The organism is Luteimonas notoginsengisoli (genome assembly GCF_042648885.1).
Taxonomy (GTDB): domain Bacteria; phylum Pseudomonadota; class Gammaproteobacteria; order Xanthomonadales; family Xanthomonadaceae; genus Luteimonas; species Luteimonas notoginsengisoli.
This window is the reverse complement of the sequence record NZ_JBHRYF010000009.1, coordinates 1-57,671: the sequence shown is the minus strand read 5'-3', so window position 1 is coordinate 57,671 and position 57,671 is coordinate 1. Positions and strand designations below refer to the sequence as shown.

At 69.1% G+C, this 57,671-nt stretch carries 45 protein-coding genes (1 of these 45 running past the window's edge); 23 read left to right on the top strand and 22 right to left on the bottom strand.

What is annotated here, in order from left to right:
• Positions 1-1,831 carry the 5' portion of an aconitate hydratase AcnA gene (gene acnA / locus ACFOM9_RS12405; protein WP_386711221.1) on the bottom strand. 935 nt of this gene lie to the left of the window's left edge, so the window shows 1,831 of its 2,766 coding nt (coding positions 1-1,831); its start codon is at positions 1,829-1,831; its stop codon lies off the left edge, out of view.
• A 144-nt stretch (positions 1,832-1,975) separates the two neighbouring features.
• Between acnA and ACFOM9_RS12400 the strand changes: the two genes are divergently transcribed.
• Together ACFOM9_RS12400 and ACFOM9_RS12395 are read left to right on the top strand one after the other, a co-directional pair.
• Positions 1,976-2,221: an AbrB/MazE/SpoVT family DNA-binding domain-containing protein gene (locus tag ACFOM9_RS12400; protein WP_386711218.1), complete on the top strand. Its 246-nt coding sequence runs from the start codon at positions 1,976-1,978 to the stop codon at positions 2,219-2,221.
• Positions 2,222-2,295: 74 nt separating this feature from the next.
• Positions 2,296-2,706: a type II toxin-antitoxin system VapC family toxin gene (locus tag ACFOM9_RS12395; protein WP_386711215.1), complete on the top strand. Its 411-nt coding sequence runs from the start codon at positions 2,296-2,298 to the stop codon at positions 2,704-2,706.
• A 118-nt stretch (positions 2,707-2,824) separates the two neighbouring features.
• Here the strand turns inward: ACFOM9_RS12395 and hflD are convergent, their stop codons facing one another.
• Genes hflD through ACFOM9_RS12380 form a run of 3 tightly spaced genes read right to left on the bottom strand, consistent with a single transcriptional unit; the run spans position 2,825 to position 5,042 of the window.
• Positions 2,825-3,436, bottom strand: a complete 612-nt coding sequence (hflD, locus tag ACFOM9_RS12390) for a high frequency lysogenization protein HflD (RefSeq protein ID WP_386711212.1) — start codon at positions 3,434-3,436, stop codon at positions 2,825-2,827.
• Positions 3,391-4,566 (bottom strand): tRNA 2-thiouridine(34) synthase MnmA, encoded by a 1,176-nt coding sequence (gene mnmA, locus ACFOM9_RS12385; protein ID WP_386711209.1) that lies wholly within the window; start codon positions 4,564-4,566, stop codon positions 3,391-3,393. The genes hflD and mnmA overlap by 46 nt, the downstream gene beginning before the upstream one ends.
• Positions 4,563-5,042 (bottom strand): NUDIX hydrolase, encoded by a 480-nt coding sequence (locus tag ACFOM9_RS12380; protein WP_386711206.1) that lies wholly within the window; start codon positions 5,040-5,042, stop codon positions 4,563-4,565. The genes mnmA and ACFOM9_RS12380 overlap by 4 nt, the downstream gene beginning before the upstream one ends.
• Before the next feature lie 89 nt (positions 5,043-5,131).
• Between ACFOM9_RS12380 and clpS the strand changes: the two genes are divergently transcribed.
• Both clpS and clpA read left to right on the top strand, forming a co-directional pair.
• The gene (gene clpS / locus ACFOM9_RS12375) at positions 5,132-5,452 is read left to right on the top strand and encodes an ATP-dependent Clp protease adapter ClpS (protein WP_386711203.1); all 321 of its coding nucleotides are present in this window, start codon (positions 5,132-5,134) and stop codon (positions 5,450-5,452) included.
• A 162-nt stretch (positions 5,453-5,614) separates the two neighbouring features.
• Positions 5,615-7,891 carry an ATP-dependent Clp protease ATP-binding subunit ClpA gene (gene clpA / locus ACFOM9_RS12370; RefSeq protein ID WP_386711200.1) on the top strand — a complete coding sequence of 759 codons (2,277 nt, stop codon included), beginning with the start codon at positions 5,615-5,617 and terminating at the stop codon, positions 7,889-7,891.
• A 68-nt stretch (positions 7,892-7,959) separates the two neighbouring features.
• Here clpA and ACFOM9_RS12365 read toward each other — a convergent pair whose 3' ends face one another.
• From ACFOM9_RS12365 to trxB, 5 genes are all read right to left on the bottom strand, one after another.
• On the bottom strand, positions 7,960-8,325 hold the full coding sequence (locus tag ACFOM9_RS12365; RefSeq protein WP_386711197.1) for a hypothetical protein: 366 nt from the start codon (positions 8,323-8,325) through the stop codon (positions 7,960-7,962).
• Positions 8,326-8,527: 202 nt separating this feature from the next.
• A complete protein-coding gene (gene infA / locus ACFOM9_RS12360) occupies positions 8,528-8,746 on the bottom strand; it encodes a translation initiation factor IF-1 (RefSeq protein WP_027080044.1) in 219 nt (72 codons plus the stop codon).
• Positions 8,747-8,835: 89 nt separating this feature from the next.
• Entirely contained in the window at positions 8,836-9,588 is a 753-nt protein-coding gene (gene aat, locus ACFOM9_RS12355) for a leucyl/phenylalanyl-tRNA--protein transferase (RefSeq protein WP_386711194.1), read from the bottom strand.
• Positions 9,589-9,620: 32 nt separating this feature from the next.
• Positions 9,621-10,748 (bottom strand): GNAT family N-acetyltransferase, encoded by a 1,128-nt coding sequence (locus ACFOM9_RS12350; protein WP_386711191.1) that lies wholly within the window; start codon positions 10,746-10,748, stop codon positions 9,621-9,623.
• Positions 10,749-10,925: 177 nt separating this feature from the next.
• Entirely contained in the window at positions 10,926-11,879 is a 954-nt protein-coding gene (gene trxB, locus ACFOM9_RS12345) for a thioredoxin-disulfide reductase (RefSeq protein ID WP_386711189.1), read from the bottom strand.
• Between the two features lie 247 nt (positions 11,880-12,126).
• Between trxB and ACFOM9_RS12340 the strand changes: the two genes are divergently transcribed.
• The 8 genes from ACFOM9_RS12340 (at position 12,127) to ACFOM9_RS12305 (ending at position 20,771) form a co-directional block, all read left to right on the top strand.
• Positions 12,127-13,197, top strand: a complete 1,071-nt coding sequence (locus ACFOM9_RS12340) for an alanine dehydrogenase (RefSeq protein WP_386711186.1) — start codon at positions 12,127-12,129, stop codon at positions 13,195-13,197.
• A gap of 157 nt (positions 13,198-13,354) precedes the next feature.
• Positions 13,355-15,709 carry a DNA translocase FtsK gene (locus ACFOM9_RS12335; RefSeq protein ID WP_386711183.1) on the top strand — a complete coding sequence of 785 codons (2,355 nt, stop codon included), beginning with the start codon at positions 13,355-13,357 and terminating at the stop codon, positions 15,707-15,709.
• A 238-nt stretch (positions 15,710-15,947) separates the two neighbouring features.
• The gene (gene lolA, locus ACFOM9_RS12330) at positions 15,948-16,568 is read left to right on the top strand and encodes an outer membrane lipoprotein chaperone LolA (RefSeq protein WP_386711180.1); all 621 of its coding nucleotides are present in this window, start codon (positions 15,948-15,950) and stop codon (positions 16,566-16,568) included.
• A 99-nt stretch (positions 16,569-16,667) separates the two neighbouring features.
• Positions 16,668-17,372, top strand: coding sequence for a hypothetical protein (locus tag ACFOM9_RS12325; protein WP_386711177.1), 705 nt, complete (start codon positions 16,668-16,670; stop codon positions 17,370-17,372).
• A gap of 249 nt (positions 17,373-17,621) precedes the next feature.
• Positions 17,622-18,941 carry a replication-associated recombination protein A gene (locus tag ACFOM9_RS12320; RefSeq protein WP_386711924.1) on the top strand — a complete coding sequence of 440 codons (1,320 nt, stop codon included), beginning with the start codon at positions 17,622-17,624 and terminating at the stop codon, positions 18,939-18,941.
• A 29-nt stretch (positions 18,942-18,970) separates the two neighbouring features.
• Entirely contained in the window at positions 18,971-19,342 is a 372-nt protein-coding gene (locus tag ACFOM9_RS12315) for a hypothetical protein (protein WP_386711174.1), read from the top strand.
• 189 nt (positions 19,343-19,531) lie between these two features.
• Positions 19,532-19,921, top strand: coding sequence for a fluoride efflux transporter CrcB (gene crcB / locus ACFOM9_RS12310; RefSeq protein WP_386711171.1), 390 nt, complete (start codon positions 19,532-19,534; stop codon positions 19,919-19,921).
• Between the two features lie 91 nt (positions 19,922-20,012).
• On the top strand, positions 20,013-20,771 hold the full coding sequence (locus ACFOM9_RS12305) for a helix-turn-helix domain-containing protein (protein ID WP_386711168.1): 759 nt from the start codon (positions 20,013-20,015) through the stop codon (positions 20,769-20,771).
• A gap of 9 nt (positions 20,772-20,780) precedes the next feature.
• Here ACFOM9_RS12305 and ACFOM9_RS12300 read toward each other — a convergent pair whose 3' ends face one another.
• From ACFOM9_RS12300 to ccoN, 10 genes are read right to left on the bottom strand one after another with little or no spacing between them, the layout of a single operon-like run.
• Positions 20,781-21,503 carry a sulfite exporter TauE/SafE family protein gene (locus tag ACFOM9_RS12300; protein WP_386711165.1) on the bottom strand — a complete coding sequence of 241 codons (723 nt, stop codon included), beginning with the start codon at positions 21,501-21,503 and terminating at the stop codon, positions 20,781-20,783.
• Positions 21,493-21,702, bottom strand: coding sequence for a cbb3-type cytochrome oxidase assembly protein CcoS (gene ccoS, locus ACFOM9_RS12295; protein WP_386711162.1), 210 nt, complete (start codon positions 21,700-21,702; stop codon positions 21,493-21,495). The genes ACFOM9_RS12300 and ccoS overlap by 11 nt, the downstream gene beginning before the upstream one ends.
• Before the next feature lie 3 nt (positions 21,703-21,705).
• The gene (locus ACFOM9_RS12290; protein WP_386711159.1) at positions 21,706-24,132 is read right to left on the bottom strand and encodes a heavy metal translocating P-type ATPase; all 2,427 of its coding nucleotides are present in this window, start codon (positions 24,130-24,132) and stop codon (positions 21,706-21,708) included.
• Entirely contained in the window at positions 24,129-24,629 is a 501-nt protein-coding gene (locus ACFOM9_RS12285; protein ID WP_386711156.1) for a FixH family protein, read from the bottom strand. Before ACFOM9_RS12285 ends, ACFOM9_RS12290 begins: the two co-directional genes overlap by 4 nt.
• The gene (locus ACFOM9_RS12280) at positions 24,629-26,176 is read right to left on the bottom strand and encodes a 4Fe-4S dicluster domain-containing protein (RefSeq protein ID WP_386711153.1); all 1,548 of its coding nucleotides are present in this window, start codon (positions 26,174-26,176) and stop codon (positions 24,629-24,631) included. The genes ACFOM9_RS12285 and ACFOM9_RS12280 overlap by 1 nt, the downstream gene beginning before the upstream one ends.
• A 49-nt stretch (positions 26,177-26,225) precedes the next feature.
• The gene (locus ACFOM9_RS12275) at positions 26,226-26,477 is read right to left on the bottom strand and encodes a hypothetical protein (protein WP_386711921.1); all 252 of its coding nucleotides are present in this window, start codon (positions 26,475-26,477) and stop codon (positions 26,226-26,228) included.
• A 41-nt stretch (positions 26,478-26,518) separates the two neighbouring features.
• Positions 26,519-27,469 (bottom strand): cytochrome-c oxidase, cbb3-type subunit III, encoded by a 951-nt coding sequence (ccoP, locus tag ACFOM9_RS12270; RefSeq protein WP_386711150.1) that lies wholly within the window; start codon positions 27,467-27,469, stop codon positions 26,519-26,521.
• Complete coding sequence (locus ACFOM9_RS12265) at positions 27,466-27,609, bottom strand: CcoQ/FixQ family Cbb3-type cytochrome c oxidase assembly chaperone (RefSeq protein WP_386711147.1); 144 nt, start codon at positions 27,607-27,609, stop codon at positions 27,466-27,468. The genes ccoP and ACFOM9_RS12265 overlap by 4 nt, the downstream gene beginning before the upstream one ends.
• A gap of 3 nt (positions 27,610-27,612) precedes the next feature.
• Positions 27,613-28,230, bottom strand: coding sequence for a cytochrome-c oxidase, cbb3-type subunit II (gene ccoO / locus ACFOM9_RS12260; RefSeq protein ID WP_386711145.1), 618 nt, complete (start codon positions 28,228-28,230; stop codon positions 27,613-27,615).
• Positions 28,231-28,240: 10 nt separating this feature from the next.
• Positions 28,241-29,722, bottom strand: coding sequence for a cytochrome-c oxidase, cbb3-type subunit I (ccoN, locus tag ACFOM9_RS12255; protein WP_386711918.1), 1,482 nt, complete (start codon positions 29,720-29,722; stop codon positions 28,241-28,243).
• 363 nt (positions 29,723-30,085) lie between these two features.
• Here ccoN and zwf point away from each other — a divergent pair, with 363 nt between their 5' ends.
• The 7 genes from zwf (at position 30,086) to ACFOM9_RS12220 (ending at position 39,047) form a co-directional block, all read left to right on the top strand.
• Positions 30,086-31,474 carry a glucose-6-phosphate dehydrogenase gene (gene zwf / locus ACFOM9_RS12250; RefSeq protein WP_386711142.1) on the top strand — a complete coding sequence of 463 codons (1,389 nt, stop codon included), beginning with the start codon at positions 30,086-30,088 and terminating at the stop codon, positions 31,472-31,474.
• Positions 31,468-32,241, top strand: a complete 774-nt coding sequence (locus ACFOM9_RS12245; protein WP_386711139.1) for an HAD family hydrolase — start codon at positions 31,468-31,470, stop codon at positions 32,239-32,241. Before zwf ends, ACFOM9_RS12245 begins: the two co-directional genes overlap by 7 nt.
• Before the next feature lie 11 nt (positions 32,242-32,252).
• Complete coding sequence (gene tal / locus ACFOM9_RS12240; protein WP_386711137.1) at positions 32,253-33,338, top strand: transaldolase; 1,086 nt, start codon at positions 32,253-32,255, stop codon at positions 33,336-33,338.
• Between the two features lie 10 nt (positions 33,339-33,348).
• Complete coding sequence (gene pgi / locus ACFOM9_RS12235) at positions 33,349-35,019, top strand: glucose-6-phosphate isomerase (protein WP_386711135.1); 1,671 nt, start codon at positions 33,349-33,351, stop codon at positions 35,017-35,019.
• Positions 35,019-36,668: a phosphoglucomutase (alpha-D-glucose-1,6-bisphosphate-dependent) gene (gene pgm, locus ACFOM9_RS12230; protein WP_386711132.1), complete on the top strand. Its 1,650-nt coding sequence runs from the start codon at positions 35,019-35,021 to the stop codon at positions 36,666-36,668. Before pgi ends, pgm begins: the two co-directional genes overlap by 1 nt.
• Before the next feature lie 91 nt (positions 36,669-36,759).
• Positions 36,760-38,832 (top strand): transketolase, encoded by a 2,073-nt coding sequence (gene tkt / locus ACFOM9_RS12225; protein ID WP_386711129.1) that lies wholly within the window; start codon positions 36,760-36,762, stop codon positions 38,830-38,832.
• Entirely contained in the window at positions 38,832-39,047 is a 216-nt protein-coding gene (locus ACFOM9_RS12220; RefSeq protein WP_386711126.1) for a hypervirulence associated TUDOR domain-containing protein, read from the top strand. Before tkt ends, ACFOM9_RS12220 begins: the two co-directional genes overlap by 1 nt.
• A 143-nt stretch (positions 39,048-39,190) precedes the next feature.
• On the opposite strand, the gene gnd is transcribed toward ACFOM9_RS12220, so the two are convergent.
• The 3 genes from gnd to ACFOM9_RS12205 are packed head-to-tail and all read right to left on the bottom strand — an operon-like array spanning position 39,191 to position 43,058.
• Positions 39,191-40,207, bottom strand: a complete 1,017-nt coding sequence (gene gnd, locus ACFOM9_RS12215) for a phosphogluconate dehydrogenase (NAD(+)-dependent, decarboxylating) (protein WP_386711123.1) — start codon at positions 40,205-40,207, stop codon at positions 39,191-39,193.
• Positions 40,177-41,667 (bottom strand): mercuric reductase, encoded by a 1,491-nt coding sequence (locus ACFOM9_RS12210; RefSeq protein ID WP_386711120.1) that lies wholly within the window; start codon positions 41,665-41,667, stop codon positions 40,177-40,179. The genes gnd and ACFOM9_RS12210 overlap by 31 nt, the downstream gene beginning before the upstream one ends.
• Entirely contained in the window at positions 41,667-43,058 is a 1,392-nt protein-coding gene (locus ACFOM9_RS12205) for a glucoamylase family protein (RefSeq protein WP_386711117.1), read from the bottom strand. Before ACFOM9_RS12205 ends, ACFOM9_RS12210 begins: the two co-directional genes overlap by 1 nt.
• Before the next feature lie 107 nt (positions 43,059-43,165).
• On the opposite strand from ACFOM9_RS12205, the gene ACFOM9_RS12200 reads away from it, so the two are divergent.
• The 4 genes from ACFOM9_RS12200 (at position 43,166) to ACFOM9_RS12185 (ending at position 57,269) form a co-directional block, all read left to right on the top strand.
• Positions 43,166-47,080 (top strand): GH36-type glycosyl hydrolase domain-containing protein, encoded by a 3,915-nt coding sequence (locus ACFOM9_RS12200; RefSeq protein ID WP_386711114.1) that lies wholly within the window; start codon positions 43,166-43,168, stop codon positions 47,078-47,080.
• A 14-nt stretch (positions 47,081-47,094) separates the two neighbouring features.
• Positions 47,095-55,824 (top strand): GH36-type glycosyl hydrolase domain-containing protein, encoded by an 8,730-nt coding sequence (locus tag ACFOM9_RS12195; RefSeq protein ID WP_386711111.1) that lies wholly within the window; start codon positions 47,095-47,097, stop codon positions 55,822-55,824.
• Positions 55,825-55,981: 157 nt separating this feature from the next.
• Positions 55,982-56,545 (top strand): hypothetical protein, encoded by a 564-nt coding sequence (locus ACFOM9_RS12190; protein ID WP_386711108.1) that lies wholly within the window; start codon positions 55,982-55,984, stop codon positions 56,543-56,545.
• A gap of 310 nt (positions 56,546-56,855) precedes the next feature.
• On the top strand, positions 56,856-57,269 hold the full coding sequence (locus ACFOM9_RS12185; protein WP_386711105.1) for a twin-arginine translocation signal domain-containing protein: 414 nt from the start codon (positions 56,856-56,858) through the stop codon (positions 57,267-57,269).
• Positions 57,270-57,671: the final 402 nt, after the last annotated feature.

Here is a 57,671-nt window from a genome sequence, read left to right as displayed (position 1 = left end):
GCCAGATGTCGCGCAGGTACACCGGGTTGCCCGCGGGATCGTGGCCGATCGGATCGTTGGTGAGGTCGATGTCGATGGTGCCGGCGATCGCATACGCCACCACCAGCGGCGGCGAGGCGAGGTAGTTCATCTTCACCTCGGCGTGGATGCGGCCTTCGAAGTTGCGGTTGCCCGACAGCACCGCGGCCACCGCCAGGTCGTTCTCGGCGATGCCCTGGGACACGGCCTGCGGCAGCGGTCCGGAGTTGCCGATGCAGGTGGTGCAGCCGTAGCCGACCACGTAGAAGCCCAGTTTCTCCAGGTCGTCCATCAGGCCGGCCTTCTTCAGGTAGTCGGTGACCACCAGAGAGCCCGGCCCGAGCGAGGTCTTGACCCACGGCGCGGCCTTCAGGCCCTTGGCCGCGGCGTTGCGCGCCAACAGGCCGGCGCCGAGCATGACCGCCGGGTTGGAGGTGTTGGTGCACGAGGTGATCGCGGCGATGACCACCGAGCCGTCCGTCAGGGCGTGGTCCTGGTCCTCGAGGTGGATCATCGAGACCGGCTTGGCCGCCAGGCGCTGCGCCTGCGGCTGGTCGCCGCCCTCGGCGTCGAGTTCGTGGATCGCGCAGCCCACCTTGGCGTCGCGGGCCTTGGTCATGCCGCCGACGTTCTCGTGGAAATTGGCTTTCATGTCGCTCAGCAGCACGCGGTCCTGCGGGCGCTTGGGCCCGGCGAGCGAGGGCTGCACGGTCGCGAGGTCGAGCTCCAGCGTGGCCGAGTACTCGGCGTGCGGGGAGTCGGGCGTGTGCCACAGGCCCTGCGCCTTCGCGTAGGCCTCGACCAACGCGATCTGTTCCTCGCTGCGGCCGGACAGGCGCAGGTAGCGCACCGATTCGGCGTCGATCGGGAAGATGCCGCAGGTCGCGCCGTATTCGGGCGCCATGTTGGCGATCGTGGCGCGGTCGGCCAGCGGCAGGTGCTGCAGGCCGTCGCCGTAGAACTCGACGAACTTGCCGACCACGCCGTGCTTGCGCAGCGTCTGGGTGACGGTCAGCACCAGGTCGGTCGCGGTGGCGCCCTCGGGAAGCTTGCCGGTGAGGCGGAAACCGACGACCTGCGGGATCAGCATCGACGAAGGCTGGCCGAGCATCGCGGCCTCGGCCTCGATGCCGCCCACGCCCCAGCCGAGCACGCCGATGCCGTTGATCATCGTGGTGTGCGAGTCGGTGCCGAACACGGTATCGGGGAATGCCCAGGTGTCGCCGTCGAGGTCGCGTTCCATGACCACGCGCGCCAGGTTCTCCAGGTTCACCTGGTGGACGATGCCGGTGTTGGGCGGCACCACCTTGAAGTTCTCGAACGCCTTCTGGCCCCAGCGCAGGAAGCCGTAGCGCTCCTTGTTGCGCTCGAATTCGATCTTGCCATTGAGGTCCAGCGCATCGGGCCGGCCGAAGACGTCGACCTGCACCGAGTGGTCGATCACCAGCTCGGAGGGGATGAGCGGATTGATCTGGTCAGGCTGGCCGCCAAGCTTGGTCACCGCGTCGCGCATGGCAGCCAGGTCGACCACGCAGGGCACGCCGGTGAAGTCCTGCAGCACGACGCGCGCCGGCATGAAGGCGATCTCGGTGTCCGGCTCGGCCTTCGGGTCCCACTTGGCCACCGCCTCGATGTGCTCCTTGCCGACCGTGATGCCGCCATCTTCGTGGCGCAGCAGGTTTTCCAGCAGGATCTTCATCGAATAGGGCAGGCGGGCGATGTCGAACTTCTGGCCGAGCGTGGGCAGGCTGGCGTAGGTGTAGGACTTGCCGTTGACGTCCAGGCGGGCGCGGGTGGCGAAGGAATCGCTCATGGGGCGAAAACTCCTGTGGCTGAGGGCGGAAGACCCTGGCGGGCGGGCCGGAGGGGGCTGGGAATCCACACAGTATGCCGGATTGAGTATGATTTTTGAAGTATGTAGACTCCATCCATATTTCCTGCTCCGGAGAATGCCCTGATGGAGGCTACGGTGGCCGAACGCGGCCAGATCACCCTGCCCAAGGCGGTGCGCGATGCGCTCGGGCTGAGCAAGGGCACCATCCTGAAGGTGGAGCTGGATGGTGGCCGCATTATCCTGCGCAAGAGTGTCGACGATGCGATCTCACGCGCGCGCGGGCGCTTCAAGCTCGATGGGTTCGCCGATACCAGCGAGGCAATGAGCACCATCCGCGGACGCGGGCCCGGCGAACCGGGGCGGGGCTAGCGCATGGCCAGGGTCCGCCGACCATGCCTGGCGGCAGCGTGCCCGGCGGACGCGCGCCCGCCTGGAGCAGGCCAATGATCGCGATCGATACGCCCGCCCTGATCGACCTGCTGGCAGATGGCCCGGACGCCGATGCGGTGGAGTTGTGCCTGCGCCAGTGCCTGGGAAGCGGGCCGGTGGTGGTCTGCGACGTGGTGTTGGCCGAGCTGTGCAGCGCGCTCAAGGACGGATCCGAGGCCCTGGCCGCGCTCGAGGAAATGAGCATCCGCTACCTGCCGACCGAGGCCAAGTCGGCGCTGCGTGCCGGCGAGATGCAGCGCCGGCATCGCCAGCGCGAAGGCACCGGGCTGCGCGCCGTGCCGGATTTCCTCACCGGCGCGCATGCCCTCATGCAGTGCAACGGCCTGATCACGCGCGACACCGGCTTCTACCGCGACTACTTCAAGGGCCTGAAGCTGATCGTGCCGGTGGCCGGCAAGGCCTGATCTCCGAATGGCAGCCGCGCAGGCGCGGCTTCAGCCGCGAGCTTGTGATTCCGCCGGGACACTGCGAGGAGCTTGCGGCTGAAGCCGCTGCCGCCGATCCGAATGGCGCGCCGGCGCTTCAGCCCAGACCTTGCGCCAGTTCGCTTTCGATCGCGGCCAGCATCTGGCGCCGGGCGAGGAGGAAATCGAACAGGCTGCCGCCCGTCTGTCGCCACAGCACGGCCGAACGCAGCGCGGCCAGCAGCAGGGCGCGGATTTCCGAAACGATGTCGGCCTGACCGAGGTAGTGCGGATTGCCCTGCACCATGACCTTCGGGCGCAGGTTGCTTACGGTGTCCGCATAGAGCTTGCCGAGCGCGGCCAGCACGTCGGGATGGCTGCTGCCGAGGCGCTCGGCGAGCGGCGCCGCGGCGGCGATGCCGTCCTGGACCTGCTGCACCATCGCACCGTCGCGCACGAACCTGCGTTCGATCTGCAGCACCGCCAGCCCCAGCCGCGGCAGGGCCTCGTCCTTGTTCTGGTTGGCGAAATAATCGCGCAGCAGCACCAGCCCCGGGCGCAGGTCGGCCACGGTGCCGTACACCGCCTCGGGCGATTCGGCGTCGATGCGGAACACGCTGTCGAGCGCGGTTGCCAGTACCGACGCGTCGGCCTGGCCGGTCTCGGCGATGCGCCGCACCTGCTTCAGGCCTTGCAGCAGGCCGGCGAGGGCGAGGACCCGTTCTTGCATTGCGCACTGCTCCCGGAAGTCGTGCCCCGGCGCCGTGTTTCCAGCGGCGCATCGGTGGCCGCGATCACCGCGCCACCCAGGCAATGGTCGCCATCGTAAAGCACCAGCGATTGTCCAGGCGTCACCGCGCGCTGCCGCCGCGCGAAGCGAACGCGCAAGCTGCCGTCCTCGCGCACCTGCACCTGGCAATCCTGGTCGTGCTGCCGATAGCGGGTCTGCGCGCTGCAGGCGAACTCGGCGGCCGGCGGTGTGCCCGCGATCCAGTGCGCCGCCTCGGTCCAGGTGGTATCCGACAATAAACAGGTGCTGTCGCTGCCCTGGTCGACAACCAGCACGTTGTGCTCGACGTCCTTGTCGACCACATACCAGGGGGCGTCCTGGAACCCGCGCAGCCCGCCGATCTGCAGTCCTTCGCGCTGGCCGAGCGTGAAATGGAACACGCCCGGATGGGTGCCGACCACGCGACCGTCGGGGGTGCGCATTTCGCCCGGCTTCGCGGGCAGGTAACGCGAGAGGAACTCGCGGAAATCCCGCTCGCCGATGAAGCAGATGCCGGTGGAATCCTTCTTCGCCGCGGTCGGCAAGCCCGCTTCGGCGGCGAGGCGGCGCACGTCGCTCTTGGGCATGTCCCCGAGCGGGAACACGGTGGCAGCCAGCTGCGCCTGCCCGAGCTGGTGCAGGAAATAGCTCTGGTCCTTGCCCCGGTCGCGCGCGCGCAGCAGGCGCCAGCGTCCGCATTCGTTATCGATCCGGGCGTAGTGCCCGGTGGCGATGCGCTCGGCGCCCAGGTCGCGCGCGGCATCGAGGAAATGCTTGAACTTGATCTCGCGGTTGCACAGCACGTCCGGGTTGGGCGTGCGCCCCGCGGAGTACTCGGCGAGAAAATGGGCGAACACGCCATGCCAGTACTCGCCCGAGAAATCGCGGAAGTGGATCGGGATGCCAAGTCGCCCGCAGACCGCCACCGCGTCGCGGCGATCATCCTCGGCACGGCAGTCGCCGCTGCCGTCGTCGGCCCAGTTCTGCATGAACAGGCCGGCGATCGGTTCACCGGCGTCGCGCAGCAGCAGCGCGGCGACCGACGAATCGACGCCACCGGACATGCCGACGATGGTTCGCGGCGCGCTCACGGGACCTGCTGCAGCAGCGACAGCGGATGGCGCTGCCCGGCGAGGTGGTCTGCGACCACCCGCCACACCAGCGGACTGCGGTGGCGGTCGCGCTCGGCCAGCAGTTCGGCGGGCGTCATCCACAGCACGCGCAAGATGCCGTCGTCGAGCGGCCGCGCCGGATCGTGGCGCAGCGGCTCGGCGGCGAACGCCATGCGCAGGTAGTGGCGCCCGGCACTGCCGTCTGTTCCTGTGGGCGCCTGCCACTGGTACGCGCCGATGAAGGCGGTCAGGCGCACGTCCCAGCCGGTCTCTTCGCGGGTCTCACGCAGCGCGGCCTGTTCGAGGCTTTCGTCCGGTTCGAGATGGCCGGCCGGCTGGTTGATCACCAGGCTTCCATTGCTGCGCTCCTCGACGCACAGCACGCGGCCGCCGTCGACCACCACGGTGGCGACGGTGACATCGGGTTGCCAGAACCTGCTTTCGCCCTTGGACATGCGGCCATTGTCCTTCGCCTGCGGCGTTGGCGTCCACGCCGTGGCATGACGTCCGCATAAAGCCGCGCCCGCTCGTATAAAATTGCCGGATGGCCAATGAGCACGAACAGGATCGAGAGCACGGCGTCGCCGTGGAAACCGGCAAGCCCGAGGTGGCGCGGCCACCCCTGTATTCGGTCCTGCTGCTGAACGACGACTACACGCCGATGGACTTCGTGGTCGACGTCCTGACCCGATTTTTCGGCATGAGCCTCGACAAGGCCACCCAGGTGATGTTGCACGTCCACACCCGTGGGCGCGGCGTATGCGGGGTGTTCACGCGCGAAGTGGCCGAATCCAAGGTGGCGCAGGTCAACGAGTATTCCCGCCTCAACCAGCACCCGCTGCTGTGCACGATGGAAAAGGCCTGAGCATCGGGCCACCGGCGGAACGCTGAATCCCGGCAAGTGGCATGCCCTGCGTGACTTGCAGGCCGGGCGGGAAAAGACCTACAAGGAAGCCAAGGCGGGGGCGTGGAAATTCCCGCGGTTACCCCCATCTGGGTTGTAGTGATTTCCGGAGGCTCCCGCCCCATGTTCAGCAAGGATCTCGAATACACCATCGGCCAGTGCTACAAGCGCGCCCGCGAGGCGCGCGACGAGTACATGACGGTCGAACACCTGTTGCTCGCGCTGCTCGACAATCCGTCGGCCGAAGGCGTGCTCAAGGCGACCGGCGCCGACTTCCACCGTTTGCGCGGCGATCTCGAGCAGGCCATCGCCAGTTCGGTGTCGCACCTGCCCGAGGACGACGGTCGCGACACCCAGCCCACGCTAGGCTTCCAGCGCGTGCTGCAGCGTGCGGTCTACCACGTGCAGTCCTCCGGCAAGAAGGAGGTCACCGGCGCCAACGTGCTGGTGGCGATCTTCGGCGAGAAGGATTCGCACGCGGTCTACTACCTCAACCAGCAGGACGTCTCGCGCCTGGACGTGGTGAACTACCTGTCCCACGGCATCGCCAAACACGGCGACACCGAGTCACCCGACATGGAAGACCTCGGCGCCAAGGCCGAGGCCGCCGAGGGAGAGGCGAAGGGAGACGCCCTGAGCGAATACGCGGTCAACCTCAATGCGCTGGCCCAGGAAGGGCGGATCGACCCGCTGGTCGGCCGTGCCGACGAAGTCGAGCGCACCATCCAGGTGCTTTGCCGCCGGCGCAAGAACAATCCGCTCTACGTCGGCGAGGCCGGCGTGGGCAAGACCGCGCTGGCAGAGGGCCTGGCGCGGCGCATCGTCGAAGGCGACGTGCCCAAGGTGCTCCAGGAAGCAACGATCTATTCGCTCGACCTGGGCGCGCTGGTCGCCGGCACCAAATACCGTGGCGACTTCGAGAAGCGGCTCAAGGCCCTTCTCGCGGCACTGAAGAAGGTGCCTGACGCGGTGCTGTTCATCGACGAGATCCACACCATCATCGGCGCCGGCTCCGCCTCCGGTGGCACCATGGACGCCAGCAACATGATCAAGCCCGCCCTGGCATCGGGCGACCTGCGCTGCATCGGTTCGACCACCTTCCAGGAATACCGCGGCATCTTCGAAAAGGACCACGCCCTGGCGAGGCGTTTCCAGAAGATCGACATCGTCGAGCCCAGCGTCGGCGAGACGGTCGAGATCCTGCGTGGACTGCGCCCGCGCTACCAGGAGCATCACGACGTGATGTATTCGGATGATGCGCTACAGGCGGCCGTCGACCTGTCGGTCAAGCATATCGGCGACCGCCTGCTGCCCGACAAGGCCATCGACGTGATCGACGAAGCCGGCGCGCGCCAGCAGCTGCTGCCCGAGGAAGAGCGCCATGCGCTGATTGGCGTCGAGCAGATCGAACTGATCGTCGCGAAGATGGCGCGCATCCCGGCCAAGCAGGTCAGCGCGTCGGACAAGGACGTGCTCGCGCACCTGGAGCGCAACCTGAAGATGGTGATCTTCGGCCAGGATCCGGCGATCGAATCGCTGACCTCGGCGATCAAGCTGGCCCGCTCGGGGCTGGCCAACCCGGACAAGCCGATCGGCAATTTCCTGTTCGCCGGGCCCACCGGCGTCGGCAAGACCGAGGTGACCAAGCAACTCGCCCTGCAGCTGGGCATCGAGCTCGTCCGGTTCGACATGAGCGAGTACATGGAGTCGCACTCGGTCAGCCGCCTGATCGGCGCGCCCCCGGGCTACGTCGGTTTCGACCAGGGTGGCCTGCTGACCGAGAAGATCGTCAAGACGCCGCACTGCGTGCTGCTGCTCGACGAGGTGGAGAAAGCCCATCCGGACATCTTCAACATCCTGCTGCAGGTGATGGATCGCGGCATCCTCACCGACACCAACGGACGCGAAGCGAACTTCCGCAACGTGATCCTGGTGATGACCACCAACGCCGGCGCGGCGCAGGCGTCGCGGCGCACGATCGGTTTCACCAAGCAGGACCACAGCACCGATGCGATGGAGGTGATCCGCAAGGGCTTCAGCCCGGAGTTCCGCAACCGGCTGGACGCGATCGTGCAGTTCCAGGCGCTGGGCTTCGACCACATCCTGCGGGTGGTGGACAAGTTCCTGATCGAACTCGAGGCGCAGCTGCACGAAAAGGGCGTGACGCTCTCGACCACGCCAGCCGCCCGCGACTGGCTGGCCCAGCACGGCTTCGACCCGCTGATGGGCGCGCGCCCGATGTCGCGCGTGTTGCAGGACAAGATCAAGCGCCCGCTGGCGGACGAGCTGCTCTTCGGGAAGCTGGTGAAGGGTGGACGCGTCGGGGTCGACGTGGTCGACGGCGAGATCGTGCTGGACGTGCAGGCCGAACCGGAGAAGCTGCTGCCGGCGACCGTCTGACAACGCGCCAGCAGTGCGGTACATGCGAGCGCGCCGGGAGACCGGCGCGCTTTTCTTTTCATCCGGCGTCAGCGGCCGCGGCGGGCGTAACTCTCGTACTGCTCGGCGCTGATCGACGCGACGCCGCGGACCGTGCAGCTGCCGCGCTTGGTGCGAACCGTCGTGCCGCTCGGGCAGATCCGGCCGTCCTTGCCTTCGGCGCGAAGCTGCACCCGGGTGGAGATCGCGATCTCGCCGCAGCTGCCGCCGAAGCCAAGGCGGTAGTGCGACTCGCCATCCTTGACGAGCAGGTACTGCGAGCCGAAGCGCGCCGTCTCGTGCTGCGACGAAAGATCGACGCAGTCGGACAAGTCTTCGTTGCCGGCGGCATGGGTCGATGCGAAAGCGACGCCGGACAGGAGGGCGATCGCGATCGCGCTGCGGAAGCTGGACATGGTGTAGCCCGTGGGTGGCGACCCGGATCGGGTCCTGCACAGGCTAGGAGGCGCAACGCGCCGGCAATACTGCATGAAGTGCCAGTGACATGCCGCATGGCGTGCCGGCAATCGCCGCAAAGCGGCCGAGGCAGGACGTGGCGGATCGCGGCCGAGGCGCACGCACCATCGACGAGGCTGCCGGCATGCGCCGGCAACGGTCTCAACGCATGCGGTAGGTGATGCGGCCCTTGGTCAGGTCGTAAGGCGTCATTTCCACCTTGACCTTGTCGCCGGTGAGGATGCGGATGTAGTTCTTGCGCATGCGCCCGGAGATGTGCGCGATGATCTCGTGGCCGTTCTCCAGCTTCACCCGGAACATGGTGTTCGGGAGGGTTTCGGAGATCGTGCCTTCAAATTCAATGACGTCGTCTTTCGCCATGCGTCCTGGACTGCTGCGTAAGGTCGGGCGAGGAACGGCCGACAAGCCGCGTATTCTGCCACGCGCCGGACCGAGGCGCAAAATTTCCGTTAACCCCCGGTCGGAGGAGTGGCCAGTTCGCTGGCCGGCAGCCGGCCGAACCGCTCTGTCCACGGGCCCGGCGCAACCGGCTGGCCGCACAGGTCGGCGATCGCGGCGATGAAATCCCGGCGAGGCCAGGACTCCGCGCCGAGGCGGCGCAGGTGGTCGTTTTCGACCTGGGCATCGACCAGCGGCCAGCCCCATTGACGCAGCCGGTGGGCGAGGGCGGCCAGCGCCACCTTGGAGCCGCCGCTGGCAATGGAAAACATGCTTTCGCCGAAGAACACGCGCCCGATAGCCACGCCGTAGATGCCGCCGACCAGTCGTCCCTGATCGAGAACCTCGACGCTGTGGGCATGCCCGAGGCGGTGCAGGGCGACGTAGGCCGCGCGCATGGCCGGGGTGATCCAGGTGCCGTGCTGACCCGCACGGGGGCTGCCGGCGCAGGCGTCGATCACCGCCTCGAATGCGGTATCGGCGCACGCCACCCAGCCGCTGCCGCGCAGGCTGCGGCGGAAGCGCGTGGACAGGTGCACGCCATCGCTGCGGAAGACCATCCGCGGATCGGGCGACCACCAGAGGATCGGCTGGCCTTCCGAATACCAGGGAAAGATCCCGCGCGCGTAGGCGTCGAGCAGACGCGCCGGCGAGAGGTCGCCGCCCGCCGCCAGCAGGCCATCGGGCTCGCGGAGCGCGCGGGAGACCGGCGGGAAGGGCGCCTGCGGATCGTCGCCCAGCCAGGCCGGCAGCTCGATGCTCATCGGTCCATTGTAGGAACTGCCGGTCGGGCGAGTCAGCCCGGCGAGCGGAAAGGGGAGTGCAGCGCCAGCGCGGCGGCGTGCCGGCCGATGTCCGCGGATTCTTCCTGGCACCAGTCGCGCAGCGCCACGGCGAACGCCGGGTCGGCAACCCAGTGGCGGCTGCGCACCGGCGTCGGCAGGAAACCGCGAGCGATCTTGTGGACACCCTGCGCGCCGGGTTCGAACCGGGTCAGCCCTTCGCGCAGGCAGTATTCGATGCCCTGGTAGTAGCAGGTCTCGAAGTGCAGGCCCGGAACCTGGCGGAAGGCGCCCCAGTAGCGGCCGTACAGGGTGTCGCCACCGCGCAGGCACAGTGCGCCGGCGACGGTGTCGCCCCCCTGGTCGGCGAGGATCAGCACCAGGCTGCGCGGCATCGCCGTCGCCAGGTGGCGGACGAAGTCGAGGGTCAGCGAAGGATGGTTGCCGTACTCGGCAAACGTCTGCAGGTACAGCGCGTGGATGCCGTCGAGATCCTCGGCCGAAGCCTCGTCCCCGTGCATGGTACGGAGCGTCACCCCGGCGCGCGCCACCCGCGCGCGTTCCTGGCGGATGTTCTTGCGGTGCTTGTGGTCCATCGCCGCGAGGAAGCCGTCGAAATCGCGCCAGCCGTCGCGGTTGTGCCAGTGGTATTGCAGGTCGGTCCGCGAAAGCCATTCCGGGCCGAACGCGGCGTCCTCGTCCGCGCAATGGAAGTTCACGTGCGCCGAAGACAGGCCGGCGTCGCGCGCCGTCGTCGCGAGCGCCGCGACCAGTGCCTGGCGGGCGTTTTCGTCGCGCGCCAGCAGGCGCGGACCGGTGACCGGCGAGTAGGGCACGGCGCACAGCAGCTTGGGAAAATAGTCCTGCCCATAGCGCGCATAGGCATGCGCCCAGGCGTGGTCGAAAACGAATTCACCGTGCGAATTGTCCTTGAGATAGGCCGGGGCGGCCGCGACGAGGTCGGCGCCTTCCCAGAGCGTCAGGTGTCGCGGTCGCCAGCCCCACTGTCCCCGCACACAGCCGTAGCGCTCCATGCCTTCGAGGAAGGCGTGGGCAATGAAGGGATTGCGGCCGTCGTGCAGGGCATCCCACGCGGCGGCCGGAATTTCCGCCAGGCGTTCAAGGATGCGGATGGTCGGCATGAAGGCGAGGCCTGCGGATTTCGCGGATGAAGATGGATCCCTGGTCGTACCGGCCCCAATCGCTTCGTCCCGGGATCGCGATGCCATCCATGGCGCAGCGCATGCCGTCCTGCCCGACCACCATGGTCGGGCGCTCGCAGCCACACGGACTGCCGACAGGGCAGTCCGTAAGCGCGGTTACTCGCCCTTGTCCAGGAACCTTTCCGCGTCCAGCGCCGCCATGCAGCCGAAGCCGGCCGAAGTGATCGCCTGCCGGTAGTGCTGGTCGGCGACGTCGCCGGCCGCGAACACGCCCTTGACCGAGGTTTCAGTGGCGCCGCCGCCCAGCCCGGAACGGATCTCGAGGTAGCCGTTGTTCATCGCCAGCTGGCCTTCGAACAACGAGGTGTTGGGCGTGTGGCCGATGGCGACGAAGAAGCCGTGCACGTCGATCTCGCGCGTACTGTCGTCGAGCACCGACTTCAGCCGCAGGCCGGTCACGCCGGCGTCGTTGCCCAGCACCTCGTCGACGACGTGGTGCCAGACCGGCACGATCTTGCCCGCTGCGATCTTCGCCTGCAGCTTGTCCTGCATGATCTTCTCGGCGCGCAGGGTGTCGCGGCGATGCACCAGGTAGACCTTGCGGGCGATGTTGGACAGGTACAGCGCCTCTTCGACGGCGGTGTTGCCGCCGCCGACCACGGCGACGTCCATGTCCTTGTAGAAGAAGCCGTCGCAGGTGGCGCAGGCGGACACGCCTCGGCCCTTGAACTTCTCCTCCGACTCCAGGCCGAGGTACTTGGCCGTCGCACCTGTGGCGATGACCAGCGCATCGGCGGTGTAGTCGCCGTTGTCGCCCTTGAGCCGGAACGGGCGCTGCGACAGGTCCGCGGTGTGAATGTGGTCGAAGATGGTTTCGGTCTCGAAGCGCTCGGCATGCGCCTGCATGCGCGCCATCAGGTCCGGGCCCATGAGCCCGTGTGCGTCGCCGGGCCAGTTGTCGACCTCGGTGGTGGTCATCAGCTGGCCGCCCATCTGCAGGCCGGTCACGACCACGGGCTTGAGGTTGGCGCGCGCGGCGTACACGGCGGCGGTCCAGCCGGCGGGACCGGAACCGAGGATCAGCAGGCGGCAGTGCTTGGAAGTGCTCATGTATACTCGCGGACGGAATGAAACGCGCCTGGAACCGGTGGAAACACACGCCCGGGCGACGTTGCGGAACCGATAGCTTGGCGACCGCAACGCCGCTTATCAAGGTGTGCCAGCAGACCTGAGCGTGCCGCATGCGTTGCATGGCCGCCACGCGAGAACGAATCCCCAAGCCCGCGCATCGCTGTGCGGGCTTTCACCATGTCGGGTCCGCGGGACCAAGCCTGCGGCCGTGAATTCGGAGAGCACCATGCGTATCGGCGTACCCAGGGAAACCAAGACACTCGAAGGCCGCGTTGCGCTGGTACCTGCCGCGGCAGGCGACCTGGTCAAGCGCGGCCACGAGGTGTGGCTCGAGAAGGATGCGGGCGTGAAATCCGGCTTCAAGGACGCCGACTACACCGCGCTGGGCGTCAACATCGCGCCCGATGCCGCCGCGCTGTACGAAAAGGGCGAGATGATCGTCAAGGTCAAGGAGCCGATCGCCGGCGACCTGCAGCACCTGCGTCGCGACCATCTGCTGTTCTGCTACCTGCACCTGGCCGCCGAGCCCGCCTTGACCAGGCACCTGCTCGACATCGGCCTGACCGGCGTGGCGTTCGAAACCGTCGAACTGCCCAACGGCGACCTGCCGCTGCTGGCGCCGATGTCGATCGTCGCCGGCAAGATCGGCGTGCAGGTCGGCACCCACCTGCTGCACCAGCCCATGGGCGGCAAGGGCAAGCTGCTCGGCGGCCTGCCGTCGACCGAGCGCGGCAAGGTCGTGGTGTTCGGCGCCGGCAAGGCGGGCGGGGCATCGGCGGCGCTGGCCGCGGCCGCGGGCGCGAACGTGACCGTGTTCGAGATGCGCCAGGACCGCATGGACGAGATGATGCGGCTGGGCAACAACGTCACCGCGCTGTATCCGTACCACGACGTGGTCGCGCGCGAAGTCGCCGCGGCCGACCTGGTCATCGGCGCGGTACTGGTCGCCGGCGCCAGGGCGCCGCACGTGCTGAGCCGCGAGATGCTCAAGGGCATGGAGGACGGCAGCGTGCTGGTCGACATCGCCATCGACCAGGGCGGCTGCTTCGAGACTTCGCGCCCGACCAACTGGAAGGAGCCGACCTACGTGGAGGAGGGCGTGACCCACTTCTGCGTGACCAACATGCCCGGCGCCGTGCCGCAGACCTCGTCGCAGGCGATCTGCGCGGCGATCCTGCCGTGGGTCAACAAGCTGGCGGCCGGCAACGAATGGCGCAACAACCCGGCGCTGGTCCGCGGCATCAACGTCGAGAGCGGCAAGCTGGTGCATCCGGCGCTCGAGGGGATGCAGCTCTAGCGGACCTGCCACGAAGCGTGGAAGCGACCATGGCCGCTTCCACCGCCCCGGGCGCATGGCTGCCACGCCAGCCCGACGAACTGCGGCAGTGGTCGCAATCGGGTAATTGTGCGTAGAATCATTCGATTGCAGGGGCTTCTTAAGGTCTGACCACACGGTGGCACGCGCGATCACGGAACGCAGCAAGCGGCAGCGCGCTGGCGCGGCGAAGGACGCTGCGAAAGCGCCGAACCCGCGTCGCCAGCGCCTTTGGCGCGACATCGCGCTGATACTGATCGCGCCGCTCCTGCTGTACCTGCTGGCCAGCCTGTTCTCGTTCTCGCCCAATGATCCCGGCTGGTCGCACTCGGGCAGCCTGACCGCGCCGCTGCACAATGTCGGTGGCCGCGTCGGCGCGTGGCTGGCGGACATCCTGCTGCACCTCACCGGCTACGTGGCCTACCTGCTGCCCATCATGCTGGGCGCGATCGCCTGGATCGCGCTGTTCGGAATGGACAGCGACGGCGACGGCGATGCCGATCTGGGCCCGGCGCTGCGCCTGGTGGGGATCGTCGGTTTCCTGGTCTCGGCCACCGGCCTGCTGTACCTGCGTTTCGGCGCAGCGGAGAACTTCTCCGGCGGCAGCGGCGGGATCCTGGGCCGGCTGGTTGGCAACTCGCTGTATGCCGGGTTCGGGCCGGTGGGCGGCAACCTGTTCCTGCTCGCCTTGCTTCTGGTCTCGGTGACCCTGGCGACGGGCCTGTCCTGGCTCGCGGTCATGGACCGCATCGGCCAGTGGGTGCTGACCCTGCCGGCGCTGTTCCGCCGCGGCAGCCAGCAGGCCGCGCAGTGGCAGGAGGCGCGGGCCTATCGCGAGGAACGCACCGAGACCCGCAAGATCGAGACCGAACTGCGCGCCAAGCGGACCCCGGTGAAGATCGAACCGCCCGCGCCGCCGCAGGTGGAAAAGAGCGATCGCGCCAAGCGCGAACAGCAGATCCCGCTGTTCCACGTCGGCGACGGTACCGGCATTCCGCCGCTGGCGCTGCTCGACGACCCCAAGCCGCAGCCCAAGGGTTACGACGAGGACACGCTGGAGACGCTGTCGCGGCAGATCGAGTTCAAGCTCAAGGATTTCCGTATCGATGCGCAGGTGGTCGGGGCCTATCCGGGCCCGGTGATCACACGCTTCGAGATCGAGCCTGCGCCGGGCATCAAGGTCAGCCAGATCAGTTCGCTCGACAAGGACATCGCGCGCGGGCTGAGCGTGAAGTCGGTGCGCGTAGTGGACGTGATCCCGGGCAAGTCGGTGATCGGCCTGGAAACGCCGAACACCCACCGCGAGATGATCTACCTCAGCGAACTGTTGCGGTCGAAGGAATACGACAAGTCCGGCAGCCCGCTGACGCTGGCGCTGGGCAAGGACATCGCCGGCCGGCCGACGGTCGCCGACCTGGCGCGCATGCCGCACCTGCTGGTCGCCGGCACCACCGGTTCGGGCAAGTCGGTCGCGGTGAACGCCATGGTGCTGAGCCTGCTGTACAAGGCGTCGGCCAAGGACGTGCGGATGCTGATGATCGACCCGAAGATGCTGGAGCTCAGCGTCTACCAGGGAATCCCGCACCTGCTGGCGCCGGTGGTCACCGACATGAAGGAGGCCGCCAACGGCCTGCGCTGGTGCGTGGCGGAGATGGAGCGCCGCTACAAGCTGATGAGCGCGGTGGGCGTGCGCAACCTGGCCGGCTTCAACAAGAAGGTCAAGGACGCGCTGGACGCCGGGCAACCGCTGCTGGATCCGCTCTTCAAGTCCAACCCGGAATCCAGCGACGTCGCGCTGCCGCTGGAACCGCTGCCGTTCATCGTCATCTTCATCGACGAGTTCGCCGACATGATGATGATCGTCGGCAAGAAGGTCGAGGAGCTCATCGCGCGCCTGGCGCAGAAGTCCCGCGCTGCCGGCATCCACCTGATCCTGGCCACGCAGCGTCCGTCGGTCGACGTGATCACCGGCCTGATCAAGGCCAACATCCCCACCCGCATCGCCTTCCAGGTGTCGAGCAAGATCGACTCGCGCACCATCCTCGACCAGTCGGGTGCCGAGACGCTGCTCGGCCACGGCGACATGCTCTACCTGCCGCCCGGCACTGCGCTGCCCGAGCGCGTGCACGGCGCCTTCGTCTCCGACGAGGAAGTGCACCGGGTGGTCGACCACCTCAAGCAGAGCGGCGGCGGCCCCGATTACATCGAGGGCGTGCTGGAGGAAGTGCAGGCCATGGGCGACGGCGTCGTGGTCGGCGCCACCGGCTTGCCGGAATCAAGCAGCAGTGGCGACGAGAGCGACCCGCTGTACGACGAGGCCGTGCGCATCGTCACCGAGACCCGTCGCGCCTCGATCTCCGGCGTCCAGCGGCGGCTGAAGATCGGCTACAACCGCGCCGCGCGGCTGGTCGAGGCGATGGAGGCCGCGGGAGTGGTCTCGCCCCCGGAGCACAACGGCGACCGCGCCGTGCTCGCGCCGCCGCCGCCCAAGTAGCCGGCACTCCTGTAGGAGCGGCTTCAGCCGCGGGCTTTTTGCTTGCGCCTTCGACGGCAGGAAGGGAGGAGAGCGCTTCTGGTCCAGTCCGAATCACACCACGCCCAGCCTTGCCGCCGTCGCAGGATGGTCAGCCCAGGAGCTCCGGCTGAATCCGATCCCGCCGGAACGAAATGTTTTCACGCGTATTCAGCCGCCTGACGGCACACTCGCCGCCAGTCCAACCGGAACCCACGCCATGCGCGCCATCCGATACCTCGCATTGTCCGCCGTGCTGCTGTCGACCGCCGCCTTCGCCGGCGCGCGCGACGACCTCAACGCGTTCACCCAGGGCCTGAAGGGCCTCGAAGGCCAGTTCACGCAGACCGTGTTCGATGCCAACGGCAAGCTCAAGGAAAGCTCCAGCGGCCGCCTCGCGCTGTCGGCACCGCGCCTGTTCCGCTGGGAATACACCAAGCCCTACGAGCAGCTGGTGATCGCCGACGGCAGCAAGGTCTGGGTCTACGATCCCGACCTGTCGCAGGCGACCGTACGCCCGCAGGGCTCCGAGGAGCAGAACTCGCCGCTGGCGACCCTGATCGACCCGGCACGTCTGGACCGCGACTTCAACGTCGTCGAACGCGGCGAGCAGGACGGGCTCGACTGGCTGGAGCTGACCCCGAAGCAGGACGAGAACGCCAGCTTCCAGCGTGCGCGGCTGGGCTTCGACGCCAACGGCCTGGCAAAGATGGAAGTCGTCGACATGCTCGGCCAGCGCACCGAAATCGGCTTCAGCAGTTGGAAGAAGAATCCGGCGTTCGCCAGGGACACGTTCCGCTATACGCCCGCCAAGGGCGTGGACGTCGTCGACGCCGGCTGACTGAACGCGGCGCGAAACCGACGGCCGCTCCAGGCGGCCGTCTCCGTTCTGGCAAGGGAAGCCGGCGCCATCGACGCGCCTGCAGCCGACGGAACCGCCATGCGCCGCTTGCCCCTGCTCCTGACCCTGACTATGACCGTGATCCTGCAGCTCTGCCCCGGCACCCTGCTGGCGGCAACGACGCAGGCGTCCAATCCCGCTCCCAAGCCCGCCGTGGTGGGTTCCGCGGTCGGTGGCACCGAGGCGATCAACGGCGCCGTGGCCGGCGTGCTGATCGCCGCACTGGGTGAACAGTTCGGTGGCCGACCCGTGTCGATCATGCTCGACCGGGTCAGCGTGCAGCCGGCCAGCATCCGCGACCGGGCCGTGAGCGGCGAGGGGCGCGCCCGCATCGACGGCGACCAGGACTGGATCGGGTTCCGCTTCAGCACGCTCTACGACGTGACCTTCAACAGCGCTGCCTATCCCGACATCACCCTGGGCGGGGTCGCCAGCGGCGAGCGCGACATTCCCAACGACACCGCGCTGGTGCGCGAGCTCGACGACCGCGTGGTCGAGCGCCTGGGCCAGGAATTCTCGGGCCAGGTCGTGCGGCTGCAGCTGGACCGCATCACTACCGTCGAAGCAGGCAGCCGCTATCTGCGCATCAACGCCAACGGCATCGCCGATTTCGGCGCCGAAGGCACCTCGCCGGCACGGATCGAAGCCCTGTACGACCGCCGCGGCAAGGCCTGGCTTCGCGTGAACTACGAGCTGGGCCCCGGCGCGGGCCTGCAGACGCTGGGGGCCCTGGCCGGGGGCTAGCGGCGGGCCCGGCCCTGCGGGGCTCCAACTCCTGCATACTGGCCTTGGCCAACACCGGAAGCGCACGCGGCTTGGCCGCTGTCCAAGCTTGCACTGACGGACCATCCCGGCCGCTTCGACACCGAATTGCTATCGTGTGCCGGCCCCCATCCCCGCACCGATTCCTTGGCCCGCAAGACCGCCCGACCCGATCCCGCCTCCGATCTGCTGCACGTCGATCGCGACGAGCTGCGCCCGCTGGCCGAGCGCATGCGGCCGCGCACGCTCGACGAAATGGTCGGCCAGCGCCGCCTGCTGGCGCCGGGCTCCGCGCTGCGGCGCTCGGTCGAATCCGGCCGCGTGCACTCGATGGTGCTTTGGGGCCCACCGGGCTGCGGCAAGACCACGCTGGCGCTGCTGCTGGCGAAGTATGCCGACGCGGAGTTCAAGGCGATTTCCGCCGTGCTTTCGGGACTGCCGGAGGTCCGCCAGGTGCTGGCCGAGGCGGCGCACCGCTTCGGCGAGGGCCGGCGCACGGTGCTGTTCGTCGACGAGGTCCACCGCTTCAACAAGACCCAGCAGGATGCGTTCCTGCCGCACATCGAGCGCGGCACGATCGTGTTCGTCGGCGCCACCACCGAAAACCCGTCGTTCGAACTGAACTCCGCGCTGCTCTCGCGCTGCCGCGTGCACGTGATGGAGGCCGTATCGGCCGACGACATCCGCGCCGCGCTGCACAGCGCACTGGACGACCCGGAACGCGGACTTGGCGGGCGCGGCCTGGTCATCGGCGAAGACCAGCTGCGCCTGATCGCCAGCGCCGCCGATGGCGACGTACGCCGCGGCCTGACCCTGCTGGAAATCGCCGCCGAACTCGCAGGCGAAGCCGATGAAGGACCCGGCGCCGAAGGGCATGGTGAGGAGTCGCGGGGCGGAACCATCACCGACGCCATCCTCGAGCAGGTGCTGGCCGACCGCACCCGTCGCTTCGACAAGGGCGGGGAGCAGTTCTACGACCAGATCTCGGCGCTGCACAAATCGGTGCGCAGCTCCAACCCCGATGCGGCCCTGTACTGGCTGGCGCGCATGTTCGACGGTGGCTGCGATCCGAGCTACCTCGCCAGGCGCCTGACCAGGATGGCGGTGGAAGACGTCGGCCTTGCCGATCCGCGCGCGCTGGCGATGGCGATCGAGGCCTGGGACACGTACGACCGCCTGGGCAGTCCCGAGGGCGACCTGGCGCTGGCCCAGCTGGTGATTTACCTCGCCACCACCGCGAAGTCGAACGCGGGCTACGTCGCCTTCGGCGCGGCGAAGCGCGACGTGCGCGAACACGGCACCCAGGAAGTGCCGATGCACCTGCGCAACGCACCGACCAGATTGATGAAGCAACTCGGCTGGTCGAAGGGCTACCAGTATGACCACGACGCCGAGGGCGGCGTGGCGCTGGACCAGACCGGCTTCCCGGACGCGATGGGCGAGCGCGTGTACTATGAGCCCGTCGAGCGCGGGCTGGAGATCAAACTGAAGGAGAAGCTCGATCGCCTGCGCTCGGCCCGCGCGGAGGCGAGGCGTGCGGACGAGGCCTGATTGCAGGCAGTGACGGATCCGGAGGTCCCATGAATCACGACCAGCAGTTGTGGCGCCTGGAAACGCAGTTCTGGCTTGCCGGCGCCGACTTTTACGAGCGCACGCTGTGTGCGGATGCGTGGATGGTGTTCCCGCCGCCGGCAGGTGTCCTGGATCGGGCGGCGACGCTCGAGTCCGTGCGCGGCGCCCGCTGGCGCACTGTCTCGATCGATGCTCGGCACCTCGAAATGCCCGACTCGAACGTGGCGGTGCTTGCGTACGTGGCCCGGGCGGAGCGGGGCGAGGCCGAATCGGCGTACGTCGCGCAGTGCAGCTCCACGTACGTCCTGGGAGCCGATGGCTGGCGGCTGGCGTTGCACCATCAGACGCCGCTGGGCGAGGATGGCGACCCGCGCACGTGAGCCGCCAGGTCTCCCGGCGCGGGCAGCGATCGCGAGCTTTGCCCGAGACCCGGGTTGGATGCCATTTCGTCCCGTTCCGTGCGGAAGCGGAAATTGTCTTTTGCGCGAACGGCTGCGATTTGCGTTGACCCAGGAGTCCTGCGGGACCTTGGCCGATCGTCGACTTCCCTTTCGTCTCCGGAGACACGCATGCTGCCTTCCCTGCTCGCAATCGGAGGCGGTGCCGCGATCGGCGCGTGGCTGCGCTGGGGCCTCGGGCTCTGGCTCAACCCGCACCACGCGATGCTGCCGCTGGGCACGCTGGCGGCCAACCTGGTCGGCGGCTACGGCGTGGGGCTGGCGCTGGGCTGGTTCGCGCAGGCGCCCGGGCTGTCGCCGGAATGGCGGCTGTTCGTCATGACCGGGCTGCTGGGTGGACTGACCACGTTCTCCTCGTTCTCGGCCGAAACCGTGCAGATGCTGCTGCGCCAGCAATACGCGTGGGCGGGGACGACGGTGGCGCTGCACGTGCTGGGCTCGTTCTCGATGACGGTGCTGGGCCTGGCCACGCTGCGTGCCCTGCGCGCAGCGGCTGCCTGACCGCTTCGGGGAGCGCAGCGGGCGCCTGGCCGCGATGCCGCGGCCAAGGCGGCCCCGACGAGGGTTCACGGGCGCAAGGCTAGAATGGGCCATGGCCGACCCGACGCCCATCGACCTCGCCAGCCTGCGCCGCAGCTGCGGCCACTGCTCCCTGCGCCAGCTGTGCCTGCCCGCGGACATCGGCATGGCCGACCTTGCGCGCCTGGACGAGGTGGTGCGACGCAAGCGTCCGCTGCGGCGCGACGAGCGGCTGTTCCACCACGGCGACGCGCTGTCGTCGATCTACGTCGCGCGCAACGGGGCATTCAAGACCGTCAGCCTCAGCGAGGCGGGCGACGAGCGCGTGATCGGGTTCCACCTGCCGGGCGAGTTGATGGGGCTGGACGCCCTGGCCGGAGGCGAGCACCGCTGCGAAGCGGTCGCGCTGGATCCCGCAGAGGTCTGCGAGGTGCCGGTCGACGATCTCGCCGCGGTCGCCGCGCAGCTGCCCGGTCTGCAACGGCAACTCATGCGCGTGATCGGACAGAGCATCGCCCGCGACCAGGACCACGCCGAGATGCTGGCGCGACGGCACGCCAACGAGCGCATCGCGCTGTTTCTGCACGGCCTGGGCGAGCGTCTGACACACATTGGCCAGTCGTCGCTGCAGTTTCGGCTGGCGATGAGCCGGGAGGACATCGCCAGCTATCTGGGCCTTGCGATCGAAACCGTCAGCCGCGGCTTCACCCGGCTGCAGGACGACCGGGTGATCGCGGTGTCCGGCCGCCAGGTGGAAGTGCTCGACCCGGCCGAACTGCTCCGGCTGGCCCATGGCGGCGAACCGCCGCAGGAGCAGCGGCGCCAGGCCTGACGCCGGCGCTCAGCGCGGCGCCGGCGTGCAGCCCAGCGCCGCCAGCGCGTCGTGCAGCGCAGGCACGTGCATCAGCCAGGGCGCTGCGATCGTCAGCAGCCCGGCGGCGAGGATCAACAGCGCGGCGGCGATCCGCCAGGGGCCTTGCTGCAGCCACAGCTTCATGCGCACGCCAGACCACGTCAGCGGCAGCATCACCGGCAGCGTGCCGAGGCCGAACGCCGCCATCGTCAGTGCGCCGTTGCGCGCATCGGCCTGCAGCCAGGCGGCGGCCAGCACGGTGGTGCTCAGCCCGCACGGCAGCCAGCCCCACAGCACGCCGAGCGCGATCCGTTTTGCGTGACTGTTGGCGGGCAGCAGTCCGACCTGCAGCGGCCTCAGCCAGCGCCACATCGCGCCCTTGCCGCCGAGGAACGCCAGGCGCCCGCGCGTGTCGAGCAGGCGAAGTGCGGCGACGACAAGCACCAGGCCGACCGCGACGCGCAGGCCCACGGACAGCCAGGGCGACCGCGCCAGCGCGACGATGCCGCCGCCGATGCCGCCAGCCACCGCGCCGGCGATGACGTAGCCGAGCACGCGACCCAGGTTGGGTTCGACCACGTAGCGCAGGTCGCCACGCGGTCCCATCGACGGAAACGAGGTCGCGATGCCGCCACACATCGCCGCGCAGTGCAGGCCGCCGGTCAGGCCGCTGAGCAGCGCTGCGAGCAGCACGGGCCAGTCAATCGGCATCGTTCGGCCCGGGGGCTTGTTCCGGGGCTTTCCGCTGGTCCTGCGCCGGGGCGGGCGGCGGCGGATCGTCGCGCAGGATGTCGAGCGCGGCGGTGTCGAGATCGTCGTACTGCCCGCCGCGCACCGACCACACGAATGCCCACACCGCCACGCCGAGCAGCAGCAGGCTGATGGGAATCAGGAACAGCAGGATGGCCATCGGTCAGTCCGCCGCGGAAGGAACAGCCGGGATCATCGCAGCTGCCGGCGCAGCCGGCCGTCGCTGCCGTGGCGCAAGCCGCAACGCATTGATCGTCACCGTCAGCGAGGACGCCGCCATGCCGAGCGCGGCCAGCCAGGGCGTCACGAGGCCCGCGGCCGCCAGCGGCAGCGCCAGCAGGTTGTAGCCCAGCGCCCACGCCAGATTCTGGCGGATGATGCGGCGCGTGCGTCGCGCCAACGCAGCCGATTCGGCAACCCGCATCAGCGATGGGTGCGTGACCACGAGGTCGGCGGCGCGCTGCGCCAAGGCCGCGCCGTCCGCGACGGCGAGCGACACGTCGGCGCCGGCGAGCACCGGCGCGTCGTTGAGCCCGTCGCCGACCATCGCCACGCGACGGCCTTGGGCCTGCAGCGCGCGGACGAACGCCAGCTTCTGTTCCGGTGCCTGGCGTGCATGCACGTCGGTGATGCCCAGTGCCCGGCCGAAGCGCGCCACCGCGTCCGCCGAGTCGCCGCTCGACAGGTGGATGCGAAGCCCCAGTCCACGCAGCGCCGCGATCGCCTCGCCGGCTTCTGGCCGGGCTGCCTCGTGCACGCCGAAACGCGCCACGCCGCGCTGGCCGTCGCCGAGCCACAGGTCGCCGTCATCGTCGCCACCGCGCGCGAATCCGGCATGCCCGAGGCGCCAGGCAACGCCTTCGACGAGGCCTTCGATGCCGGCGCCGGGCACCGCGCGTACGCCGCTGGCCTGCGGCGCGCCTTCGATATCGGCGAACGCGTGCGCCAGCGGGTGGCCGCTGTCGCGCTCCAGCGCCGCGGCGATGCGCAGCGCCGCCTGGGGGTCGAATCCGTCGAGCGTGGCCAAGGTCGCGCGGCGCGGGCGCCCGTCGCTGAGGGTGCCGGTCTTGTCGAATACCACGTCGGTGACATCGGCCAGGGTTTCCAGCGCGTCCGGCCGCAACGCCAGCACGCCGATCCGTGCCAGCGCGCCGTGGGCCACCGCCAGTGCGGCCGGGATCGACATCGACAGCGCGCAGGGACAGCTGATCACCAGCAGCGCCAGCGTCACCTCGAGCGCGCGCGACGGATCGTGCAAACGCCAGCCGAGCCAGACCAGCAGCGCCGCCAGCAGCAGCGCCAGCACGAACCAGCCCGCGATACGGTCGGCCAGGCGCGCCAGCGGCGGCCGGTGCTCCTGGGCGTGTTCAACCAGCCGGGCCAGCTGCGACAGCCGCGTGTCGGCGCCGACCCCGCGCACGTGCACCCGCGCCGGATGCTCGCGACAGACCGTGCCGGCATACACGTCGGCGCCGGCGCGCTTGCGCACGGGCGTGGATTCACCGGTGAGCAGCGCCTCCTCGAAGCAGGCTTCATCATCGAGCAGGCGGCCGTCGGCGGGCAGGGCGTCGCCCGCGGCGACCCGGACCACGTCGCCGACGCGCAGCGCCGCTACCGGCACCGCCTCGCGGCTGCCGTCGGCCAGTTCGCGCATGGCGATCACCGGCCGTGCCCGCGCCAGCGCGTCGACCTGCGCGCTGGCGATGTTGCGGGCGCGCTGCTCCAGCATCCGCGCCGCGAGCAGGAAGAACACGAACATCACCGCGGCGTCGAACCACACGTGCGTGCCGCCGCGCAGGGTCTCGATGAAGCTCGCGCCCCAAGCGAGCAGGGTGGCGCTGGCGACCAGCGTATCCATGCCCAGCCGCCGGCCGCGCAGTTCGCGCAGCATGCCGGCGATGAACGGCCAGCCGGCCCAGAACACCACCGGCGTGGACACCAGCAGCGTCACCCAGCGGAAGAAGTCGCGGGTGGCGATCGGCATCTCGTTGTTGAAATCCAGGTACAGCGCCTCGGCGAACATCATCGCCTGCATGGTCCCGAGCCCGGCAAGCCCCAGCCGCAGCAGCCTGCGGTTGCGTTCGGCGCGGCGCGCCTGCTCGCGCGCCTCGCCGCCGCTCAGGTACGGCCGGTAGCCGAGCGCGGCGACACGCTGCAGCAGCGTCGACAACGCCACCTGCGCAGGATTCCAGGCGATGCGGATGCGGCCGGTGATCGCGTTGGCGCTGGTGTCCAGCACGCCTGCTTCGCGACGCAGGGCGCGGTCGATCAGCCACGCGCACGCGGCGCAGCGCATGCCGTCGGTGAGCACGGTGACCTCGCGCCCGCCTTCGACCGCGCGCACGTACTCGTGCAGCAGGTCGTCGCGGTCCCAGGTCGAGAAGTCCACCGGCTCGACGCCAACCTGTCCGGCCGGCGCGCTGCGCAGCGTGTAGTAATCGCCCAGGTCGGCATCACGGATCCACTGCGCCGCGCCCGCGCAGCCGTCGCAGCAGAACGCCTGCGGCGCTGCGTCGATGGTGGCGATGGCGGGGCGCAGCGGGAGCGGTTCGCCACAGTGGAAGCAGGCGTCGTCGGACTGCGCGTTCACTGCTTTTCCAGCGCGGGCCCCAGGTGTGCGGCATGCTGCTCGCGGGGCAGGCGCCCGCGCAGGCGCCAGCTGCCTGCCGCGTCGCCGAGCTGCAGGTTCCAGTCGTGGCCGGCTTCGAGCGCGTGCGCCGCGTGCCAGCCCAGCTTGTCGGGCTGCAGTTCGAGGATCCGATCGGCGTCCTCGCTGTAGGGATGGAGCAGCGTCAGCCGCAGCGGCTGGTCGCGCTGGAATCCATCGCCGACCGGGAACACGCGCAGCATGCCTTCCTCCGACTGCAGCACAGCGCCGAGCTTGAGCTGGGCGGCGCGTTCGTCGGGGCCCAGGTCCGTGACCTGGATCTGGCCGGTGCGCTGCACCTTGTCGGCGACCGAGTCGATGCTGCCGCCGCGCGACGACAGTACCACCAGCCAGATGCTCGCGATCACCGCCGCAAGCGGCAGGGCGATCACGACCCAGACCATCGGCTCGCGCAGGGGATGGCGCTGCTGGTCGTTCATCACAGTGGCCCGAAGAAGGTGCTGTCGACGGTTTCGCTGGCCGAACCATCTTCGCTGCGCACGGTGAAGACCACGTCCTGTCGTCCCTTGACCGACGCGGGCGCGGTGAGCACCAGCGGCAGCGACAGCACTTCCTCGGCTTCGGCGCGGATCGGCTGGTCCAGCTGGCGCAGCGCGACGCCGGGCGTCTTCGACGCCACTTCCACGCGGAACGCGCGCGCCTCGCCGGCCTTGTTCACCAGCTTGAGCGTGTAGCCGTTCTCGATGCTGCCGTCGGCGGCGCTGCGGTAGAGCGCGTTGCGGTCGCGCAGCACGTCGACGATCAGGCTGCTGCGGGTGGTCACGCCCCAGGCCCAGGCGCCCACCAGCGCCACCAGCAGCACGGTGTAGACCAGGATGCGCGGGCGCGCGACGCGGGTCTGCCCGCCGTCGATGGCGTTCTGCGTGGTGTATCGGATCAGCCCGCGCGCGTAGCCCATCTTGTCCATGACGTCGTTGCAGGCGTCGACGCAGGCGCCACAGGCGATGCACTCGTACTGCAGGCCATTGCGGATGTCGATGCCCGTGGGGCAGACCTGCACGCAGATCGTGCAGTCGATGCAGTCGCCCAGTTCCTCTGGCACGAACTTCGGCAACGGCTTGGCCTCGGCGTTCGCCTCGCCGAGCATGATCGTGCCCGCCGCCTGCAGCCGGTTGTCGGCCGCGCTGGGGTGCCGCGCCGCACGGAAGACGTAGTCGTAGGCGGTAGCCACGTCGAGCAGTCCGCGGCCGCGCGCGAACACGTCCCTGAGCGTGCGCTTGCGCGGTCCGCGCGGTTCGCCGCGCATCGGATCGTAGGCGATGATCAGGGTGTCGCGGTCGAACATCGCGCCCTGGAAGCGCGCGTAGGGGCACATGTACTTACACACCTGCTCCCGCAGGAAGCCGGCGTTGCCCCAGGTGGCCAGCGCGTAGAACAGCACCCAGAAGATTTCCCAGCCGTTCCAGTCGAACGGCCACAGCCGGGCGCCGAGGCTGGTGATGGGGGTGAAGAAGCCGACGAAGGTGAAACCGGTCCACAGCGCGAACACCAGCCACAAAGTGTGCTTGGCGCCCTTGCGCATCAACTTCTCGCGCGTCCACGGGCCCGCGTCGAGCTTCATCCGCCTGGCGCGATCGCCCTCGGTCCAGCGCTCCATCCACAGGAACACCTCGGTCCACACCGTCTGCGGGCAGGCGTAGCCGCACCAGACGCGGCCGAGCAGGGCGGTGGCGAAGAACAGCACCAGCGCCAGGATGATCAGCAGCATCGCCAGGAAGGTGAAATCCTGCGGCCAGAAGGTCAGCGCGAAGACGTGGAACTTGCGCGCCGGCAGGTCGAACAGCACTGCCTGATGGCCATCCCAGCGCAGCCACGGGAACACGTAATACATCCCCAGCAGCCAGAACACCGCGGCCACGCGCAGGCGGTTGAGCGTGCCGGCCACGTCGCGCGGATAGACCTTGCGCTCGCTGGCGTACGCCGACCCGCCTTCGTCGAGCAGGTCCAGTTCGATTCTCTTGCTCATCACCCCAACTCGTTCATGCAGATCACGTGCGACATCACTTGTGCGGGCATCACTTGTGCGGGATGGGCCGGTTGAAGCGGCTGGCCGGCCGCAGCAGGATCCAGGTGAACAGGCTCGCCGAAGCGGTCGCGATCCAGAACATGAAGAAGCCGATGCTGTAGCCGACCCCGCGGGTCATCGGCATCGTCGGAAAGGTCATGTCGCGCAGCGCGAGCGGGTCGACGAAGGCGAAGAACACCATCGTCGCCACGCCCGCGGAAAAAAAGCTGGGCCACAGGATCGCGCCGACCCGCTGCGCCATCGGGCGGGGCGGGTGGTCGAACTTCGGCTCGGTGAAATCGGTCACTGGCGGCCTGTCTCCTTCGCGGCAGGCGGGGCTGTCGCGCTGCCGGCGGGATGCGACAGCGACCATACATAGGCTGCCGCCAGCCGCGACCGGGTTTCGCCCAGCATGTCACGCCAGGCCGGCATCACGCCGTGGCGGCCACGGGCGATAGATTCGCCGATCTGCGCGGTGCTGTCGCCGTACAGCCAGTAGTCGTCGGTCAGGTCCGGCGCGCCCAGCGCCTGGTTGCCCTTGCCCTCGACGCCGTGGCAGGCGACGCACACGCCCGTGTACAGGCGCTGGCCCTGGACCGCCAGGTAGTCCTGGCTGCGTTCGGGATCCGACAGCGAACGCACGTAGCTCACCACCGACACCACCGCGCTGTCGCCGCCCATGCCGGTGAGCACCGTGCCCCATTCGGGCATGACGCCCTCGCGGCCATCGAGCACCGTGGTGAGGATCTGCTCGGGCGAACCGCCCCAGTGCCAGATGTCGTCGCGCAGGTTGGGGAAGCCGATCGCGCCCTGGGCCGACGAGCCATGGCAGGTCGCGCAGTTGTTGTTGAAGATCGCCTGGCCGAGCTTGACCGCAGCCGGGTCCTGCGCGATGGCGTCGATCGGCTGGCCCTTGTAGGGCGCGAAGGTTTCATCCAGGCGCGCGTCATCGGCCGCCTTGGCCAGTGCGTGCTCGCCGGCCGAGCTCCACTTGCCGTAGCCGTCGTAGCCGCCGAGACCGCCATACCAGAAGATGTAGACCACCGAGAACGCGAGCAGCAGGAAGAAGCCGTTGATCCACCAGCGCGGCATCGGCTTGTTGTATTCGGTGATGTCGCCGTCCCAGAAGTGGCTGGTGTCCTCCGGCTTCGGGTCGCCGGGGCGGCGCTTGGACGTCCACCACAGCAGCCACACGCAGCCCAGCAGGTTCAGCGCCACCAGCGCGATGACGTACCACGACCAGCCGGCGCTCACGGGCGATCCTCCCGGACGTCTTCATCGATGGCCAGCCGGGCGGCGGCGTCGAAGTCCGCCTTGCGGCGCGGGCTCCACGCCCAGCCCCAGCCCAGCAGGAACAGCAGCAGCAGGAGCGAAGTCACGATTCCGGACAGCATGGTTCACTCCCCCCGCGGCGCGTGTTTGCCGAGCGCCTGCAGGTAGGCGACCACGGCATCGAGTTCGGTCTTGTCGGCGACATCGGCGGCCGCGGCGGCCACCTGTGCGTCGGTGTACGGGTCGCCCAGGCGCTGCAACGCGCGCATGTGCGCGGTGACCTCGGCACCGTCGAGGGTGTTCTTCGCCAGCCACGGGAACGACGGCATGTTGGACTCGGGCACCACGTCGCGCGGGTTGATCAGGTGCACGCGGTGCCAGTCGTCCGAATAGCGGCCGCCGACGCGCGCCAGGTCCGGCCCGGTGCGCTTGGAACCCCACTGGAATGGCCGGTCGTAAACCGACTCCCCGGCCAGCGAGTAGTGGCCATAGCGCTCGGTCTCGAAGCGCAGCGTGCGGATCATCTGCGAGTGGCAGTTGTAGCAGCCTTCGCGCACATACACGTCGCGGCCGGCGAGCTGCAGGGCGGGGTAGGGCTCGACGCCCGGCAGGGGCTTGATCGCCTCGGCCTGGTACATCAGCGGCACGATCTCCGCCAGGCCGCCGAGCGACAGCGCCACCGTGATCAGCACCGCCATCAGGCCGATGTTCTTTTCGACTTTCTCGTGTCCGTGGTTGCTCATCGGATTGTCCTCAGGCCCGCGCTTCGGCCGCGTCGGGCGGCAGCACCGGGTTCGGCGCCGGCGCCCTGGCCAGCTGCACGGTCTTGTACATGTTCCACGCCATCAGGCACATGCCGGCCAGCACCAGCAGCCCGCCGAACAGGCGTCCCAGGTAGTAGGGGTAGGTGGCGTTGAGCGACTCGACGAAGCTGTAGGTCAGCGTGCCGTCGGGGTTGGTCGCGCGCCACATCAGGCCCTGGGTCACGCCGGCGATCCACATCGAGGCGATGTAGAACACCACGCCCAGGGTGTGCATCCAGAAGTGCGCGTCGATCCACTTGATCGAGTACATCTCCTTCAGGCCCTGCAGGCGCGGCAGCAGCGAGTAGACCGAGCCGATCGAGATCATCGCCACCCAGCCCAGGGTGCCGGCGTGGACGTGGCCCACGGTCCAGTCGGTGTAGTGCGACAGCGAGTTGACCGTCTTGATCGAGAGCATTGGGCCCTCGAAGGTGGCGATCATGTAGAAGCTGATCGCGACGATCAGGAACTTCAGGATCGGATCGGTGCGCAGCTTGTACCAGACGCCCGACAGCGTGAGGATGCCGTTCATCGCGCCGCCCCAGCTCGGCGCCAGCAGGATCAGCGAGAACACCATGCCCACCGACTGCGCCCAGTCCGGCAGCGCGGTGTAGTGCAGGTGGTGCGGACCGGCCCACATGTAGACCGAGATCAGCGCCCAGAAGTGCACGATCGACAGGCGGTATGAATAGATCGGCCGCCCGGCCTGCTTGGGCACGAAGTAATACATCATCGCGAGGTAGCCGGTGGTCAGCAGGAACGCCACCGCGTTGTGGCCGTACCACCACTGCGCCATCGCATCGACCGCGCCGCTGTAGATCGGGTACGACTTGGTCAGGCTGGCCGGAAGCGCCAGGTTGTTGACGATGTGCAGCATGCCGACGGCAATGATGTAGGCGCCGTAGAACCAGTTCGCCACGTAGATGTGCTTGACCCGGCGCTTGGCGATCGTGCCGAAGAACAGCACGCCGTAGGCGATCCAGACGATCGCGATCAGGATGTCGATCGGCCATTCCAGCTCGGCGTATTCCTTGCCCTGGGTCATGCCCAGCGGCAAGGTGATCGCCGCGGCCACGATGACCGTTTGCCAGCCCCAGAACACGAACGCCGCCAGCTTGTCGGAGATCAGCCGCACGTGGCAGGTGCGCTGGACCACGTACAGCGAGGTGGCGAACAGCACCGAGCCGCCGAAGGCGAAGATCACCGCGTTGGTGTGCAGCGGACGCAGGCGGCCGTAGCTCAGCCACGGGATGTCGAAGTTCAGGGCCGGCCAGTACAGCTGCGCCGAGATCAGCACGCCCACGGCCATGCCGACGATGCCCCACAGGATCGTCGCGGCGACGAACTGGCGCACGACCTTGTCGCTGTAGGTGCCACCCGGGGGCTCGGCACGCAGAATCTGGGCCGGCGCGCCTCCCGGCGCGGGCTGCATCGCTTCAGTGCTCATAAAAATACCTTTGTTTCAGCCCGCGCATTGTCCCAGAACCCGGACAGATGTCGACTTGATTCAAATCAATCGCTCCGCCCGCGCCATGGGGCAGGCCCGTGGGAGCGGCTTCAGCCGCGAGGCCTACTCCCTCCCCCTGCGACGGCAGGGGAGACCTGGGGAGGGGTGTCTCCAGGATCAATCGCAACCGTGGACAGCCCTCCCAGCATCCCCCTGCCGTCGCAGGGGGAGGGCCACAGCAGAGCCAGCCCCCGAGTCTCACAATTGAAGCCTCGCCGCGCCTGCGATGACCCGCTATTAACCCGGTCGCCGCTAGCATGGGCTACATCACCCTGGACTGGAACCCGCTTGACTTCCGCTTCCGACGCATTCGTATTCTTTGGCGCCACCGGCGACCTCGCCTACAAGAAGATCTTTCCCGCGCTGCAGGCCATGGTCGCCCGCGGCGACCTCGACATGCCGGTGATCGGCGTGGCCCGCGCGGGCTGGACCGTCGAACAGTTCCGCGAGCGCGCCCGCGACAGCCTCGAGCACAACGGCGGCATCGATGAAGACGCCTTTGCCCGGCTGTCGAAGCAGCTGCGCTACATCGAGGGCGACTACAACGACGCCGGCACCTTCGATCGCCTGCGCGAGACCTTGGGCGATGCGCAGCGGCCGCTGCACTACCTCGCGATCCCGCCGGGCCTGTTCGCGACCGTGGTCCAGGCGCTCGACGCGAGCGGTTGCGCGAATGGCGCGCGCGTGGTGGTCGAAAAGCCGTTCGGCCGCGACCTGGCGTCGGCCCGCGCGCTCAACGCCACCCTGCACCAGGTATTCGACGAAGCGTCGATCTTCCGCATCGACCATTACCTGGGCAAGGAGGCGGTGCAGAACCTGCTGTACTTCCGCTTCGCCAATGCCTTCCTCGAGCCGCTGTGGAACCGCGATTACGTCGACAGCGTGCAGATCACGATGGCCGAGGATTTCGGCGTGCAGGGCCGCGGCGGCTTCTACGACGGCGTCGGGGCAGTCCGCGACGTGGTCCAGAACCACCTGCTGCAGGTGGTCGCGCTGCTGGCGATGAACGCGCCAATCGGCAGCGACCCGGCGTCGATCCACATGGAAAAACTGCGGCTGTTCCGCGCGATGCGCCCGCTGCAGGCCGGCGAACTGGTGCGCGGCCAGTTCCGCGGCTACCGCGACGAGCCGGGCGTTGCCGGCGATTCGGACGTCGAAACCTTCGCCGCGCTGCGGCTGCACATCGACACCTGGCGCTGGGCCGGCGTGCCGTTCTACATCCGCGCCGGCAAGAACCTGCCGATCACCTCCACCCAGGTGGTCGTCGATCTCAAGTGTCCGCCGATGGCGATCTTCGACGAGATCCTGCCCGTACATTCGAACTATTTCCGCCTGCGCCTGAGCCCGGAGGTGGTGATCGCCACCGGCGTGCGGGTCAAACGCGCGGGCGATGCGATGCGCGGCGAGAACGTGGAACTGACCGCGCGCCACCAGCACGTCGACGAGAAATCACCCTACGAACGTCTGCTCGGCGACGCCATCCGCGGCGACACCGCCCTGTTCACCAGCGACGCGGCGGTGGAAGCGGCCTGGCGCGTGGTCGATCCGGTGCTGAAAGACCATCGTGCCGCCGAAGCCTACGAGCCCGGCACCTGGGGACCCGCATCCGCAGCTTCCATTGTCCGGGGCGAGGAAGGCTGGCACGATCCGCGGCCCGAGACGAGCGCGCCATGCTAGGCCGCGCGCCCATCGACCGCGCAGTGTCCCCGGACGCGGGGAGCGAGGACGTGGCGGCCGCGGACGTCGTGTTCCTGCTCGATGTCGACAACACCCTGCTCGACAACGACCGCTTCAAGTCCGACCTCGACGCGCGCATCCAGCACGACTTCGGCCCCGAAGGGCGCGCGGCCTATTGGGCGCTGTACGAAAGCGAACGCGACAGGCTCGGCTACGCCGACTACCTCGCCGCGCTGCAGGTCTTCCGCGAGGGGCGCGAGGACGATCCGGACCTGCTGCGCATGTCCGGCTACATGCTCGACTACCCGTTCGCCGAACGCGTGTACCCCGGCGCGCTGGAAACCGTCGAACGGCTGCACGAACTCGGCACGCCGGTGATCCTGTCCGACGGCGACGTGGTGTTCCAGCCGCGCAAGGTGCAGCGCTCCGGCCTGTGGGAGGCGTTGCGGGGCAGGGTGCTGATCTACCTGCACAAGCAGCACATGCTCGAAGCGGTGCAGCAGCGCTATCCGGCGCGGCACTACGTGATGGTCGACGACAAGCCGACGCTGCTGGCGGCGATGAAGGCGACGATGGGCGCGCGCCTGACCACCGTCTTCGTGCGCCAGGGACACTACGCCGACGAGGCCGCGGCCCAGCAGATCGCACCTGCTCCGGACATGGTCATCGACGACATCGGCGAACTGGCCACGTTCGACCTGCAACAGTTCGGCCCGCGCGCGTGCTCCCAGGCCGCCGTCGACGCGCCAGAATCCATTTCGCAATGACAGGAACCGACATGACCCACCTGCAATCGCTACGCGACCTCGGCCAGAGCCTGTGGCTGGACAACATCACCCGCGAAATCCTCGACGACGGCACGCTGCAGCGCTACATCGCCCAGTACGGCATCACCGGGCTGACGTCCAACCCCACGATCTTCGACGAAGCGATCGGCGGCAGCGACGCCTACGACGCCGGCATCGGCGAGAAGGCGGCGGCCGGCAAGCGCGACGCGGAGCTGTTCGTGGAGCTGGCGCTGGAGGACCTGCGCCGCGCGGCCGACCTGTTCCGGCCGGTGTACGACGCCACCGGCGGCGTGGACGGCTGGGTATCGATGGAACTCTCGCCGCTGCTGGCCGCCGACACCGACGGCAGCATCGAGGCGGCCAAGCGCATCCAGGCGCAGGCCGGGCGCGACAACCTGTTCGTCAAGATCCCCGGCACGCCCGAAGGCGTCCGCGCGATCGAGGAATCGATCTTTGCCGGCGTGCCGATCAACGTCACGCTGCTGTTCTCGACGCAGCAGTACCTCGCCGCCGCCGAGGCCTACCTGCGCGGGATCGAGCGCCGGATCGAGGCCGGCCTGGACCCGGTGGTCGGCTCGGTCGCCTCGCTGTTCGTCAGCCGCTGGGACAAGGCCAGCGCGCAGCAGCTGCCCGAAGAACTGCACAACCGGCTCGGCATCGCGGTCGGGCAGCAGGCCTATCGCGCGTACCGCGAGCTGCTCGGCTCGGAGCGCTGGAAGAAGCTCGCCGCGGCGGGCGCGCGCCCGCAGCGCCTGCTGTGGGCAAGCACCGGCACCAAGGATCCGAAGGCGCCCGACACGCTCTACATCGAAGCGCTCGCCGCGCCCGACACCATCAACACCATGCCGGAGAAGACCCTGCGCGCTTTCGCCGACCACGGCGAACTGCGCGGGGCGATGGACGAGGCCGGTGGCGACTCCGCGGCCACGCTGGACAGGATCGCCGCGGCAGGGGTGGACATCGACGCGCTCGCCGCCCGGCTGCAGCGCGAAGGCGCGGACTCGTTCGTCAAGTCGTGGCACCAGCTGATGCAGCGCATCGCCGACAAGGCGCAGTCGCTGGCCGGCGGTCGCTGAGCAGGTCGCCATGGACAAGCCTGGCACGGAAGACCTTGTGTCGCTGACGCAGCGCCCGCAATGGGCGGCCCTGGCCGCGCACGCGACGCAGTTCGCGCAGACCCACCTGCGCGAGCTGTTCGCAGCCGATCCCGAGCGCGGCCGGCGGCTCTGCGCCGAGGGCGCCGGGCTGCACCTGGACTACTCGAAACAGCGCGTCGACGACCAGACCCTGCGCCTGCTGCACGAGCTGGCCGCGTCCTGCGACGTGCACGGGCGGACCGCGGCGATGTTCTCCGGCGAGCGCATCAACCGCACCGAGGACCGGTCGGTGCTGCACGTGGCCTTGCGGATGCCAAAAGGCGAGCGGCTGGAAGTCGATGGCGTCGACGTGGTCGCGCAGGTGCACGAAGTGCTCGATCGCATGGCGGCGTTCTCCGAACGCATCCGCAGCGGCGCGTGGACCGGGCACACCGGGAAGCGGATCCGCAACGTGGTCAGCATCGGCATCGGCGGCTCGGATTTGGGCCCGGTGATGGCCTACGAGGCGCTGCGCGATTTCAGCGACCGCGGCATGCATTTCGCGTTCGTGTCCAACGTCGACGGCACCGATTTCAGCGAGGCCGTGCGCGGCCTGGATCCGGCCGAAACGCTGTTCATCGTCTGCTCCAAGACCTTCACCACGCTGGAAACGCTGGCCAACGCACACGCGGCGCGGCGCTGGTGCCTGGAAAGCCTGGCCGGCGACGACGATGCCGGCGATGACGGGGCGGTGGCGAAGCACTTCGTCGCCGTGTCGACGAACACCGACGGCGTGCGCGATTTCGGCATCGACACCGAGAACATGTTCGGCTTCTGGGACTGGGTCGGCGGCCGCTACTCGATGGACTCGGCGATTGGCCTGTCGACCATGATCGCGATCGGCCCGGACAACTTCCGCGACATGCTCGCCGGCTTCCATGCCATGGACGTGCATTTCCGCGATGCCCCGGCCGAGCGCAACCTGCCGGTGCTGATGGCGCTGATCGGGATCTGGAACAACGACTTCCTCGGCGCCGACACCGTGGCCGTGCTGCCCTACGCGCAGTACCTCAAGCGATTCCCCGCCTATTTGCAGCAGTTGACGATGGAAAGCAACGGCAAATCGGTCACGCTCGACGGTCGCCGCGTCGACTACCAGACCGGCCCCGTGTACTGGGGCGAACCGGGTACCAACGGCCAGCATTCGTTCTACCAGCTGATCCACCAGGGCACGCGGCTGGTGCCCTGCGACTTCATCGGCTTCTGCGAGCCGCTCAGCCCGCTGCGCGAGCAGCACGACCTGCTGATGGCCAACCTGTTCGCGCAGGGCGAGGCGCTGGCGTTCGGCAAGACGGCGGACGAGGTTCGCTCCGGAGGCGCGGCCGAGGCGCTGGTGGCGCACAAGACGTTCGAGGGCAACCGCCCGAGCAGCACGATTCTGGCGCGGAAGCTGACCCCGCATGCGCTCGGCGCGCTGGTCGCGCTGTACGAGCACAGCGTGTTCGTGCAGGGCGTGATCTGGGATATCGACTCGTTCGACCAGTGGGGCGTTGAGCTGGGCAAGGTGCTGGCGAAGCGGACCGCGAGCGAACTGGCGGCCGTGGACTCGCCGCGACTGCGGCACGACAGTTCCACCAACGCACTGATCGAGCGCTACCGCGATCAGCGGGGCGCGCACTGATGGGCACCCACACCAGCCCGCTGGCCGGCAAGCCCGCGCGGGAAGCGCCGCTGGTCGATATCGACCGGCTGCTTGCCGCGTACTTCGACGTGCGGCCCGATCCTTCGCATGCAGCGCAGCGCGTCGCGTTCGGCACCTCCGGCCATCGCGGCACGTCCCTCGACGGCAGCTTCAACGAGTGGCACGTGCTGGCCATCACCCAGGCCATCTGCGAATACCGCAAGGCCCAGGGGATCGACGGCCCGCTGTTCCTGGGCATCGACACCCACGCGCTGTCCGGGCCCGCCCGGGACAGCGCGCTTGAAGTGCTCGCCGCCAACGGCGTGGAGGTGCGGGTCGCGCAGGGCGACGAGTACACGCCGACGCCGGCCATATCCCACGCGATCCTGGTTCACAACCGCGGCCGCACCTCGGCGCTGGCCGACGGCATCGTCGTCACGCCTTCGCACAACCCGCCCGGCGACGGCGGCTTCAAGTACAACCCGGCCAACGGCGGCCCGGCCGACACCGCGATCACCCGGCAGGTGCAGGAACGCGCCAACGCGCTGCTCGAAGCCGGTCTCCGGGGCGTGGCCCGCGTGGCCGTTGCGCGGGCGCGCAGTGCCGCGACCACGCGCGAGCATGATTTCCTCGGCCATTACATCGAAGACCTCGGCAATGTCCTCGACTTCGACCTGATCCGCGGCTCCGGCATCCGCATGGGCGTGGATCCGCTGGGGGGCGCGGGCGTGCACTACTGGGCGCGCATCGCCGAGCGCTATGGCCTGGCGCTGGACGTCGTCAGCGAGCAGGTTGATCCGACCTTCTCGTTCATGACCCTGGACTGGGACGGGCAGATCCGCATGGACCCGTCCTCGTCGTACGCGATGCAGCGGCTGATCGGGATGAAGGACCGTTTCGACGTCGCCTTCGCCTGCGATACCGACCACGACCGCCACGGCATCGTGACCAAGGCGGGCCTGCTGCCTTCGAACCACTACATGGCGGCGATGGTCGACGACCTGTTCCGCAACCGCCCGCAGTGGGGCGCGCAGGCCGCCGTGGGCAAGACCGTGGTCAGCAGCAGCATGATCGACCGCGTTGCCGCGCGGCTCGATCGCCAGCTGTACGAGACGCCGGTGGGCTTCAAGTGGTTCGCCGATGGCCTGTTCGACGGCACGCTCGGCCTGGGCGGCGAGGAAAGCGCGGGCGCGAGTTTCCTGCGCCACGACGGCAGCGTCTGGACCACCGACAAGGACGGCATGGCGCCGGCGCTGTTCGCCGCCGAGCTCACCGCGCGCCATGGACACGATCCGGCGGAGCATTACCGCGGCCTGTGCGACGCCTTCGGCGAGGTGTTCTTTGATCGCGTCGAGGCGCCGGCCAGCACGCAGCAGAAGAAGGCGCTGGCCGGACTCTCGCCGCAACGGCTGCAGGCCGACACGTTGGCGGGCGCCGCCATCACCTGGGTGCTGGACAAGGCGCCGGGCAACGACGCGCCGATCGGCGGCATCAAGGTGGTCGCCGACAGCGGCTGGTTCGCCGCGCGGCCGTCGGGCACCGAGGACATCTACAAGATCTATGGCGAAAGCTTCGAAAGCCGCGACCACCTGCAGGCGATCCTCGCCGAGGCGCAGGCGATCGTCGACGCGGCGCTCGCCGACGGCTGAGACAGACCATTCCCCGTGGGGGCGGCCATGGCCGCGATTTGCAACCGATCGCAGCCGTGACGGCTCCCGCTTCCCAGAACGGAGCACGATCATGGCACCCCAACAGGCGTCCGCCTCCATCGACCAGCGCTGCATCGACACGCTGCGCTTCCTGTCCGTCGACATGGTCCAGAAGGCCGACAGCGGCCACCCGGGCCTGCCGCTCGGCGCTGCGCCCATGGCGTACGTGCTGTGGCAGCGGTTCCTGAAGCACAACCCGGCCGACCCGCTGTGGTCGGACCGCGACCGCTTCGTGCTATCCGCTGGCCACGGCTCGGCGCTGCTGTACAGCCTGCTGCACGTCACCGGCTACGACCTGTCGCTCGACGACATCAGGCACTTCCGCCAGTGGGGCAGCAAGGCGCCCGGCCACCCCGAACGCGGACACACGCCGGGCGTCGAAGTCACCACCGGACCGCTCGGACAGGGGTTCGCCAACGCCGTGGGCATGGCGATGGCCGAGGCGCAGCTTGCCGCGCGCTACAACCGGCCCGGCCACGTGGTCGTCGACCACCGCACCTGGGTGATCGCCAGCGACGGCGACCTGATGGAGGGCGTCGCCTCCGAGGCCGCATCGCTCGCGGGACACCTGAAGCTCGGCAAGCTCAACGTGCTCTACGACGACAACAGCGTGACCCTGGCCGCGGGCACCGACATCACCTTTACCGAGGATCGCGCCGCGCGCTTCGCCGCGTACGACTGGCACGTGGAAACCGTGGACGACGGCAACGACGTCGCCGCCATCGAACGGGCCCTGCAGCGGGCGCGCGACGAGACCGCGAGGCCGTCGCTGGTGCTGGTACGCACCCACATCGGCTACGGCTCGCCGGAGCAGGACAGCTTCAAGGCGCACGGCTCGCCGCTGGGCGAGGAGAATGTCGCCGCCACCAAGCGCAACCTGGGCTGGCCGGAGCAGCCGCCGTTCCTGCTGCCGGACGACGCGATGGCGCACTTCCGCTCCGCGCTCGATCGCGGCAGGCGCGAACAGGATGCATGGCAAGGGCGTCTGGACGCCTACGCCGAGGCGTTCCCGGATGCCGCGCGCGAGCTGCGCACCAGCCAGGAGGCGAGATTGCCCGACGGCTGGGACGCGGACATTCCGGTGTTTCCCGCCGACGCGAAGGGCATGGCCACGCGCGAGGCCGGCGGCAAGGTGCTGTCGGCGATCGCGCCCAAGCTGCCCGCGCTGACCGGCGGCTCAGCCGACCTCGATCCTTCGACCTTCACCGCGGTGAAGGGCCTGGGCGATTTCGACCCACGCGCCACGCCGGGCGAGGACCAGCAGGGTTCGACCGGCGGCGGCTGGAGCTACGCCGGCCGCAACCTTCACTTCGGCGTGCGCGAACACGCGATGGGCGCGATCTGCAACGGCATGGCTGCCCATGGTGGCGTGATTCCCTACGACGCCACGTTCCTGATCTTCTCCGACTACATGCGTCCGCCGATGCGCCTGGCCGCGCTGATGCGCCTGCACGTGATGCACGTGTTCACCCACGACAGCATCGCGCTGGGCGAGGACGGGCCGACGCACCAGCCGGTCGAACAGCTGGCGGGACTGCGGTCTGTGCCCGACCTGCTGGTCATCCGCCCCGCGGATGCCAACGAGACGGCCGTAGCCTGGCGCGTCGCGCTGGAGGCGGCCGACCGGCCGGTGGCGTTCGCGCTGTCGCGCCAGAAGGTGCCGACGCTCGACCGCGGCAAGTACGCGTCCGCCGACGGGCTGCGCAAGGGCGCCTATGTGCTGCTCGACGCGGGAGACGGCGAGCCGGAGCTGATCCTGATCGGCACCGGCGCGGAAACCGGGCTGGTCTTGGCCGCCGCGGAGAAGCTGCAGCAGGAGGGGATCGCCGCGCGCGCGGTATCGATGCCGTGCTGGTCGCTGTTCGACGGGCAGCCGCCGGAATATCGCGAATCCGTATTGCCGCCAGGCGTCGGGGCGCGGCTGGCGGTGGAGGCAGGCTCCCCGCAGGGCTGGCATCGCTATGTCGGCGACGACGGCGACGTGCTCGGCGTCGACCGCTTCGGCGCCTCGGCACCGGGAGGCGAAATGCTGGAACGTTACGGCTTCACCGTCGACAACGTCTGCGCCCGCGCCCGAGCGCTGCTGGAAAGGAAGGCACGCTGATGGCCCACCCATTCAAGGTCGGCGACCACGTCAGCTGGAATTCCGAGGCCGGCCACGTCAGTGGCAGGATCACCAAGGTGCACGTCAGGGACTTCGACTGGCACGGCTACACGCGACACTGCAGCGAGGATGATCCGCAGTACGAGATCAAAAGCGACGAAACCGATCATGTCGCCGTGCACAAGGGCGGGGCGCTGAAGAAGAAGAAGTCCTGATCCGGGATCGAAGAGGACCCGGCGCAGACCGGATGCGGGTCTGCCGCGGATGAGGCGGCAATGAGCGCCAACTCCACTTGGCGCCGCAGGGTCGGCAGGGGAGAACTCGCGGCTGAAGCTGCTCCTGCGAGGAGCGGTGGTGGCTATTCCTTCTTCATCGCGTGCCCGCCGAACTCGTTGCGCATCGCCGACAGCAGGCGGTCGGCGAACGATTCGCTGTCGCGCGAGCGCAGGCGGGCGATCAGGGACTGGGTGATCACCGGCGCCGGCACGTTCAGGTCGATCGCTTCGGTCACGGTCCAGCGGCCTTCGCCCGAGTCGGGCACGAACGGCGCGATGCCGTCCATGGTCGGGTTCTTGCCGAGCGCGTCGGCGGTCAGGTCCAGCAGCCAGGAGCGCACCACGCTGCCGGTGCGCCAGATGTCGGCGACCTGGTGCAGGTCGATGCCGAATTCCTTCTTGTGCTCGAGGATCGAAAAGCCCTCGGCATAGGCCTGCATCAGACCGTATTCGATCCCGTTGTGGATCATCTTGGTGAAGTGTCCCGAACCCGGCGGCCCGACGTGGCCCCACCCCTGATCCTTGCCCGGCGCCAGCGTCTCGAACACCGGCCGCAGCCGTTCCACCGCGTCCTTCTGTCCGCCGATCATCATGCTGTAGCCCTCGGCCAGTCCCCACACGCCGCCGCTGGTGCCACAGTCGACGTAGTGCATTCCCTTCTCGTCGACGGCTTTGGCGCGATCGAGCGTGTTCTTGTAGTTGGAGTTGCCACCGTCGACGATCGTGTCGCCGGCAGCAAGCAACTTCATCAGCGCATCGACGGTTCCGCCGGTGATGTCGCCGGCCGGCACCATCATCCACGCCGCGCGCGGCGCCGGCAGCTTGCCGACCATGTCCTCCAGCGAGGTGGCCGATTCCGCGCCGAATGCCTCCACCCGCGCGCGCGCATCCGGATTCGGGTCGAAGCCGACCACGCGATGGCCGCCGCGCACCAGGCGCTGCGCCATGTTGGCGCCCATCTTGCCCAAGCCGATCATGCCGAGTTCCATGTGTGTTCCTTTTTCTGCAATCGATGTGGTGGGAGATATCCGTGCCCGGGCGCGATGCCGCTGCCGCGCGCGGCGTGACGTCAGGGATTCGCCGGATGCGCCTGGCACCATGCCCGCGCGGCTGCGCCGATGGCCGAGGACTCGGTGGGGTAGGGATGGATGACCCGCGCCAGCCCGCGCACGCCGACGCCGTTGACCATCGCCTGGGTCAGCTGTCCGATCAGTTCGCCAGCGCGGCGCGACACGATGGTTGCGCCCAGGATGCGGTCGGAACCGTCGGCAACATGGAGCTTGATGAAACCCTCGTCGTCGCCGTCGAGCACGGCGCGATCCACCGCGTGAAGCGGCACCGTGCTGGTGGAAACCGCGATACCGCGGCGCATCGCTTCGCGCACGTACAGGCCGACATGGGCGATCTCAGGATCAGTATAGGTGCACCAGGGGATCACCAGGTCGCTGACCTTCCGTTCCGCGCCCTGGAGCGCGTTGGCGACCGCCATGCGCGCGGTGGCCACCGCCACGTGGGTGAAGCGCGCTTCCATGCACGCGTCGCCTGCGGCATAGATCGCCGGGTTGGCCGTGCGCAGGCAATCGTCGACGCGGACGCCGTGGACCGGGTCGTGCTCGACGCCGGCGGCATCGAGTCCCATGTCGTCGATCCGCGGCAACCGACCGGTGCCGACCAGGATCGCGTCGGTGGCGATGCTCGACACATAGTCGTCGCTGCGCAGGTCGGCGTGGATCTCGCCGCCGACCCGGCGGAGCGCCGTGACCTCGGTGTTCAGACGCACCTCGATCCCGTCGCGCGCGAACGCCACCGACAGGATCTGCGCCGCGTCGCGCTCTTCGTGGGGCAGGAACAACGGCATGTCCTGGACGATGACCACGCGGCTGCCGAAGCGGCGGAACGCCTGCGCCATCTCGCAGCCGAGCGGGCCGCCGCCGATGACCAGCAGCCGCTCCGGCAGCGCACCGATGCCGAAGATGGTTTCGTTGGTGAAGTAATCGACCTCGTCGAGGCCGGGGATGTCTGGCACGTCGGGCTCGGCGCCGGTCGCGACCAGGGCCTTGTCGAAATGCAGCCGCAGCTCGTCCAGATGGAGCCGGTCGGGCGCTTCGAACTTCGCATGGCCGAAGAACACGTCGATGCCCGCCTCACGCAGCATCCGCGGCGACATCGGCCTGGCCAGGCGCGTGCGCAGCCGCAACACGCGCTCCATCGCGGCATGGAAATCCACGTCGATGCGTTCCGGGACGACGGCCCCATAATGCCGCGCGTCGCGCATTTCGGCGTAGACGCGCGCGCTGCGAAGCAGGGCCTTGGACGGCTCGCAACCGTAGTTGAGGCAGTCGCCGCCGATCAGGTCGCGTTCGACCAGCGCGACGCGCACGCCCGCCGCGGCGGCTTCATGCGCCGCGGCCAGTCCGGCGGGGCCGGCGCCGATCACCACCAGCCCGTAACGGGCCGCAGGTTCGGGATTGCGCCACTGCGCGGGGTGCAGGTTGTCCCGCAGCTCGGCGCGCACGCCGGGATCGACGACCGTTCCCGAATCCGGATCGCGACGATGCATCAGCCGCGCCCCCGATCGTGTCCGGGGGCATCCAGCCAGCCGCCGTCGAAGCCGGCCCGGCGCAGGCCGTCGGTGAGCCAGCGGCATCCGCGCATGAGTTCCCACACCAGTCCCGTGCGGTGGTTCTCGATCATCAGCACGATGATCCCCTGGTCCAGCCCGAACAGGCCCGGCGACACCCAGGCGCGGCCGTCGTCGTCCCGCAGGTCGGCGTTGACGCCGCTGGTGAAGCCGTGTTCGTGCACGATTTCAGGATGGCGCCTGCACATGGCATGCAGGGCGGCGAGCGCGAGGTCGGGCTCGAACGGCAGGCAGGCCAGCACCGACGGCGGCGACAGCGTGCCGTCGTCGGGCCCGTAGGGCACGCCGCGCGCGGCATAGCCGAACAGGTGGCGCGGCTCCGCGTCGGCCTCCTGCACTTCGTCGCTGGGTCCCTCGCAGGCGCTCAATCCCCAGCAGTCCTCGTCATAGCCGGCGTGACCGCGGGGATTGATGCACGCGTAGGCGCGCTGCACGTGCACCGCGCGGCGGCTGTTCTCGAAATAGTCGCATCCCTTGCCGCGCATGAACTGGTCGCGGATGCCACGGAAATCGATCCACGCATGCGAGAACTGGTGGATGAACAGCGGCCCGGCATACAGGAACTCGTGGCCGTAGAGGTTCTCCCACTGGTAGGTGCTGGTCCAAGCCTGGTAGCAGTCTTCGCCGATCGGATGCGTGGGCGAACCCAAGGCCAGCACGTACAGGACGATCGCCTCGCTGTAACCCTCCCAGCCGTAGTGCAGGAACCCGCACTCCGGCTTCCAGCCCTGCATGATCGTGCTGCCGCCGTCCTGCGACCAGCGCCAGTCGATGCGCCGGTACAGCAGGTCGGCGACGTCACGCAGCTCGGCCTCGGCCGCGGTGTCGGCCCCGAAGTAGCGGGCGGCGGTCAGCGCCCCGACGATCAGCAGCGCGGTGTCGATCATCGACAGTTCGCACCGCCATACCCGGGTACCGGTATCGCGGTCGAGGAAATGGAAGTAGAAGCCCTTGTAGCCCGTGGAGCCCGGACTTCCGTCCTGGTTGCTGTCGCGGAAGAAGCGCAGCGCCGCGCTGCAGTGTTCGACCGCTTCCTCGCGCGCGATCCATCCGCGCTCGACCGCCACCGGATAGCAGGACAGCGCAAAACCGACCACCGCGATGCTGACTGGCGAACCGGCCCGCGAAGTATCGGCATGCAGGCCGTTGGCCGGATTGCGGTTGCGCAGGAAATACCCGAAAGCCGCGCGCTGGTAGCGGTCCAGCAGCGCGTCCTCGGCCACGAACGACCCGGGCTGCGTTCCGCCATCGCAGGTCGCGGCGGGAGCCGGGTGGATTGCGGCGGCGCTGTTGTGGATCGTCTTCTGCACCTTGTGACGCAGTGTAGGTGGCGTTTCGTTAGGCCGCCATGAGCGTTGACCCGGTGACAACCACGAACGTGTCATAAAGAGCGGTCGCCCGCAGGAGTCCACGTTCCATGCCAGATCACGCTTCCAGGGCCGCACGCGCGCCCGTCGCCGGCCGGTCGCCGGCGTCGCACCTGCTTTCGAACGGCCGCCACACCGTGATGCTGACCGACGCGGGCGCCGGTTACACCCAGTGGAACGACTGCGCGATCACGCGCTGGCGCGCGGATCCGACCTGCGACGATCGCGGGTGCTGGGTCTACCTGCGCGACGTCGACGACGACACCACGTGGTCGGCGGGGCTGCAGCCGGTGCGCCGTGCCCCCGATGAACATGCCGTCGAATCCAGCGAGGATCGCGCCTGCATCCGCCGCCGCGACGGCGACATCCAGACCACCACCGAAGTCCTGGTCGCGGGCGATGGCGACGTCGACGTGCGCCGCATCACCCTGCACAATCTCGGCAGCCGCGCCCGCACGATCGAGCTGACCACGTATGCCGAACTGGTGCTGGCGCCGGCGCAGGGCGATGCGGCGCATCCCGCGTTCTCGAAGATGTTCGTGCGTACCGAATGGCTGGGCGAGCGCGAACTGCTGCTGGCGACACGGCGGGTACGTAGCCCGGGCGATCCCTCGGCCTGCGCCGCACAGTGGCTGGCCCTGGAAAGCGGCGCGGGCGACGGGCTGCAGTGGGAAACGGACCGCGCGCGCTTCATCGGTCGCGGCCGCGACCAGCGCGCCCCTGCGGCGCTGACGACCGACCTGTCCGGAACGGTCGGCACGGTGCTCGATCCGGTGTTCTGCCTGCGCCGGCGCCTGCGCATCGGGGCCGGCGAATCGGCCACGGTGCAGCTGTGGACGGTGGCCGCGGGCACCCGCGAGGAAACGCTGGCGCTCGCCGATCGCTGCCGCGTCGCGGACGCTTTCGCGCGCGCCTCGGACGGCGCGTCGCGGCATGCACAGGCGCGGCTGGCCGAACTCGACATTGACGAAGCGCAGGCGCGGCGCTTCCAACGCCTGGCGTCCGCGCTGCTGTATGCCGATCCCGCGCTGCGCGTCGCTCCGGACCTGCGCGCGGCGGGGCAGGGCGGCCCGCCCACGCTGTGGACCGGCGGCATTTCCGGCGACCGGCCGATCGCGCTGCTGCGGATCGAGGACGACGCCGGGCTCGCGCTGGTGGACGAGCTGCTGCGCGCTGGCGCGTACTGGCAGGCGCATGGCCTCGATGCCGACCTGGTGGTGATCGCCGAAGCAACGGCAGGAAGCGCGGCGCTCCACGCTGTGCTGCAGGCACGTTTCGACGCCCACGCGAAGCGGTTCCCGCGCCCGGGCGGCAAGCCGAACCTGTTCGCGCTGCGCAGCGACCAGTCCACGCCGGAATTGCGTGCAGGCCTGGCCACGGCCGCGGCCATCGTCCTCGACCAGCGCGACGGATCGCTCGCCGCGCAGGTCGATGCGCTCGATGCGCCGACGGATGCGACAGCGGCCGCGCGTGGCGAAGCGGTCACCACCACCTTGGAAGGCAACTCCCCGGCCACCGCACACGGCGGGCCGACGGGCGGCATAGAAGACACCCTCGAATTCTTCAACGGCCACGGCGGATTCGCCGACGACGGCCGCGAATACGTGACGATCATCCGCGACGGCGTGCTGCCGCCGATGCCCTGGCTCAACGTGGTCGCCAATCCGGACTTCGGATTCACCGCGACCGAGGCCGGCGGCGGCTACGCGTGGTCGCAGAACAGCCAGCGCAATCCGATCACGCCCTGGGCCAACGATCCGGTCTCCGATCCGCCGCAGGAAGTGCTGTACGTGCGCGACGAGGACGATGGCCGCATCTTTACCGCCACCGCGCTGCCGCGCCGAGGCGACGACGGCGAGTACGTCGCGTGCCACGGCCGCGGCTACAGCCGCTTCCAGCACACCGAACACGGGATCGAACTGGATCTGTTGCAGTACGTGCCGGTCGAAGACGGACTCAAGATCTCGCGCCTGCGGCTGCGCAACCGCTCCGGGCGCGCGCGCAAGCTGTCGGTGACGGCGTTCGTGCAGTGGGCACTGGGGCCGAACGGCACCCGGCCTGCGCCCTTCGTCGCGACCGCGCGGGACGCGGGCACCGGCGCACTGTTCGCCGGCAACGCCTGGCGGGCGGAATTCGGCGAACGCGTGGCCTTCATCGACCTGCTGGGACGGCAGACCTCGCACGGCGGGGATCGGCTCGAGTTCATCGGCCGCCACGGCGATCTCGCCGAACCCGCGGCGCTGCGCACGAACGCGCCGCTCTCCTGTCGTACCGGTGCCGGCCTCGACCCCTGCGGCGCGCTGCAGGCCGGCATCGAGCTTGCCGCCGACGGCGAGGACGAAATCGTGCTGCTGCTGGGCGATGCCGGCAGCGCGGATGCCGCGCGCGAACTGATACGGCGCTATCGCGAGGCGGATCTCGACGGCGTGCTGCAGGCGGTCACCACGCAGTGGGACGACATCCTCGGCACCGTGCAGGTGCGCACGCCGGACCGCGCGATGGACCTGCTGCTCAACGGCTGGTTACTGTACCAGGCGCTGTGCTGCCGGGTGTGGGCGCGCACCGCCTACTACCAGGCCAGCGGCGCCTACGGTTTCCGCGACCAGCTGCAGGACGTAATGGCAACGTGCATCGCGCGTCCGGACGAAACCCGCGCGCAGCTGCTGCGCGCTGCCGGGCGCCAGTTCGAACCCGGCGACGTGCAGCATTGGTGGCTGCCGCCGGGCGGCGATGGCATCCGCACGCGCATGACCGACGACCGCCTGTGGCTGCCGTTCGTCGCCTGCCACTACATGGACATCACCGGCGACATCGCGGTGCTCGACACGCGCCAGGCCTTCATCGAAGGACCCGAACTGGAGCCCGGGGTGCACGAGGCCTATTACCGCCCGGCCATCTCCGACGTCGACGCCAGCCTCTACGAACACTGCGCGCGCGCGATCGACGTGAGCCTGTCGCTCGGCGTGCACGACCTGCCGCTGTTCGGCACCGGCGACTGGAACGACGGCATGAACCGCGTCGGCGAGCAGGGCAGGGGCGAAAGTTCGTGGCTGGGCTGGTTCCTTTGCGCCACGATCGATGCGTTCGCGCCACATGCGAAGTCACGCGGCGACAGCGAGCGCGCGGCGCGATGGGAGCAGGTCGCGCAAACCGTGCGCAAGGGCCTCGACGCGGGCGGCTGGGACGGACAGTGGTACCGCCGCGGCTATTACGACGACGGAACGCCGCTGGGCTCGCACGAGAGCGCGGAATGCCGGATCGACACCATCGCCCAGTCCTGGAGCGTGATCGCCGGCGGCGGCGACCCCGCGCACGCGGCCTCGGCGATGGAGCAGGTCCACCGCCAACTGATCCTGCCTGACGAGAAGCTGGCGCTGCTGTTCACGCCGCCGTTCCAGGACGTCGAGCAGGACCCTGGCTACATCAAGGCCTATCCGGCCGGGCTGCGCGAGAACGGCGGCCAGTATACGCACGGCTCGCAGTGGTCGATCTTCGCTTTCACCAGGCAGGGCGACGGCGACCGCGCCGAGGCGCTGTTCTCGCTGCTCAACCCGATCCACCATGCGTCCACCCCCGAAGCCGTCGCTCGCTACAAGGTCGAACCCTACGTCTCGGCCGCGGACGTGTACTCGGTCGAACCCCACGTCGGCCGCGGCGGCTGGACCTGGTACACCGGGTCCGGGGCGTGGCTGTACCGGGCCGGGCTCGAGGCGATCCTGGGCTTCCACCTCCGCGGCGACCGCCTGCTGCTGGATCCGTGCATCCCGCGCGACTGGCCCGGCTTCTCGATCGAGTACCGCCACGGCGCAAGCCGCTACCTGATCGAGGTCGCCAATCCGCACGGCGCGTCTCGCGGCATCGTGCGCTGCGAACTCGACGGCCGCGCGCTCGAGCCCGATCCCTGCCTGCTGCCGCTGCGCGACGACGGCGCCGTGCATCGCGTCGCGGTCGAGATCGGTCGCTGATGCCGGTGCGCGTGATGCCGCCCCGCAAACGCCCCGGCGAAACCGCCCGCCAGTGGCTCGCGCGGCGCGCGGCGCGGCGGTCGGAGGCCGCGGCTGCCAACGACCCGCGCGAACTCCCGCTGCGCGCGCAGCTGTTCAGCGCCGAGCAGATGGAACGCCACGGACGCGTGCTGGCGCAGGCGCACCGGCTCAGCGATCGCCGCAGTACGGACCTGCTGCTGGCGCGCCTGAGCGCGAACGAAGCGGTGATCGAACGTGCGAGCCGGCTGCTCGGCGAGGCCGCGCACGCCAAGCGCCGCCTGACCCCGGCGGGCGACTGGCTGCTCGACAACCTGTACCTGATCGAGGAGCAGGTGCGGATCGCACGCCGCCACCTGCCCAAGGGCTACAGCCGCGAACTGCCGCGCCTGGAAGGCGGGCCGTCCGACCAGCTGCCGCGGGTCTACGACATCGCGCTCAACGCGATCTCGCACGGCGACGGCCGCGTCGACGTCGAGAGCCTGGGACGCTTCATCGCCGCCTACCAGTCGGTCACGCCGCTCACGCTCGGCGAACTGTGGGCGATCCCGATCATGCTGCGGCTGGCGCTGATCGAGAACCTGCGCCGGGTCAGCGCGCAGGTGATCGCCGGGCGGATCGACCGCGACCTGGCCGACCTGTGGGGCGACCGCTTCGCGGAGATGGCAGAGTCCGATCCCAAGAGCGTGGTCCTGGTGATCGCAGACATGGCACGCGCGCAGCCGCCGCCAAGCAGCGCATTCGTGGCCGAAATCGTGCGCCGGCTGCAGGGGCAGGGCGCCGCGCTCGCCCTGCCACTGACCTGGATCGAGCAGTGGCTGGCCGACCACGAGCAGGGCATCGCGACGCTGGTGCATGCCGAGAACCGGCAGCAGGCCGCCGACCAGGTGTCGATCAGCAACAGCATCGGCAGCCTGCGGCTGCTGTCGATGACCGACTGGCGCGAGTTCGTCGAGGCCATGAGCGTGGTCGAGGCGACGCTGCGCGACGACCCCGATGGCACGTACCCACAGATGGATTTCGCCACACGCGACCGCTACCGGCATGTGGTCGAGCGCATCGCGCGGCGCGGCAGGCGCGAAGAGCCCGAGGTGGCCCGCGCCGCGCTCGGACTCGCGCGCGAAGCGGCCGTGGAACCCGACGGCAGCGCCATCGGGGCGCACGTCGGCTGGTATCTGGTCGACGACGGCCTGCCTCGGCTGGAGCGCGCGCTCGGGCTGCGGCGCGGGCCGCTGGCCTCCATCCGCAGCGGCACCGGGCGCATTCCGCTGCTGGCCTACATCCTGCCGATGGCCGCGGTGGTGGCACTGTTCACGACCGGCCTGGTGCAGGATGCGAGCGCGATCCTCGATGAGCGCGGACTGCTGGTGCTGGTCGGCGTGCTGGCCGTGATCGCCTTCAGCGAACTGGGCGTGGTGCTGGTGAACTGGTTCGCCACGCTGCTGGCGATACCGCGGGCGCTGCCGCGGATGGACTTTTCCACCGGCATCCCTCCTGACGCACGCGCGCTGGTGGTGGTGCCGAGCATGATCGGCGACGCCGATTCCGTGCACGCGCTGGCCGACGCGCTGGAGGTGCGATTCCTGGCCAACCGGGACGACAACCTGTGCTTCGCGCTGCTCACCGACTTCCTCGACGCCGACGCGGAAACCCTGCCCGGCGACGACGCCGTGCTGGCAGAAGCACGGCACGTGATCGAGGCCCTGAACGCACGCCACGCCGGCAGCCACGACGTGTTCTTCCTGCTGCATCGGCCTCGCGCCTGGAACCCGCGCGAGCGCGCGTGGATGGGACGCGAGCGCAAGCGCGGCAAGCTCGCCGACCTCAACGCCTTCCTGCAGCGCGGCGACGCGGCCGCGTTCGCCAGCATCGTCGGCGATGCGCAGTCGCTGCAGGACGTGCACTACGTGATCACGCTCGACACCGACACCCGCCTGCCGCGCGACGCCGCGCGCGAACTGGTCGGCACGCTCGCCCATCCGCTCAACCGCGCGCGGCTGGATCCCGCGCGACGCGTGGTGTCCGGCGGCTACGGCATCCTGCAGCCGCGGGTGGGCGCCAGCATGGCCGGCGAACGCCGCTCCTGGTACGCGCGCCTGTTCGGCAGCGAGCCGGGCATTGATCCGTACACGCGCACCGTTTCGGACGTCTACCAGGACCTGTTCGGCGAGGGGTCGTTCGTCGGCAAGGGCATCTACGAGCTGGAGGCGTTCGAACGCACGCTCGACGGGCGCTTCCCCGACAACCGGATCCTGAGCCACGACCTGCTCGAAGGCTGCTACGCGCGCGCCGGCCTGGTCAGCGACGTGCAGCTCTACGAGGACTATCCCGACCGCTACGCGCTGGACGTCAAACGCCGCCATCGCTGGATCCGCGGCGACTGGCAACTGCTGCCGTGGCTGCTGCCGTGGGTGCCGCTGCCCGGCCGACGCATGGAGCGCAACCCGCTGTCGATGCTGTCGCGCGGCAAGCTGCTCGACAACCTGCGCCGCAGCCTGGTGCCGGCGGCCACCACCACGCTGCTGGTGCTCGGCTGGCTGCTGGCGCCGCATGCGCTGGGCTGGACGCTATGGGTGCTCTCGACGCTGCTGGTGGCGCCGCTGGTCGCCACGCTGACCGCGCTGCTCGACAAGCCACGCGAACTGCCGTGGCGCGCGCACCTGTGGCATCGCGCGCAGGCTGCCGGCCGCGACCTGGCCCGGATCACGCTCGCCGCGGCATTCCTGCCGTACGAAGCCTTCTACAGCCTCGATGCGATCCTGCGCACGCTGTGGCGGATGCTGGTGTCGCGCAAGCGGATGCTGCAGTGGAGCCCGTCGAGCCAGGTGGAAAAGACGCTGGGCAGCGGCCTGGCCGCGTCGCTTCGCGAGATGTGGTTCGCGCCGCTGTGTTCGACCGCGGTCGCGCTGCTGCTCGCGCGCTTGCATCCGGCGTCGCTGCCGATCGCCGCGCCGCTGCTCGCGCTGTGGCTGCTGTCGCCGTGGCTGGGCTGGTGGACCGGCAGGCCGCGCGCGCGCAGCGCCGGCCAGCTGTCGACCGGGCAGGTCGATTTCCTCGGCCGCCTGTCGCGGCGCACGTGGGCGTTCTTCGAGGATTTCGTCACCGGGGCCGACCACTGGCTGCCGCCGGACAACATCCAGGAGCACCCGGCGCTGATGGTCGCGCGGCGCACCTCGCCGACCAACATCGGCCTGGCGCTGCTGGCCAACCTGTCCGCGCACGACTTCGGCTACCTGCAATCCGACGGCCTGGCTGGCCGCATCGCCAGCACGCTGGGTACGCTGGAATCGCTGCCGCGGCATCGCGGCCACTACTACAACTGGTACGACACCGAAACGCTGCAGCCGCTGCCGCCGCTGTACGTGTCCACGGTGGACAGCGGCAATCTCGCCGGGCACCTGCTGACGCTCCGGCAGGGCCTGGTTGCGCAGGCCGACGCGCCGATCCTCGCGCCCGCGACCTGGGCGGGACTGCGCGACACGCTCGCGGTACTGGAGGAAGCTGGCGGCAGCGTGGCCGACGCGCTGCGACACAGGCTCGATGCGCTGGCGGCCGCGCCTCCGGCAACCTGCGCGGATGCGACCTCGGCGCTCGCCGAACTCGAAACGCTGGCGGGGCCGGTTGCGGCGGACGCCACCGTCGAACTCGCGCCGCAGGCGGACATCGCCATCGAAGCCGCGCCGCAGGCAGGCGCAGCGACCGAGGCGGACTACTGGCGGCGCAAGCTGCTGCAGCAACTGCACGCGGCGGCGGCAGCGCTGGCGTGGCTTCCGCCGTCGCACGCCGCGACCTCCATCCCGACGCTGCGCGAACTCGCGGTGTCATCGGGCGAGGCGCAGGACGTCGCACGCGCGCGCATCGCCGAGTTCGAGCGCCTCGCGCACCTGGCCGGCCGATGCGCGCAGATGGAGCTGGACTTCCTCTACGACCGCAGCCGCCACCTGCTCACCATCGGCTACAACGTCGAGGAACATCGCAGCGACCCGGGCTACTACGATCTGCTCGCCTCCGAGGCACGCCTGTGCAGTTTCATCGGCGTCGCCCGCGGCCAGCTGCCGCAGGATGCCTGGTTCACGCTGGGGCGGCTGCTGACCGACGTCGAAGGCGACCCGGCGCTGCTGTCGTGGAGCGGCTCGATGTTCGAGTACCTGATGCCGCAGCTGGTGATGCCCAGCTACGAGGGCTCGCTGCTCGACCAGACCGCGAAGGCATCGGTGGCCCGGCAGATCGAATACGGGCGCCAGCGCGATGTGCCCTGGGGGATCTCGGAGTCCGGCTACAACACCGTCGATGCGCGCATGAACTACCAGTACCGCGCGTTCGGCGTCCCCGGCCTTGGCCTGCGGCGTGGCCTGGCGCAGGACCTGGTGATCGCGCCCTACGCCAGCATGATGGCGCTGATGGTGGCGCCGGCGGAGGCCTGCCAGAACCTGCAGCGCATGGCGCAGGAAGGCTTCGCCGGACGCTATGGCATGTACGAGGCGATCGACTACACGCCGGCACGGGTTCCACGCGGGCAGACGCATGCGCTGGTGCGGTCGTTCATGGCCCACCATCAGGGCATGGGCCTGCTGGCGCTCGACTACCTGCTGCACCAGCAGCCCATGCAGCGCCGCTTCCTGGCCGATCCCGAATTCCAGGCCACGCTGCTGCTGCTGCAGGAGCGCATCCCGCGCACGGGCGCCTTCCATCCCAACACCGCCGAGGTCGAGGGCGCCGCGATCGCGCCCGACGCCACCGAGACGCGCCTGCGCATCTTCCGCAACGCCTCCTCGCCGCGACCGGCCGTGCAGCTGCTGTCCAACGGCCGCTACCACGCCATGCTCAGCAGCGCCGGCAGCGGTTACAGCCGGCTGCACGAGATGGCGATGACCCGCTGGCGCGAGGACGGCACGCGCGATCCCTGGGGCACGTGGTGCTACCTGCGCGAGGTGGACAGCGGCCGGTTCTGGTCGGCCTCGTACCAGCCCACGGCGGTGGAAGTTTCGGGATACGAGGCGATCTTCTCCGATGCCAAGGCCGAGTTCCGCGGGCGCCACCACGGCTTCGAAACCCACCTGGAAATCGCGATCTCGCCCGAGGACGACATCGAGCTGCGCCGGCTGCACGTCACCAACCAGTCGCGCGCCGCCCGCAGCCTGGAGATCACCACCTACGCCGAAGTCGTGCTGGCGCCCGCGATCTCCGACGAGCTGCATCCTGCCTTCAGCAACCTGTTCGTGCAGACCGAACTCGTGCCCTCTCGGCAGGCGATCCTGTGCACCCGGCGTGCGCGCGCGCAGGACGAGGTGCCGCCGTGGATGTTCCATCTCATCGCCGTGCACGAAGCCGACGTCGACGAGATCTCCTACGAAACCGACCGCTCGCGCTTCATCGGCCGTGGCCGCGACGCGCGCGCGCCGCAGGCCATGGTCGAGCGGGGGGCGCTGTCCGGCAGCCAGGGATCGGTGCTCGATCCGATCGTGGCAATCCGCAGCCTGATCACGCTGGCGCCGTACCAGAGCGCCACCATCGACATGGTCAGCGGCATCGGCGCGACCCGCGACGACTGCAGCGCGCTTGTCGACAAGTACCGCGACCGGCGCCTGGCCGACCGCGTGTTCGACCTGGCCTGGACCCACAGCCAGGTGGTGCGCCGGCAGATCAATGCCTCGCAGGCCGATGCGCAGCTGTACGAGCGCCTGGCCGGGCTGGTGCTGTACGCGAACCCCGCGCTGCGCGGGGAGCATTCGCTGCTGCTGCAGAACCGTCGCGGCCAGTCGGGGCTGTGGGGGCAGGCGATTTCCGGCGACCACCCGATCGTGCTGGTGCAGATCGCCGACGCCGAGAACATCGAACTGGTGCGGCAGATGGTGCAGGCCTACGCCTACTGGCGGCTCAAGGGCCTGACCACCGACCTGGTGATCTGGAACGACGAGCAGGGCGGCTACCGGCAGCAACTGCACGACCAGATCATGGGCCTGATTTCGGCCGGCGTGGAAGCCAACGTCATCGACCGTCCCGGCGGCATCTTCGTGCGTCCGGCGCACCAGCTGCCGCAGGAGGACCGTATCCTGCTGCAATCAGTGGCGCGGGTGATCGTGAGCGATGCGAACGGCACGCTGGCCGAACAGGTCGCGCGCCGGCCGCCGCCCGACACGATCGTGCCACCGCTGCAACCGCAGCCGACCCAGTACGAACTGATGGCGCTGCCGACCCCGGAAGAAAACGCCGGCGCCGGCCGCGCGGGCGATGCGACGTTCGACCCCTGGCCGTTCGATGCGGTGCTCGGGCCGCTGCGCGAAGGCAACGGGTTCGGCGCGTTTTCCGCCGACGGCCGCGAATACGTGATCGACCTGCAGGCGGGGGACGCCACCCCCGCGCCGTGGTCGAACGTGCTGGCCAACCCGCAGTTCGGCTGCGTGGCCAGCGAATCGAATACCGGCTATACGTGGTCGGAGAACGCGCACGAATTCCGCCTCACCCCCTGGCACGACGATCCGGTCTGCGACGCCGGCGGCGAGGCGTTCTACCTGCGCGACGAGCAGACCGGCCGCTTCTGGTCGCCGACGCCACTGCCATGCCGCGGCGAAGGCGCGTATCGCGTGCGCCATGGATTCGGTTACAGCGTCTACGAGCACGAACAGGACGGCATCGCCAGCGAACTGTGGGTGTATGTGGCGCGCGAGGCGGCGGTGAAGTTCAGCGTGCTGCGGGTGCGCAACGCAAGCGGCCGCACCCGCAGGCTGAGTGCGACGGGTTACGTCGAGTGGATCCTCGGCGACCTGCACGCCCGCACCCAGATGCACGTGGTCACCGAGGCCGAGCCGGAACGCGAGAACGGCGCCGTGCTGGCGCGCAACGCCTACAACTCCGAGTTCGGCGGGCGGGTGGCGTTTTTCGATGCCGACATCGACGCCGGCGGCTGGCACGGCGAGGACGCACGCCGCAGCGTCAGCGGCGATCGCGCCGAGTTCATCGGGCGCAACGGCAGCCTGCGCGCTCCCGCGGCGATGGCACGCGAGCGTCTGTCAGGACGGCTGGGCGCCGGGCTCGATCCCTGCGCCGCGGTCCAGGTCGCGCTGGACCTGGCGCCCGGGCAGGCGCGCGACATCGTGTTCCGGCTCGGCGCCGGCCACTCGCATGCGGACGCGCTGGCGCTAGCACGCACCCATCGCGGCCACGACGCGGCGTGGGACGCGCTCGATGAGGTCCGCATCGGCTGGTTGCGCACGCTCGGCGCGGTGCAGGTGGAGACGCCGGAACCGGCCGTGGACCTGCTGGCCAACGGCTGGCTGCTGTACCAGACCATCGGCTGCCGCTATTTCGCGCGCAGCGGCTATTACCAGTCCGGCGGCGCATTCGGCTTCCGCGACCAGCTGCAGGACACGATGGCGATGCTGCACGCCGAACCGAAGCTCGCGCGCAGCCACCTTCTGCTGTGCGCCGAGCACCAGTTCCTCGATGGTGACGTGCAGCACTGGTGGCATCCGCCGCTCGACCGCGGCGTACGCACGCGGTGTTCCGACGACTACGTGTGGCTGCCGCTGGCCACCTGCCGCTACGTCGAAGCCACGGGCGACCGAGACGTGCTCAACGAGCGCCTGACCTATGTCGAGGGACGCCGCGTCGATCCGGACGAGGAATCGTATTACGACCTGCCGTCGCGCTCCGGCCTTCGCGAAACGCTGTACCAGCACTGCGTGCGCGCACTCCAGCGGGCGCTGGACCTGTTCGGCGAACGCGGCCTGCCGCTGATCGGCACGGGAGACTGGAACGACGGCATGAACCGGGTGGGGGAGGGCGGCCGCGGCGAGAGCGTGTGGCTGGGGTTCTTCCTCTACGACGTGCTCGGCCGCTTCCATGCGCTGGCGCGCGACCGCGGCGACCTGCTGTTCGCCGAGCGCTGCCTGGACCGGGCCACGCAGCTGCGCCAGGCGCTCGAGGCGCAGGCCTGGGATGGCGCCTGGTATCGCCGCGCGTGGTTCGACAACGGCGCGCCGCTGGGTTCGACCGAAAGCGACGAATGCAACATCGACTCGATCTCGCAAAGCTGGTCGGTGCTGTCCGGCGCCGCCGACCCCGCTCGTGCCAGGCAAGCGATGGAGTCGCTGGACCAGCGCCTGGTGCGGCGCGATGCCGGCCTCATCCAGCTCCTGGATCCGCCGTTCGACCGGACCGCGCAGGATCCGGGCTACATCCGCGGCTACGTGCCGGGCGTGCGCGAGAACGGCGGCCAGTACACCCACGCTGCGGTCTGGGCGACGATGGCCTTCGCCGAGATCGGCGACCACGCGCGCGCGTGGGAGCTGTTCCGCATGATCAACCCGATCCACCACGGCGACACCGCCGAACGCATCGCGACCTACAAGGTGGAACCCTACGTGGTCGCGGCCGACGTGTACGCCGTCGAACCGCACGTCGGCCGCGGCGGCTGGACCTGGTACACGGGATCGGCCGGCTGGATGTACCGGCTGGTCATCGAATCCCTGCTCGGCCTGAAGCTCGAGGGCGGCACCCTGCGGCTGGCGCCGTGCATTCCAGCCGACTGGCCCGGCTACGCCATCCGTTACCGCTACCGCGACACCGTGTACCGCATCCAGGTGCACCGCGGTGCGGGGCAGGGCACGCCGCCCCGGCTGCTGGTCGACGGCATCGAACAGCCGGGCCTCGCGATTCCGCTGCAGGACGACCACGCCCAGCATGCGGTCGAGCTGTGGCTGGCCGATGCGGCAACGGACGGCTGATCGCACCCGGGCCGGAACGATCAGCCTCGTGACCGCAGCCGCGCGCTTCTCATCCTCGCTCGGGAGCGTGCAACACACCGCGGCCTTGGCTTCCTCCGCTGGACTACGGGGGAGGTCCGGGGAGGGATTGCGCAATCACCGGTGTGCCTTCGAAAGAATGACGAGCGAGCGCGGGAAACTCCGACAGGCAGATGCGCGTTCGCCCGACACGGACGCGCGAAAAAGCCGGCTTCCCGAAACCATCGCGTCCCCCGATGCTGCACATCTGTTCGAACCACGACCAGGGACGGTCACCGTGCGAAAGCACCCCTTTCTGCTCCTCCTCCTGCTGGGCGCCTGCTTCTGCGCCGACTCGCAAACCCTGCACCAGTGCAGCGGCCGAAGCGGCACCACCGCCTACCGCAGCGGCGCGTGCCTGGCCGGCGAACGACTGGTTGCCGTACGGGACATCGAAGTCGAAATCGCGCCGGACCCTGTGTCGCAAGACGCGCCAGTCAGGGTCGGCAGCCACGGAAGATCCAGGCGGGCGACGCAACCCGGACGCGTCCGCCCCGCGCGTGCCACGCGCCGGTCGTCGTGCTCAAGCCGAAACAAGTCGACCGTCGACCCGTGCACCCGCGAAAAGCGCGCCCGCGACGGCTTCCAGCGGCGCCGCGGGATCAAGGTCACGATGGCCGAACTGTCGCGCTGGAACCATCGGGTCTACGACGCCTGCAAGTGACTGGTGGCCGACGCGGGAGCGTGCTGGAGTCGAAGCATGCTTGGCGGCGGCAAACTCCAGCCATCAGGACGATCTCCGTGAACGATTCGCCCCGACGGATGCCAGTGAGGCGTCGCACCCTGATGCGATCGCCATCGGCCGAAACAGGTGCTTGCCAGTCATTCGCCAGCCGGCCCACGGCCGAACCGCGGCGTGACGTTATGCACCACGCGTTCATGGTGCGTCCGCAGGTGTTCGACATGGCAATCCAGTTGCACGACGGTGCGGTGGTCTTGCATGGACCTGCCTCCAGGGTTGCTAGGCTTCCACCATGGACAGGATTTCGCGTCGACGATTCGTGGTAGGGCTGGCAGCGGCACCGGCAGCAGGCCTTGCCGGCCCGTGGCTGCAAGCCTCTACTTTACATAATAGGCATTATGCGCAATCCGATACGCAAGGGAACGTACGGCAGGAATCCATCGCCACGGATGATGGACGCCAAGAAAACGCCCCCTCGCGAACCGACAAACGCCCATTTGCCGACCAACAATCGCCCGCGTTTCGTACATCTACCAAGAAAACACCCGGACGACGCAACAATTACCGACAATCCGCCCGAAATTTCTGTTGTCCGCGGCGAAGTGTCCCCGGTTGCACATTTGCGCGTCTGACGTCGCCAGCAGCTTTGCGACCAACAAAGTGCCTGCAGTTCTCAACTGCGCCATCGCGGGTGCCGGGCTGTTGAGCACACTTGGGTGATCCCAGCACACTCCGCCAACCCTCCGCTTCTACCGCGCTCCCATAGCACAAAATTCAAACTCGCAGTTGGGCTTCCCAGGTTTCACGTTGTCGAAGTCTAGTCGCCTCAGTTTCCACGCCCGACGATGGCTCCCGGACCGACAGCTCGGCTGTTGTTAATCACACACATCGCCCCGCACTCGCATGGGTACTGCCAGAGATGTCGTGCACTCATGGATTGTGTTGGGTCAACGTACGATCGAGCGGGTTCAACCGTATCGAAGAACCCCGTTCATTGGTTCTCCCGCCGATAGAACGGCTCCACGCCGCTCTCGGAAACGAACGACGTCCCCCCGCTTTTAGTAGCGGGGCGATTTAGAGTCCGGGGTGGATGGTAGTGGATGCCAGT

Excerpts from the sequence above, each read along its gene's own strand:
- gnd (WP_386711123.1), bottom strand. The coding sequence starts at position 40,207 with ATGGTGCCAGGCGCATCCGGCGAATCCCTGACGTCACGCCGCGCGCGG.
- ACFOM9_RS12350 (WP_386711191.1), bottom strand. The coding sequence starts at position 10,748 with ATGCCGACCATCCGCATCCTTGAACGCCTGGCGGAAATTCCGGCCGCC.
- ACFOM9_RS12365 (WP_386711197.1), bottom strand. The coding sequence starts at position 8,325 with ATGTCCAGCTTCCGCAGCGCGATCGCGATCGCCCTCCTGTCCGGCGTC.
- ACFOM9_RS12210 (WP_386711120.1), bottom strand. The coding sequence starts at position 41,667 with ATGCATCGTCGCGATCCGGATTCGGGAACGGTCGTCGATCCCGGCGTG.
- ACFOM9_RS12315 (WP_386711174.1), top strand. The coding sequence starts at position 18,971 with ATGAATCACGACCAGCAGTTGTGGCGCCTGGAAACGCAGTTCTGGCTT.
- lolA (WP_386711180.1), top strand. The coding sequence starts at position 15,948 with ATGCGCGCCATCCGATACCTCGCATTGTCCGCCGTGCTGCTGTCGACC.
- ccoS (WP_386711162.1), bottom strand. The coding sequence starts at position 21,702 with ATGGCCATCCTGCTGTTCCTGATTCCCATCAGCCTGCTGCTGCTCGGC.
- ACFOM9_RS12275 (WP_386711921.1), bottom strand. The coding sequence starts at position 26,477 with ATGGCGCAGCGGGTCGGCGCGATCCTGTGGCCCAGCTTTTTTTCCGCG.
- ACFOM9_RS12305 (WP_386711168.1), top strand. The coding sequence starts at position 20,013 with ATGGCCGACCCGACGCCCATCGACCTCGCCAGCCTGCGCCGCAGCTGC.
- tal (WP_386711137.1), top strand. The coding sequence starts at position 32,253 with ATGACCCACCTGCAATCGCTACGCGACCTCGGCCAGAGCCTGTGGCTG.
- ACFOM9_RS12220 (WP_386711126.1), top strand. The coding sequence starts at position 38,832 with ATGGCCCACCCATTCAAGGTCGGCGACCACGTCAGCTGGAATTCCGAG.
- ACFOM9_RS12380 (WP_386711206.1), bottom strand. The coding sequence starts at position 5,042 with ATGTCCAAGGGCGAAAGCAGGTTCTGGCAACCCGATGTCACCGTCGCC.
- clpA (WP_386711200.1), top strand. The coding sequence starts at position 5,615 with ATGTTCAGCAAGGATCTCGAATACACCATCGGCCAGTGCTACAAGCGC.
- ccoO (WP_386711145.1), bottom strand. The coding sequence starts at position 28,230 with ATGAGCAACCACGGACACGAGAAAGTCGAAAAGAACATCGGCCTGATG.
- tkt (WP_386711129.1), top strand. The coding sequence starts at position 36,760 with ATGGCACCCCAACAGGCGTCCGCCTCCATCGACCAGCGCTGCATCGAC.
- trxB (WP_386711189.1), bottom strand. The coding sequence starts at position 11,879 with ATGAGCACTTCCAAGCACTGCCGCCTGCTGATCCTCGGTTCCGGTCCC.
- ACFOM9_RS12280 (WP_386711153.1), bottom strand. The coding sequence starts at position 26,176 with ATGAGCAAGAGAATCGAACTGGACCTGCTCGACGAAGGCGGGTCGGCG.
- ACFOM9_RS12265 (WP_386711147.1), bottom strand. The coding sequence starts at position 27,609 with ATGCTGTCCGGAATCGTGACTTCGCTCCTGCTGCTGCTGTTCCTGCTG.
- ACFOM9_RS12245 (WP_386711139.1), top strand. The coding sequence starts at position 31,468 with ATGCTAGGCCGCGCGCCCATCGACCGCGCAGTGTCCCCGGACGCGGGG.
- ACFOM9_RS12190 (WP_386711108.1), top strand. The coding sequence starts at position 55,982 with ATGACGAGCGAGCGCGGGAAACTCCGACAGGCAGATGCGCGTTCGCCC.
- hflD (WP_386711212.1), bottom strand. The coding sequence starts at position 3,436 with ATGCAAGAACGGGTCCTCGCCCTCGCCGGCCTGCTGCAAGGCCTGAAG.
- crcB (WP_386711171.1), top strand. The coding sequence starts at position 19,532 with ATGCTGCCTTCCCTGCTCGCAATCGGAGGCGGTGCCGCGATCGGCGCG.
- aat (WP_386711194.1), bottom strand. The coding sequence starts at position 9,588 with ATGAGCATCGAGCTGCCGGCCTGGCTGGGCGACGATCCGCAGGCGCCC.
- pgi (WP_386711135.1), top strand. The coding sequence starts at position 33,349 with ATGGACAAGCCTGGCACGGAAGACCTTGTGTCGCTGACGCAGCGCCCG.
- ACFOM9_RS12395 (WP_386711215.1), top strand. The coding sequence starts at position 2,296 with ATGATCGCGATCGATACGCCCGCCCTGATCGACCTGCTGGCAGATGGC.
- ACFOM9_RS12185 (WP_386711105.1), top strand. The coding sequence starts at position 56,856 with ATGGACAGGATTTCGCGTCGACGATTCGTGGTAGGGCTGGCAGCGGCA.
- ccoN (WP_386711918.1), bottom strand. The coding sequence starts at position 29,722 with ATGCAGCCCGCGCCGGGAGGCGCGCCGGCCCAGATTCTGCGTGCCGAG.
- pgm (WP_386711132.1), top strand. The coding sequence starts at position 35,019 with ATGGGCACCCACACCAGCCCGCTGGCCGGCAAGCCCGCGCGGGAAGCG.
- ACFOM9_RS12320 (WP_386711924.1), top strand. The coding sequence starts at position 17,622 with ATGCGGCCGCGCACGCTCGACGAAATGGTCGGCCAGCGCCGCCTGCTG.
- clpS (WP_386711203.1), top strand. The coding sequence starts at position 5,132 with ATGGCCAATGAGCACGAACAGGATCGAGAGCACGGCGTCGCCGTGGAA.
- ACFOM9_RS12400 (WP_386711218.1), top strand. The coding sequence starts at position 1,976 with ATGGAGGCTACGGTGGCCGAACGCGGCCAGATCACCCTGCCCAAGGCG.
- ACFOM9_RS12200 (WP_386711114.1), top strand. The coding sequence starts at position 43,166 with ATGCCAGATCACGCTTCCAGGGCCGCACGCGCGCCCGTCGCCGGCCGG.
- ACFOM9_RS12195 (WP_386711111.1), top strand. The coding sequence starts at position 47,095 with ATGCCGCCCCGCAAACGCCCCGGCGAAACCGCCCGCCAGTGGCTCGCG.
- ACFOM9_RS12285 (WP_386711156.1), bottom strand. The coding sequence starts at position 24,629 with ATGAACGACCAGCAGCGCCATCCCCTGCGCGAGCCGATGGTCTGGGTC.
- infA (WP_027080044.1), bottom strand. The coding sequence starts at position 8,746 with ATGGCGAAAGACGACGTCATTGAATTTGAAGGCACGATCTCCGAAACC.
- ACFOM9_RS12300 (WP_386711165.1), bottom strand. The coding sequence starts at position 21,503 with ATGCCGATTGACTGGCCCGTGCTGCTCGCAGCGCTGCTCAGCGGCCTG.
- ACFOM9_RS12325 (WP_386711177.1), top strand. The coding sequence starts at position 16,668 with ATGCGCCGCTTGCCCCTGCTCCTGACCCTGACTATGACCGTGATCCTG.
- ACFOM9_RS12340 (WP_386711186.1), top strand. The coding sequence starts at position 12,127 with ATGCGTATCGGCGTACCCAGGGAAACCAAGACACTCGAAGGCCGCGTT.